This window comes from Phenylobacterium sp. Root700, assembly GCF_001429025.1.
GTDB lineage: Bacteria > Pseudomonadota > Alphaproteobacteria > Caulobacterales > Caulobacteraceae > Phenylobacterium.
This window is the reverse complement of record NZ_LMHT01000034.1, coordinates 137,564-178,880: the sequence shown is the minus strand read 5'-3', so window position 1 is coordinate 178,880 and position 41,317 is coordinate 137,564. Positions and strand designations below refer to the sequence as shown.

The window sequence follows — 41,317 nt, the reverse complement described above, 5'->3', positions numbered from 1 at the left end:
GGGGGGGGGGGGACTTTGACTCGCTCAGCAAGCCCCCTCCGTCGCGCTGACGCGCGCCACCTCCCCCAGCGGGGGAGGATCTGAGGAATGAGCCGTCGTCTTTCCTCCCCCATCAGGATGGGGGAGGAAAGGGGAGATGTTCCACGGCCGCGCGAACCAGCGCCGACCATCCCTCTCCCTCGGGAGAGGCTAGGTGAGGGGGCGCCGCGCAGCGGCGCTCTACGGACCATCGATCATCAAAAGCGGCGAGGGTCGAAGGACCCCTCACCCGACCTCTCCCCAGGGGAGCGGAGATCAGCTGTTCCACGGCCCGCGCTTGGGCGCCGCCGAGGTGGTCGGCACCGCCGTGGCCGAGCGACGTCCGCCCGTCACGATCGGCGAACTGGGCGGCGGCGCGGCGCGGCCGGTCAGCTTCATCAGCGCCGCGACCCGGTTGGCGGTCGCCGGGTGGGTCGAGAACAGGTTGTCGGCGCCATGGCCGTTCAGCGGGTTGATGATGAACATCTGCCCGGTGGCCGGATTGCGCTCGGCGGTCACATTGGTGATGCCGTGGGCGTAGGCCTCGATCTTCTGCAGGGCGCTGGCCAGGGCCTGGGGATCGCCGCTGATCTCGGCCCCGCCCTTGTCGGCCTCGTATTCGCGGCCACGGCTGATCGCCATCTGCACCAGGGCCGCGGCCATCGGGGCCAGCACCATCAGGGCGATGGTCCCGATGATCCCGCCCGGCCGCTCGCGGTCGTTGCCGCCGAAGAACAGCGCGAAATTGGCCAGCGACGAGATCGCCCCGGCCAGGGTCGCGGTGATGGTCATGGTCAGGGTGTCGTGGTTCTTCACGTGCGCCAGCTCGTGGGCCATCACCCCGCGGATCTCGCGCCGGTCCAGCATCCGCAGCAGGCCCATGGTGGCGGCCACGGCGGCGTTCTCCGGGTTGCGGCCGGTGGCGAAGGCGTTCGGCTGCTCGGTCTCCATCACATAGACCTTCGGGCGCGGCATCCCGGCGCGGTCCGACATCTCGAAGACGTCGCTGACATAGTTGCGCAGGACCGGGTCGGTGGTTCCCGGATCGACCTCGCGCGCGCCGTACATGCGCAGCACGATCTTGTCGGAGTTCCAGTAGCTGAAGAAGTTCATCCCCACGCCGAGCGCCAGCGCGATGGCCATGCCGGTCGGCCCGCCGATCAGATAGCCGATGCCGACGAACAGGGCGGTCAGGCCCGCCAGCAACATGAAGGTGCGAAGATGATTGTGCATGGCGCTCGATATGGGGGCGAGGAGGGGCCTTGCGCAAGCCGGAGACCCCCTCCTCTCTAGATGCTNTCAGCAAGCCCCCTCCGTCGCGCGTGCCGCGCGCCACCTCCCCCAGCGGGGGAGGATCTGAGGAGAGGAGAACCCCTACCGCCCGACCCGCAGCGTCGCCGCCGCGGCCATGATCCGGTCGGTGGGCGCTTCGGCGCCGGCCGCCTGGCTGCGCATCAGCGCCTCGACGTCGTCGGCGGGCATCGGGCGGGCGAACAGATAGCCCTGCATGCGGTCGCAGCCGGCTGCGCGCAGGAAGATCGCCTGCGCCTCGTCCTCGACGCCTTCGGCGACGATGCGGGCGTCCAGCGACTTGGCGGCGCCCAGCATGGCGCGGACCAGCTTGGAGACGCGCGGGTCGCGCCCCACCCCGCCGATCAGCGACTGGTCCAGCTTCACCGTATGGATCGGCAGTTGCAGCAGGGCGCGCAGGTTCGAATAGCCGGTGCCGAAGTCGTCGAGCGCGATCCGCACCCCGCGTGAGGCCAGGCGCTCGATGTGCCGGCGCGCCATCGACAGGTCGTGCACCAGGAAGGTCTCGGTGATCTCGACGGTCAGGGCGGTGGCCGGCAGGTCGGTGTCGGCCAGCCGGCGCATCAGGTTGCGCGAGAACGACGGGTCCAGCAGTTCGCGCTGCGAGACGTTGCACGAGACGGTGTCGATCAGCCCCTCGGCCACCCACGGCGCGGCGCGCTGGCAGGCGGTCTGGAACAGCGCGCCGTCCAGCTCGGCGATCAGGTCCAGCTCCTCGGCCAGCGGCACGAACACCCCCGGCGGGATCATGCCGCGCTCGGCGTGGTTCCAGCGGGCCAGCACCTCGACGGCGGTGATCCGCCCGTCGCTGGCGTCCACCACCGGCTGGAACCAGGGGACGATGTCGCCGGCCGGGATGGCGCGGCGCAGTTCGGTCTCCAGGCTGTGGCGGGCGGCGCTGGCCTGGCGCAGTTCGTCGTCGAAGGCCGACCAGCGGCTGCCGCCGGCCGCCTTGGCCCGGTACAGCGCCATGTCGGCGAAGCGTTGCAGGTCGGTGGCGTCGGTGGCGTCGGTGGGGAACACCGCCACCCCGATCGAGGCGCCCGGCGCGATGGCCCGGCCATAGATGGTGTGGGTCTGGGTCAGCAGCTGGGTTAGGGCCTGGGCGCGCTTGCGCAAGCCCTCGCCGCTGGCGATCACCGCGAACTCGTCGCCGCCGAGGCGCGAGACCACGTCGCCGTCCAGGGCGCCGGCCCGCAGGCGGCGGCCGATCTCGTTCAGCAGCTGGTCGCCGGCGTGGTGGCCCAGGCTGTCGTTCAGGTGCTTGAAGCGGTCCAGGTCGATGACGAACAGGGCCACGGCCTCGCCGGACCGCTCGGCCGCTTCCAGTCGGTTGATCAGGGCGGCGGTGAAGGCGCCTCGGTTCAGCAGTCCCGTCAGGCCGTCGGTGCGGGCCAGGTGCAGGGTCAGGGCCCGTTCGGCCTCCAGCTCGTCGACCCGTCCGGCCAGCGCCTCGGAGACCTGGCGTAGGTCCTGGCTGGCCTGGAACAGCTCCAGGGCCTTGGATTCGAGCAGCGCCTCGGCCTCGCGCCGGGCGCGCCGTTCGCGTTCGATCCGCCGCGCCGCGACGGCGGCGTCGATATGTTCAGCAGGCTGGTCCACGGGCGGCTTAGGCCGCCTTGCGGTCGATGGTGAAGCGCACGAACTCGCCGTCGGCGTCGCTCATCTGGGTTGTCGAGACGGTGACCGGCTCGCGGTAATAGTTCGAGGTGGCTTCGATCAGGCCCTCGGCCAGGGCTTCGAGCCCGCGCTCGGAGCGATAGTCGAGCAGCATTTGGTCGGACGAGCGGCCGGCGATCCGCATCGAGGGCAGCTCGGCGTCGGGATAGAGTTTGCGCACTTCCACATGGATGTGGTCGTCGATCGAGGCCAGCAGCTGGAACAGCGATCCGGCCGAGTCGAAATACTGGCCATAGCCCGAGGCGAAGGTGCTGCAGAGCTTGTGGCCGAAGGCGCGGAGCAGGTCGCCGGGCTCGGCGCCCGAGCGCTTCACCACCGCCAGCAGCAGGTCGCGCAGTTCGGAGAACGGATAGGTGCCGACGGCGGTGTAGGCCCCGCCGGTCGACAGCTCGCAGTCGTCGATGATGGCGTCGACCATGTCGGCGCCCATCTGGGTTTCGACGAACTCAAGGAACTCCGTAAAGACTAGGCCCTTCATCGTCGTCTGCTCCCGCGCTGCTCTGTGCTGCGCGGGGATATGCCGCATGAGGCCGGAATCGTCCGTTAACGCGGTTACGTAAAATACGTCAGGCGGGCTTGGGGCTCGCCCCGTCCTCGGTGGGCTCCTCGATCTGGCCCTCCCACTTGGCGACCACCGCGGCGGCCACCGAGTTGCCGAGCACGTTGGTGGCCGAGCGGCCCATGTCCAGCAGGTGGTCGACGCCGAGGATCAGCAGCAGGCCCGCTTCCGGCAGGTCGAAATAGGCCAGGGTGGCGGCGATGACGACCAGCGAGGCGCGCGGCACGCCGGCCATGCCCTTGGAGGTGACCATCAGCAGCAGCAGCATGGTGATCTGCTGGCCGATCGACATCTCGATGCCGTAGGCCTGGGCGATGAACAGCACCGCGAAGGTGCAGTACATCATCGAGCCGTCGAGGTTGAACGAGTAGCCCAGCGGCAGGACGAAGCTGGAGATCCGGCGCGACAGGCCAAACTTCTGCAGCTCTTCCAGGGTGCGCGGGTAGGCGGCTTCCGACGAGGCGGTGGCGAAGGCCAGCAGGGCGGGCTGGCGCACCGCGCGCAGCAGGTTGATCGCCCGCTTGCCGACGATCAGGATCAGCAGGGCCGACAGCAGCGCCCAGAGCACGCCCAGCGAGGCGTAGAAGCCCAGCACAAATTTCGCATAATCCGCCAGGACGCTCAGCCCCTGCGTCGCCACCGTCGCGGCCAGCGCGGCGAAGATAGCCAGCGGCGCCGTCTTCATGACGTAGCCGGTCACCTTGAGCATGATGGAGGCGATCTGGTCGACCAGGGCCGTGACGGCCGGGGCCTTGTCGTCGAGCGATGAAACCGCGGTGCCGACGAAGATCGAGAAGACCACGATCTGCAGGATCTCGTTGTTGGCCATCGCCTCAACGATGGATTTCGGCACCAGGTGGGTGACGAACTCCTTGAGGGTCAGCTTGGTCGCGTCGACCGCGCCGGCGATGGTGGAGGGGTCCTGCACCAGGCCCATCCCGGCGCCGGGATGGATCAGGTGGACCATGAACAGGCCGATCAGCAGCGAGACGATCGAGGCGCTGATGAACCAGCCCATCGTCTTGATCCCGACCCGGCCGATGGAGGCGGCGTCCTCCATGTGGGCGATGCCGGCCACCAGGGTGGAGAACACCAGCGGGGCGATAATCATCTTAATCAGTCGCAGGAAGACGTCGGTGACGATGGTGAGGTTTTCGGCGACCCCCTTGGCCTGCTCGGGCGTGAGGAAGTGGTTCACCCCCCATCCGACCAGCACCCCGAGCACCATGGCGCCCACGATGAAGGCGGTGAAAATCTTATTCATGGTGTGACCCCCGAGGCTTAGAGGCGACCTTGTGGCCGAGAATGGGGCCTTTCGTCCATAGCGGAGCGAAAGTGAGGCAGAGGTGTCTCGCAACCTGCACAAGAGCAGGCTAAACTGACCCATGTTCAACGAAAACAACGCCACCGCCATCGTAGAGCGGCTCAACACCGAATATCAAAACACCGTCGAAGCGCTGCGCGGCGCGCTGAAGACCTTCCTGGCGGGCGGCGCGCCGCCTGACCCCGCCCAGCGGGCCGAGGGAATCTTCGCCTATCCGGAGCTGCGCCTGACCTGGCCGCCCGGCCACGATTTCCCCAGGCTGAGCCGGGCCTATGCCCGTCTGTCGCAGCCCGGCCACTACGCCGTCACGGTGACCAGGCCCGATCTCTACCGCGACTATTTGACCGAGCAGATCAGCCTGCTGGCGGCCGATTTCGACGTCACCATCGAGGTCGGGCGCTCGCGCCAGGAGATGCCGTTCCCCTACGTGCTGGACGGCGCGGTGGATCTGGCCATGGCCGACATCAGCTCGGCCGAGATCGCCCGGCATTTCCCGACCACCGAGCTCGCACATATTGGTGATGAGATCGCCGACGGGTTCTGGAACGCCAGCCTGGAGCCGTCGCGGCCGCTCGCCCTGTTCGACGGCCTGCGCACCGACTTCTCCCTGGCGCGGCTGACCCACTACACCGGCGCCCCCGCCGAGCACGTCCAGCAGTACATCCTGTTCACCAACTACCACCGCTATGTGGACGAGTTCGTGCGCTGGGGCTGCGAGCAGCTGAAGGCCGGCGGGCCCTATACGGCGCTGTCGGCCGCCGGCCGGGTGGTCGTGACCGCCGAGACCGAAAACCCCGAGCAGGTGATCGCCGACGGAGCCTGGCGGCGCCACCAGATGCCGGCCTACCACCTGATGGCCGAAGGCCGCCGCGGCATCACCCTGGTCAATATCGGGGTCGGGCCGTCGAACGCCAAGACCATCACCGACCACCTGGCGGTGCTGCGTCCGCAGGCCTGGCTGATGATCGGTCACTGCGGGGGCCTGCGCGGCTCGCAGACCATCGGCGACTATGTGCTGGCCCACGCCTATCTGCGCGACGACCACGTGCTGGACGACGTCCTGCCGCCGGAGATCCCGATCCCGCCGATCGCCGAGATCCAGGTCGCCATGGGCCGCGCCGCCGAGGCGGTGACCGGCGAGACGGGCGAGATGCTCAAGCGCCGCCTGCGGACCGGCACGGTGGTCACCACCGACGACCGCAACTGGGAGCTTCGCTTCTCGTCCAGCTCGCTGCGGTTCAACCAGTCCCGCGCCGTGGCCATCGACATGGAGAGCGCCACCATCGCCGCCCAGGGTTATCGGTTCCGGGTGCCGTACGGGACGCTGCTCTGCGTGTCGGACAAGCCCCTGCACGGCGAGATCAAGCTGCCGGGCCAGGCCAACGCCTTCTATGAGCGGGCGATCGGCCAGCACCTGCAGATCGGCATCGCCACCATGGACCTGCTGCGGAACGAAGGCCCCAGGCTGCACTCGCGCAAGCTGCGCAGCTTCGACGAGCCGCCGTTCCGCTAAGGCGGCGGCGCGTCAGCAGGTCGCGGAAATTTCGAGGGCTGGAACGGCGGTGGCGGCTCGCCATCGGCCGCCGGAATCGTTAAATCGGCGGTCATGAGCGCACGGCATATCGAACTCGAAGGCATCGAGAACTTCCGCGACTTCGGCGGTTACGGCACCCAATGCGGGCGTGGCCTGAAGGCGGGGCGGTTGTTCCGCTCGGCCAACCACGCCTATGCGACCGAGCGGGACCTGCAGACCCTGCGCGACCTGGACGTCCAGGTCATCGTCGACCTGCGCCGCCGTCGCGAGCGTGATCGCGAGCCGTCGAAGCGGTGGGAAGGTTTCGCGGGCCAGGTCATCGAGAACGATATCGACGGTCCAGAACTCGACTGGGCCGACGCCCTGAAGGCGGCCGGCGACATCAACGCCGACTGGTTCTTCCGCGACAGCCTGGAATTCTACCGCAACGCGCCGCACGCCGAGCGGATCGTCGATCTGTTCAGCCGCTACCTCCACGCCCTGGGCGAGACCGACGGGGCGGTGGTGGTCCACTGCGCGGCGGGCAAGGACCGCACGGGCATGATCTGCGCCATCACTCACCATATCGCCGGGGTCCACCGCGACGACACCCTGGCCGACTATCTGGCGACCAACGACGAGACCAAGCTGGAGAAGAAGACCGCCTTCCTCGGCCCGTGGATTCGCGACCTGACCGGGATCACGGTGAACGACGCGGCGCTGCGCCAGGCGGTCAGCGTCAACGAAGCCTTCCTGGCCGAAGCCTTCGCCGCCATCGACGAAAGCCACGGCTCGGTCGATCGCTATCTGGAGGAGGTCCTGGGGGTCGATTCCAAGCTGCGCAGCCGGATCGAGGCGCGCATCCTCGGCTGACATCAGCCGCGCCATACCCTAATCGTCCCCCGCCAAGATCTGAGTAGGGGACGACCATGCAGAGCTTCCAACCGCCGCGGCGCATCCTGATGGGGCCTGGCCCCTCCGACGTCAGCCCCCGCGTGCTGGCGGCTCTCGCCCGCCCGACCATCGGCCACCTGGACCCTGAGTTCCAGAACCTGATGGAAGAGATCAAGGGCGCGCTGGCCCGGCTGTTCAACGCTCCCGACCATGCCTGTGTGCCGCTGCCGGCGCCCGGAACGGCCGGCATGGAAGCGGCGATCATGAACCTGCTGGAGCCGGGCGACCGGGCGGTGATCGCCATCAACGGCGCGTTCGGCGGCCGCATGGCCGACATGGCCGACCGGGCCGGCGCCGAGGTCGTGACCCTGGACTTCGAATGGGGCAAGCCGGTCGACCCGGCGGTGGTCGAGGAGGCTTTGAAGGCCGCGCCCGCCAAGGTCTTCGCCTTCGTCCACGCCGAGACCTCGACCGGCGTGCGCAGCGACGCCGCTACGCTCTGCGGCCTGGCCCGCAAGTACGGCGCGCTCTCCATCGTCGACTGCGTCACCTCGCTGGGCGGCATCACCGTGGACGTGGCGGCCTGGGACGCCGACGCCGTCTATTCCGGCACCCAGAAGTGTCTATCGGCGCCTCCGGGCCTGTCGCCCATCGCGCTGTCGAAGCGCGCGCAGGCGGCGATCAGCGGCCGTAAGACCAAGGTCCGCAACTGGCTCTGCGATTTCAATCTGCTGATGAGCTACTGGGGCGGCGACGGCGGCCGGACCTATCACCACACCGCGCCGATCAACGCGCTCTACGGCCTGCACGAAAGCCTGGTGGCGCTGTTCGAAGAAGGTCAGCAGGCGGTGCAGGTGCGCCACGCCCGCACCCACGAGGCGCTGGCCGCCGGGGTCGAGGCGATGGGCCTGTCGTTCCTGGTCGCCGAGAAGGACCGCCTGCCGCAGCTCAACACGGTGATGGTGCCAGATGGCGTCGACGAGGCGGCGGTGCGCAGCTTCGTGCTGGCCAAGTGGGACCTGGAAATCGGCGCGGGCCTTGGGCCGCTGAAGGGCAAGGTTTGGCGCATCGGGCTGATGGGCGCCTCGGCCACCCCCTGGCACGTGCGCCTGTGCCTGAACGCCCTGGCCGAGGCCCTCGAAGCGCAGGGCTTCAAGGCCGACGGCAAGGCCGCCCAGGCGGCGGCGGAAGCCAAGCTGGCCTAACTTTTTCCTCCCCCGCTTCGCAGGGGAGGAAAGAACTTAGATGCTGGCCTGCATCCGGTAGAGCCGTTCATAGGCCCCGCCGGCGGCGATCAGCTCCTCGTGGCTGCCCTGCTCGGCCACGCCCTGGTCGGTCAGCACCAGGATGCGGTCGGCGTTCCGGACCGTCGACAGCCGGTGGGCGATGACCAGGGTCGTGCGGTTCCGGGCCAGGGCGCCCAGCGCCAGTTGCACGGCCTTCTCGCTCTCGTTGTCGAGGGCGCTGGTCGCTTCGTCGAAGATCAGGATCGGCGCGTCCTTCAGGAACGCGCGGGCGATGGTCAGGCGCTGTTTCTGACCGCCCGAGAGCTTCACCCCGCGCTGCCCGATGTCGGTGTCGTAGCCGTTCGGCAGCGCCATGATGAAGTCATGGGCGTTGGCCCGCTTGGCGGCTTCGACGATCTCATCGTCGCTGGCGTCAGGCCGCCCGTAGCGCAGGTTCTCGGCGACGCTGCCGGCGAACAGGTAGACGTCCTGCTGCACGACCGCGACGTTGCGCCGAAGCGAGCTTAGCGTCAGGTCGCGCACGTCGATCCCGTCGATGAGGATCGCCCCGGCGCTCGGCTCGTAGAACCGCGGGATCAGCGAGCACAGCGTCGTCTTGCCGACCCCCGAGGTCCCGACCAGGGCCACGAACTCCCCGGGGCGGACGTCGAGCGAGACGTTGCGCAGCACGTGCGGGCCGTCCTCCTCGTAGCGGAAGCTGACCTCCCGGAACGCGATGGCGCCGCGCGGCCGGACCAGGGCGATGGCGCCTTGCCGGTCGGCGACCTCCGGCGCGGTCTCCATGATCTCCACCATCCGCGTGAACCCAGTATAGCCCTGCTGCCAGAGCCGCACGAAGTTCGCCAGCCGCTGGACAGGGTCGATCAGCACCGCCACGCAGAGCAGGAAGGTCAGCATGTCAGCGACGCTGAGTTGGGCCTGCTGCACCCGGATCGCGCCGGCGACGATGACCACCACGGTGATCAACTGGGCGAAGGTCGTGGTCCCGACCGAGAAGTAGGCCTCGCTCTTGTAACCGGCCCGCCGGGTGTCGAGGAACTTCAGGTTCTCGGCCTCGAAGCGCCGGTTCTCGACGTTCTCGTTGGCGAAGGACTTCACCACCCGGATGCCGGCCAGCGAGTCCTCGACCCGTTCGTTGATCGCCCCGATCTGCTGCTTGGAGCGTTTCAGGGCCAGGTTCATCCGGCCGTTGAAGTGCAGGGCGTGCATGACCGCGAACGGCACGACGGCGAGGATCATCAGGGTCAGCGGCACGTCCAGATAGGCCAGGATGGCGATCGCCCCGGCGAACTTGAGCACCGCGATCGCGAGGTCTTCGGGGCCGTGGTGATAGAGCTCGCCCAACGCGAACAGGTCGTTGGTGATCCGGCTCATCAACTGCCCGACCCGGTGCTGGTCGTAGAACCGGAAGGGCAGGGTCTGACAGTGCTCGAACAGCTCCTGGCGCAGGGCGCTTTCCATCTTCGCGCCCATCACATGGCCTTGATAGTCGACGAACAGCGTGGCCAGCACCTGCACCGCCAGCAGGCCCAGCATGACCCCGCCAATGGCGTAGATCTGGTTCAGCGCCGCGGGCGCGCCATCCACCGCGCCGAGCTGTCTGGTCACGTAGTTGGCGCACAGCGGCAGGAACAGCGCCGTCGCCGAGACGAGCACTGCACAGGCCAAGTCCGCCAGGAGCAGCGGAATGTGCGGTCGATAGTAGGATAGGAACTTCAGCGCCCGGGCGCGGGCCTGGGCGTCGAGACGGGCCGTACGCGACGGCCGTTGGGTGAGGGGGTTATGCGGCGCGTCTGCTTGCGCCAGCGCCCCCGGAGTTCGTGATTGCATGAACCTTCATGTCCTGTTGCGAGGATTTTCCTTTCTGGCTGGACACGAACGTTCTCATTTCACTCTCCTTGCGTCGGCCGATGCCGATGGCGCGACTATGCGGCCAGGGACTCGGTTCGACAACGTCGTTATGCCGACGCTGGCGCCTTTTCGATTTCTAATCCCCCGGCGAGGCGTAACCTGCGCTCAAGTCCGCCGGCGTGAGCGGTCATCTGGGAGACCGCCTTGAGTACAGTTGAAGCCAGCGGATCGGGCGCCGGCCTGCCGGTCGCCGCCGATCTCATCGGCGATGGCCGCTTGTCGCGCGGCGCGGTCGCCTGGGCGGTCTTCGAGGGGGCTCGGATCCCCTATGTGATCCTGATCACCATCTACATCTTCATGCCCTACGTGGCCGCCACCATGGTCGGCGACCCGGTGAAGGGGCAGGAGATCATCTCCCGGTGGAGCCAGTATTCCGGCTGGGTGATCATGGCCACGGCGCCCTTCCTCGGCGCGTCCATCGACCGGCTGGGGCGGCGCAAGACCTGGCTGGCGCTGGCCACCATGCTGATGATCCCGATGATGTGGTCGCTGTGGTGGGCCAAGCCCGACGGCTCGGGGATGTCGGTGGGCATGGTCATGCTGCTGACCACCCTGATCGGCATCCTGTTCACCTATTCCGAGGTGCTGCACAATTCGCTGCTGGTGCGCGCGGCGGGCCTGGCGGCGGCGCACAAGGCCTCGGGCCTGGCCTTGGCGCTGGGCAACGCCTTCGCCCTGCTGACGCTTGGCTTCACGGCCTGGGCCTTCGCCCTGGCGGGCAGCGGCCTGCCGTTCACGCCCGACGCGCCGCTGTTCGGGCTCGACCGCATCCAGCACGAGCCCGAGCGCATCGTGGCGCCGATGGCGGCGATCACCTTCGCGCTGGGCGCCATTCCGCTGTTCCTGTTCACGCCGGACGCCAAGCCGACCGGAGTCCCGATCCACCGCGCCCTGGCCGAGGGCGCGCGCGACCTCTGGCGCATGATCTGGGGGATGAAAGCCTACAAGGACGCCGCGACCTTCCTGATCAGCCGGATGTTCTATGTCGACGGCATGACCGCCATCCTGATCTACGGCGGGATCTACGCCAGCGGGGTGATGAAGTGGGGCGCGCTGGAGATGCTGATGTACGGCATCATCCTGACCGTGCTGGCGGTGCTGGGCGGGTTTGTCGGGCGCTGGCTGGACGCCGGGCTTGGTCCGCGCCGCGCGGTCCAGGTGGAGATCTTCATGTCGCTGATTGGCGTCATCGCCATCATCGGCATGGGGCCGGAGCAGATCCTCTACTTCTGGGCCTATGACCCCAGCGCGCACGCGCCGCTGTGGAACGGGCCGTTCTTCACGACCCTGCCGGAGTGGATCTATCTGCTGATCGGGTTCTCCAACGCGGTCTTCATCACCGCCCACTATGCGTCCAGCCGCACCCTGCTGGTGCGCCTGACCCCGCCCGAGCAGACCGGCGCCTTCTTCGGAGTCTATGCGCTGTCGGGCACGGCGACGATCTGGCTGGGCTCGTTCCTGGTCAATCTGGGCACCAATATCTTCAAGAGCCAGCAGGGAGGGTTTGCGATGATCATCGTCCTGCTGGCCATCGGCTTCGTCGGTCTGTTGTTCGTGCGCGGCGGCGACCGCCGAGTCTGACTTCCCCTGAAGGCCCCCCGGAGCTAAGGCCAAGGCCATGCGATGCGTGGCGCAGCTTACGGCCGAATGGCGCGAGCCGGCGGAGGTCCTATCGGCCTATGCCGAGGAGCCCTGGGCCCTGGGCCTGGTGTCCGGCGCGCCGGGCGAGCCGGGCCGCTGGTCCTATCTGGCCCGCGATCCCGACGCGACGCTCATGGTTCGGGCGGGCGCGCGGCGCGATCCCTTCGCCGCCCTGAGCGAGCTGCTGGGTCCGTCCTCGCCGGGCCTGGCCGGCGGGCCGCCGTTCCAGGGCGGTGTGGTCGGCCTGGCCAGCTATGAATTCGCCGATTGGGTCGAGCCGCTGGGCCTGGCGCGGCAGGCGGCTTGGCCGGACCTGGCCGCCGCCCGCTATCTCTCGGTGCTGGCCTTCGACCGGGAGGCGCAGGCGATCGTCGCCATCGGCCGGGGAGCCGACGAGGGCGCGGCGTTGGCCCGCGCCCGCGCCGCGCTGTCCTGGCTGGACGCGATCCCGCAGGCCCCGCGACGCGGCGCGCTGACCGATGGGCTGATCAACAGCGACGCGGCCGCCTACGAGGCGGCGGTCGCCCAGGTGGTCGAGCGGATCCATGCCGGCGAGATCTTCCAGGCCAATATCGCCCGCGCCTGGACCGGGCGGCTGGCCGGCGACGCGCGCCCGTTCGACGTCTTCGCGCGGCTGGTCGGCCAGAGCGCCGCGCCGTTCGCGGCCTATCTGCGCCTGCCGGGCCTGGCGCTGGTGTCCAATTCGCCCGAGCGGTTCGTCGCGGTGCGCGGCGGCGCCGTGGAGACCCGGCCGATCAAGGGCACGCGTCCTCGGGGGCGTACGCCAGGCGAGGACGTGGCCCTGGCGGCCGAACTGCTGGCCAGCGACAAGGATCGGGCCGAGAACCTGATGATCGTCGACCTGATGCGCAACGACCTGGCGCGGGTCTGCGCGCCGGGCAGCGTGCGGGCGCCGGAGCTGTTCGCGGTCGAGAGCTTCGCCAACGTCCATCATCTGGTGTCGACGGTGGTCGGGCGACTGGCGCCGGGGAAGGGCGCGGTCGACCTACTGCGCGCGGCGTTTCCGCCGGGCTCGATCACCGGCGCGCCGAAGGTCCAGGCCATGAAGACCATCGCCAGCCTCGAGACGCCGCGCGGCCCCTATTGCGGTTCGTTGTTCTGGGCGGGTTTCGACGGTGATCTCGACTCCAGCGTCTTGATCCGCACGGCGGCCTTCGCCCTGGACGAGGGCGGTTGGTCGCTGGAGGCCCGCGCCGGGGCCGGCATCGTCGCCGACAGCGACCCCCACGCCGAGCGGCTGGAGACCGAGGCCAAGATCTCGGCCCTGGCCCGCGCCCTGGAAGGAGCCTGCGCATGACCTTAGGTGAGAGCGTTCCGCTGGACGACCGGGGCCTGCTGCTGGGCGATGGCCTGTTCGAAACCGTGCTGGCGGTGGAGGGCGAGCTGGTCGGGCTGGCGGCGCACCTTGATCGGATGGCGGGGGGCTGCGCGGTGCTGGGCTTGCCGCCGCTGGACGCCGATCTCGCCGGGAGGCTGATGCGGAGCGCCTTGGCGAGGATCGCCGCGCCGCGCGCCGCCGTGCGGCTGACCCTGACGGCGGGGTCTGGGGGCCGGGGGCTGGACCGGCCCGAGGCGCCGGCTGTTCGCCTGCTGGCCACCGCCGCGCCGTCGGCGAAGCCGGTCGGCCCGGCTTGCCTGATCACCAGCAGCGTGCGGCGCAACGAGGGATCGCCGGCCGCGCGGCTGAAGACCCTGTCCTATCTAGACAGCGTGCTGGCGCGGGCGGAGGCCCGTGGGCAGGGCGCCGACGAGGCCTTGATGCTGAACTCGCGGGGGCAGGCGGCCTGCGCGGCGGCGGCCAACCTCTTTTGGGTGCGCGAGGGGCGGCTGTTCACGCCGGCGCTGGACTGCGGGGTGCTGGCCGGCACGATGCGGGCGCGGGTGCTGGCCGTGGCGGCCGGGGCCGGTGTCGAGGCGGTGGAGGTCCGCGAGACGCCGACGGGCGCCGAGGCGATGTTCATCACCAACAGCCTGATAGGCGTGCGGGCGGTCTCAACCCTGGACGGGACGATGTTTGGCCCCAACGCCCTGGTCGAGCGGCTGGCCGAGGCGGTCGGCTAGTTGTCGAGCCGGACCACGGGGACGCCGGCGCGGGGCTTCAGGTCCATCTTGTGCCTGAAGACCAGGGCGTTCGGCATGATCTTCTTGAGCGGGGAGACGAAAGTATAGGCGGTCTCGGCCCGGATGATCGCGGTGTTGGGTTCCTTGGTGACCGTGGTCAGGTCCACCGGATAGGGGAAGGCCTTGCTGACCTCTTGCCACTTTTCGGTCGGAACGCCTTGGGCGTCGGTCTCGATGCTGACCACGCGGATGGCGAGGGTGTCGGTCGGAAACGGCTTCATGACCGCGGTGCTGATCTTGAAGATATCCTGGAGCTGGGTCTTGCTCAGCTGCGCGGCCTGGGTCGTCAGGTCGCCGACGCCGGTGGCGATGAAGCTCACCCGGCGATTGACCAGCAGGGCCTGGGTGGCCTCGACCATGCCGTAGTAGAGCACCAGCATGATGGGGACCACGAGGGCGAACTCGACGGCGGCCGAGCCACGGCGGTCGCGGAGGAAGCGCGCTATGTGCATTTGGCGCCTACGGGTTGCAGCGTGGCGTTGAAGGGTTCGTTGCGGAAGATCCGAGCCGAACTCAGCAGGCGGCTATGGGCGCCGTCGTTCGCCAGGAACGGCTGCATCAGCGGCGTGAAGATCGGCCATTTGAAATAGGTGCGCACCAGGACGATGTCCTCGGGGTTGCCCACGCTCCAGCAGTTCGTTGTCGGGTTGGGGGACTGCGGGTTGGCCGGTGGGGCCGAGCCCGCATTGGCGAAGGTGCTGAAGGTCTCGGACTCGACGATCATGCTGCCGATGCAGTCGTCCTTGAGCCAGGACATGTTTCGGCAGACCAGTTTCGCGAAATCGTCCTTGGTTCCGCCGGTGTTTTCCTGGAATTCGCCGGTCCGGACGTTGCGGGCCGCGAAGTCGGTGGCGGTGTCCAGGGTGGCGGTGACCAACAGGATCAGCCCCAGTTCCAGGATGCCGAACATCAGCAGCATCAGGGGAATGCTGATCAACGCGAACTCGACCGCCGTCGCGCCGCGGCTGGCGCGGGCGAACTGACGGATGAATGCGATGGTCGTTGCGACAAGGCGCGGCATGACGTCCCCGAGCTTCAAGCCCGGCGGACGATACCAAGGTCTGGCTAACCGGAGGTTTAAGGCTTTGCTGAATCCGGCGTCTTGCTGTCGGCGCCGCCCGCGCGCTCGCAGCTGTTGGCGCAGGCGTAGTTGTCGACCCGTGCGCCGCGGATGACCGACACTCGCCCGGCCGGGGCCGACACCACGATCTGGCGCTCCATCACCGTGCGGCCGAGCTGGTCGACGACGACGAGGTTGGTGACGCCGTAGCTCTTGCCCAGGATGACCGCCTTGCCGCCGTCCAGCACGTTGACGTCGGCGATATCGGGATTGCCGATCAGCACGTCGCGGGTTCCGCGCGGCAGATTGACCGGCGCGCTCTGGTCGATCGGCACGGTCATGGTCGGGGCGGCGGCGGCCTGGGAGGCGCCGGCCAGGACCGTCGCGGCGGCTGTCAGGCCGAAAATGAGGCGTCGCATGTGATGCCGATCTGAAAAACGTCGTCGCCTGAACTTGAGCTGGAATGGTCAACAAACGCTGAATTCTCAGCGACTCACGCGCGCGCGAGAATCATTCAGTTGGGAGCGGGGTTTGGCGCGCTTTTGGCGCTCGTGGTTAATCGATATTTACAGTAAACGAAAGTAAACCATAGAAATGTGTCGGCGAATACATGGGTGTTTACTTGGAATTAAGCTCGACCATGCAAATCTGTCCCTGCATTTCGGGGCGGGCAGACCAACAAGGTTTGAAGCCGCAACAGTCTGCTCGCAAATAAAGGAGCTCTAGCATGTCCAAGTTCGTCACGCGTTTTNCCTGATCGCCGCCCTCATCGCCGTCGTGCTGGTCACCGCGGTCACCGCCCTCGGCACCAAGCTCAGCGGTGTCTTCACGGGCATCAGCGGCAAGATCCCGACGATCACCTAAATCTGACGATCGGCGCCCAATGGGCCGTGGCGACGGAGCCCGTCGCCGCGGCCTTGATTTTCGAAAAATCCGAACAGAGAGATAGCTCGATGACGAGTTTGATGACGCGCTTCNCCTGATCGCCGCCCTCATCGCCGTCGTGCTGGTCACCGCGGTCACCGCCCTCGGCACCAAGCTTGACGGGCTCTTCACGAGCATCGGCGGCAAGATCCCGACGATCACCTAAATCTGACGATCGGCGACCAACGGGCCGCGGCGACGAAGTCCGTCGCCGCGGCTTCGATTTTCGGAAATGCCGAAAAGGGAGATGGCTCGATGACGAGTTTGATGAGGCGCTTCCTGCGGGATGAGTCCGGCTCCACCGCCATCGAGTATGGTCTGATCGCAGCCTTGATCGCCGTGGCCATGGCTGGCGCGATGACAACCCTCTCGGGCAAGCTCACGGCGGTCTTCGCCAAGCTCGCCAGCGCCGCGCCGGTGGATTGAGGCGGGATCCAGATTATCGAAGGGCCGCGTCGCACCAGCGTCGCGGCCCTTTTCGTTTTCAATCCTCTGTTCACCTGATCGAGCGATGATCACGCCTCGCTCCGAGACACTGACGGTTCCCGCAAGATGACGCCCTTTCTCCAGGCCGCGCTTCTACTGATCTTCCCGGTGCTGGTGATCGTCGGCGCTCTGCGGGACCTGACCAGCTACACGATCCCCAACTGGGTCTCGGGCCTCCTGATCCTTGGATTCTTTCCGGCCGCCTTGGTGCTTGGCCTGCCGCTTTCGACCATCGGCTTCAATCTCGGGGTCGGCGCGATCGCCCTGGTCCTCGGCGTGGCGATGTTCGCGCTTCGCTGGATCGGCGGGGGCGACGCCAAGCTGTTCGCGGCCGCCGGACTATGGCTGGGCTGGCCGGCCTCGGCGGAGTACCTGCTGATCACCGGCCTGGCCGGCGGCGTCCTGACCTTCGCCCTGCTGGGCCTGCGCTCGGTTGTGGTCCGGCCGTACGTGCTGTCGGCCCCTGCCTGGGTCAACCGGCTGGCGACCCCGGACGGAGACCTTCCTTATGGGGTGGCCATCGCGGTCGGCGCGCTGGCGGCCTTTCCGAATTCGGCGCTGATGGCGGCCTGGGGCGGCTTCTAAGCTACGCCTTTAGTCCGCGTTAACTATGCGGGCTGCAAACAGGGCAGGCTTGCAAAACGCTGGCATTTCGAATCGCGCGCGCCAGCGGACAGCCGGCCCGCCCGCCAGGACGCCCGCTTGCGGGAGGCTCGAGTAAACGACCATGAGCGCCGTGCGCATCGCCATACTCGCCGTCGCGGCGATCGCCGCCATCGGGTTGGCCTTCATCGTGCGGGGCATGGTGACCCCTAAGCGCCCGCCCGCCGTCGTCGCCGAGGCCCCGCCGCCAAGACCCGTCGCCCAAGTCCTGGTGGCCAAGCGCGACCTGGCCATCGGGGTGAGGCTCACGCCCGCCGACCTGACCTGGCAGCCCTGGCCCGTGGAAGCCCTGAACGCGGCCTTCGTAACCGACGGCGCCGCGCCGGCGCTGCCGGCGGCGATGCCCGACAAGGCGGTCCAGAAAGCCGCGCGCGCCGCCAACGACCTGGTCAGCCCGACCGGCCCGATGCAGGCCTTCGAAGGCGCCATCGTCAAAGAAGCCATGGTCACCGGCGAACCCGTCGTGGCGCGTAAGGTGGTCCGCGCCGGCCAGAGCGGCTTCATGGCTGTGGTCGTGCAGCCCGGCATGCGGGCGATGGCCGTGCCGATCAACGCCGAGACGGCGGCCGGCGGCTTCATCCTGCCGGGCGACCGGGTGGACGTGTTGCAGAGCCTGCAGAACACCGAAACCAAGACCTTCAACACCGAAGTCCTGATGCGCAACGTCCGGGTCCTGGCCATCGACCAGAAGATCGATCCCGAGAAGGACGCTCGCTCCATCGTCGGCGCCGTCGCCACCCTGGAGATCCCGGCCGCTGACGCCGAGGTCATGGCGCTGGGACGGGCCAAGGGCGAAATGCAGCTCGCGCTGCGCTCCTATGCCGATATCGGCGGCCCGCCGGGTCGCGGCGGCCCGACCCGCGTCGTCGGGGAGACCGTCCGTGTCTTCCGCGCCGGCAAAATCAACGAGGTCGCCAGACCATGAACCCGCGCCGCATCCTGATCGCGCTGGCCGCCCTCGGCGCCGCGCTCCTGCCGCCCGCCGCGGCGTCGGCCCAGAGCCAGACCTCCTCGCCGGCCATGGCGGCCGGCCTGGCCGCCCAATCGGCGGTGGTTCGTGTCGACCTCAGCGGCGGCGCCGCGTCGCAGTCCCTGACCCTGCCCAACGGCAAGTCGGCGATCATCGAGCTGCCGGTGGACGTGCGCGACGTGCTGGTGACCAATCCGGGCGTCGCCGACGCCATGCTGCGCTCGCCGCGCCGCATCTTCATCCTCGGGCTCAAGAACGGCTCCACCGACGCGGTGTTCTTCGACACCGCCGGTCGCCGGATCCTGACCCTCGACATCCGCGTCGACCAGGACCCGTCCTCGGTCGCCCAGACCATCAACCGCATCGTGCCCGGTTCGAAGGTGCGGGTGGACGCCATGAACGAGAGCCTGATCCTCTCCGGTCAGGTCGCCAATCTCGCCGACGCCGACAAGGCCGTGCAGATCGCGCGCGCCGCGGTGGCCAAGCCGGAGATGGTGCTCAACATGCTGAGCATCGCCGGCAAGGACCAGGTGATGCTGAAGGTCCGCATCGTCGAGATGCAGCGCAACGTGATCAAGCAGCTTGGTTTCAACCTCAACGCCGTGCTCGGCCAGCTGGGCGAGCCCCAATATCTGCTCGGCACCGCCGCCAGCTTCGGCGTCAACGGCTCGCTGCTCGGCGGGATCACCAGCGGCTATCAGGCCAACACCACCAAGCAGCCGGTCCTGCAATTCCCTTGCGACGACAATTTTCCCCAGGGGCGGCTCTGCGACAAGGTCGTGCGGGACATAACGGCGGCCGAGAACTGGGACACCGCGACGATCAAGGACACCGCCGGCAGCCCGGGCCTGAACAAGGCCGAGGCGACCATCAAGGCGTTCGAGCGCGTCGGCCTTGTGCGCACCCTGGCCGAGCCGAACCTGACCGCGGTGTCGGGCGAGTCGGCCAAGTTCCTGGCCGGCGGCGAGTTCCCCATTCCGGTCGCCCAGGACAAGGACGGCGCCGTCACCATCGAATTCAAGCCGTTCGGCGTCGGGCTGGGCTTCACGCCGGTCGTGCTGTCGTCGGGCCGGATCGCGATCAAGGTCTCGACCGAGGTGTCCGAACTGACCAGCCAAGGCGCCTTCTCACTGGCGACGCCTGGCGCCAGCGCGGCCCTGACCATTCCAGCCCTGACCGTTCGGCGCGCCGAGACCTCGGTCGAGCTGCCCTCCGGCGGCGCCATGATGATCGCGGGCCTATTGCAGGAGAAGACCAAGCAGAACATCGACGCCTTGCCGGGGATGACCACCCTGCCGGTGCTGGGCACGCTGTTCCGGTCGCGCGACTACCTGGCCGGCGAGACCGAGCTGGTCATCATCGTGACCCCGTACATCGTCGGGCCCACCACGCCCGATCGCCTGCAGACCCCGGTCGACGGCTTGCGCATCGCCGACGACGCCTCGACCCTGCTGATGGGCGCGCTCACCAAGGCCTACAACGCTAATCCCCAGGCCCCGTCGGGCCGCAGTTATCAGGGGCCTTACGGCTACGTGATCGAATGAGCGCACCTCGTTTCATCGCCCTGGCGCTCGCCGCCACGCTGTCGGCCTGCGCCTCGCAGCCGCCGGCTCCCGGCAGTCAGGCTGAGCTGGCCCGCACGCCGACCGAGCTCTGGCGCGCCAATGTCGAATCGCGCCCCGAGGAGATCCACCTCGCCGTCCGCGCCCAGGGCCTGTCGCCGGCCCAGGTCGACGCGCTGTCGACCCTGGTCGAAACCTGGCGGAGCGCCGAGGGCGGCGCGGTCACCGTGCAGGCGCCTGTCGGCGGCCCCGATCCGCGCGCCGTCTCCTATTCCGGCGAGAGCGCGCGGGCGTTCCTGGTCGATAAGGGCGTGCCGGCGAGCAGTATCCGCGTGGTCGGCTACGAGGCGAAGGGCGATCCTCGCGCGCCGCTCATCGTCGGTTTCCTGCGCCATACGGTGAACGTCCCGACCTGCGGGCGCACCTGGACCAATATCGCCCACTCGGCGACCAACGAGGTGCAGCCGAACTTTGGATGCGCGGTCACGGCCAATATGGCCGCCCAGATCGCCAATCCCGGCGACCTCGCGGGGCCGCGTCCGCTGACCCCGGCCGACGCCCAGCGGCGCGACGTCGTGCTCGACAAGTACCGCAAGGGCGAACTGACCTCTTCGGCGAAGGACATTCAGGCGGCGGGCGACGTTTCCAGGGTGGTGAAGTGATGCGAGGCGCGACCCTATGAAGCCGCAGCAGGGCCAGGACCCGTTCGATCTCGACTTCGACGCCGACGACGACTTCTCCGCGCCTCAGTCGGAGATCTGGCGTGAACCGCCGCCGCCGGCCGCGGCGGCTGAGGACCCGTTCGCCGATCTGCCGCCGCTGCCCGAACCCGCGCGGCCGGCGATCCGTCCGGAAGATCTGCTGATCGAGCTGGGCGAAGCCTCGCCGCGAGTTCCGCCCCCGGCCGCGGCGCATCCGGTGCACGACATGATGGCCGGCGCCGAGGCGGCGTTCGGCGAAAGCGCCCTGCCGCGCATCACGATCCACATCTTCTGCGTCAGCTCCGAAACCGCCGAACTCGCCGAACGCGCCACCGTCGACCGGCGGATGGAGCGGGTCACGGTCGTCACCCGCATGGGCGGCTTGCCCGCGGCGGTGGAGACCTATCAGAACCAGGCCACGCCTTCGTTGGTGATGGTGGAGAGCGCCGATTCCGGCCCCGAGCTTCTCACCCTGCTCGACCGGCTGGCCGAGGTCTGCGATCCCGGCACCAAGGTCATGGTGATCGGCGCCGCCAACGATATCGCCCTCTACCGCGAGCTGATGCGCCGCGGGGTGTCGGAGTATCTGGTCCCGCCGCTCAATCCGCTGCTCCTGGTGCGGGCGGTGACCGGCCTCTACGCCGATCCTTCCGCGCCCTTCGTCGGCCGGCAGATCGCGTTCTGCGGCGCCAAGGGCGGATCGGGCTCCTCGACCATCGCCCACAACATCGCGCACTCGATCACCGAGCGCCTGCAGACCGGCGCGGTGCTGGTGGATCTCGACCTGCCGTTCGGAACCGCCGGCCTCGATTTCAACCAGGACCCGCTGCAAGGCGTCGCCGACGCCCTGTCGCAACCCGACCGCCTGGACCCGGTGTTGATGGACCGGATGATGGCGCGCTGCACCGACCGCCTGTCGCTGTTCACCGCCCCGGCCAATCTGGACGGCGACTACGACATTTCCGCCGAGGCCTTCGAGGAGGTCACCCAGAAGATCCGCTCGGCGGCGCCGTTCGTGGTGCTGGACCTGCCGCACGTCTGGACGGCGTGGAAGCGCAAGATCCTGCTGACGTCGGACGATCTGGTGATCGTGGCGACCCCGGACCTGGCGTCGCTGCGCAACGCCAAGAACATGATCGACCTGGTGCGCCGCGCGCGTCCGAACGACGCCCCGCCCAGGCTGGTGATCAACCAGGTCGGCGTCCCCGGGCGGCCGGAGATCCCGGTGAAGGACTTCGGCGAGGCGCTGGGCGTCACGCCGGCGCTTTGCCTGCCCTTCGATCCCAAGCTGTTTGGCCAGGCGGCCAACAACGGCCAGATGATCAGCGAGGTCGGCCCGAAGTCGCGCTCGGCCGAGGGGATCGACCACCTGGCCCAACAGATCGCCCGTCGCGAGCCGCCGGTCGTCCAGAAGTCCTCACTGCTCTCCGGCCTCTTCAAGAAGAAGTAGCATGTTCGGCAAGCGTCCCTCGGCCAACGAGACCTTGGCGCCACGCCAGGCTCCGCCCCCCGTCGGGGATGGCGCGGCCATTGCGACGCGTCCGCAGCGGGTCGAGCCGACGCCTGGGCCCGCGCCCGGGCCGGCCGCGCCGATCCAGATCCAGCCGAAAGCCGAACGCAACCAAGCCAAGCCCACCGGCGGCCCCAAGCCGACCCCGGCGTTCGAGCAACTGCGCGCCGCCCAGGGACCGGCCCCGGCGACCCAGGTCGTGCGCGAGCAGAGCGACTACTACCACGCCACCAAGACCATTATCTTCAACGCCCTGATCAACACGATCGACCTGGCTCAGCTCGCGCAGCTGGACGCCAAGCAGGCGGCCGAGGAGATCCGGGACATCGTCGCCGAACTGGTGGCGATCAAGAACGTGTCGATGTCGGTGGCCGAGCAGGACACCCTGGTCCAGGACATCATCAACGATGTTCTCGGCTATGGGCCGCTGGAACCGCTGCTGGCCCGCGACGACATCGCCGACATCATGGTCAACGGCGCCGGCCGGGTGTTCATCGAGGTGAGCGGCAAGGTCCAGCTGACCAATGTCCGGTTCCGCGACAACGCCCAGCTGATGAACATCTGCCAGCGGATCGTCAGCCAGGTCGGCCGCCGGGTCGACGAAAGCTCGCCGATCTGCGACGCGCGCCTGCCGGACGGTTCGCGGGTCAACGTCATCGCCCCGCCGCTGGCGCTGGATGGCCCGACCCTCACGATCCGGAAGTTCAAAAAAGACAAGCTGACCATGAAGAACCTGGTGGAGTACGCCTCCATCAGCCCGGAAGGGGCGCGGGTTCTCGGCGTCATCGGCGCCTGCCGATGCAACCTGGTCATCTCCGGCGGGACCGGCTCGGGCAAGACCACCTTGCTCAACACCCTGACCGCCTTCATCGACCCGGCCGAGCGCGTCATCACCTGCGAGGACGCCGCCGAGCTGCAACTGCAACAGCCGCACGTGGTGCGCCTAGAGACCCGGCCCCCGAACCTGGAAGGCCAGGGCCAGATCACCATGCGCGATCTGGTGAAGAACTGCCTGCGGATGCGTCCCGAGCGGATCATCGTCGGCGAAGTCCGCGGCCCGGAAGCCTTCGATCTGCTGCAGGCGATGAACACCGGCCACGACGGCTCGATGGGCACGCTGCACGCCAACAGCCCGCGTGAAGCCATCAGCCGTCTGGAATCGATGATCACCATGGGCGGCTACGGCCTGCCCTCGCGGACCATCCGCGAGATGATCGTGGGGTCGGTGGATGTGATCATCCAGGCCGCGCGCCTGCGCGACGGTTCGCGCCGCATCACCCACATCACCGAGGTCGTGGGTCTGGAAGGCGACGTGATCATCACCCAGGACCTGTTCGTCTACGAGATCACCGGCGACGACGCCGACGGCAACGTCCTGGGGCGGCATCGCTCGACCGGCATCGCCCGTCCGCGCTTCTGGGACCGCGCCCGCTATTACGGCCTTGAGCGCGAGCTCGCCGAAGCCCTCGACTCGGCGGAATAGCGGATGCTCCTCACCCTGCTGATCGCGTTCCTTGGCTTCATCACCATCGCCGGGGTGGGCCTGGCCCTGACCGGGGCCGGCTCTGGGACCGCCGACGCCAAGACGCTGAAGCGCGCCCAGACCATCGTCGGCGGCAAGGAGACGCAGGAGGCCGGTCGTCGGCGTCCGGGGGCGGTCCAGGATCAACGCCGCAAGCAGATCCTGAAGACCCTTCGCGACCAGGACCGCCAGCAGAAAAAGGCCACGCTCAGCATCTCGGCCAAGCTGCTGCAGGCGGGCCTGAAGCTCAGCGTCCGGGCGTTCTGGATCATCAGCGGCGTGCTCGGTGTGGTGGTTTTCCTGTTGGTCCTGCTGCTGGGTCAGTCGCCGCTGATCGCGCTCGGCCTTAGCTTCGCCGCCGGGCTTGGCCTGCCGCGATGGGTGGTCGGGATCCTGGCCGGCATGCGGATCAAGAAGTTCACCCAGGCCTTCCCCGACGCCATGGACATCATCGTCCGCGGCATCCGCTCGGGGCTGCCGGTCCACGACAGTCTGCGGGTCATCGCCCAGGAAACCTCCGAGCCGATGGCCGGCGAGTTCAACCTGCTGGTCGAAAGCATCGGGATGGGCGTGTCGATCAACCAGGCGCTCGACAAGATGCACGAGCACATGCCGACCGCCGAGGTCCGGTTCTTCTCCATCGTGCTGGCGATTCAGCAGAAGACCGGCGGCAACCTGGCCGAGGCCCTCTCCAACCTCTCGACCGTCATCCGTGCCCGCAAGCTGATGCGGGAAAAGGTCAAGGCGCTGTCGGGTGAAGCTGTCGCCTCGGCCTTCATCATCGGGTCGCTGCCGCCGGCGGTGGCCGGGCTGATCAGCATCACCGCGCCGGACTACATGCGGCCGCTGTTCACCGATCCGCGCGGCCACATGATGCTGCTGGTCGGGGCGGTCTGGATGACGCTCGGGGTGCTCTCGATGCGCAAGATGATCAACTTCAAGCTCTAGGGCGGCGCGAACATGATTTCCGCCCTCACCAATCCCGATAACATCCTGGCGGCGTTCGTGGCGCTGGTCGTGTTCGCGACCATCGTCTCCATCGCCACGCCGATGTTCAGCCGCAGCAGCCTGGAGACGCGCCTGAAGTCGGTGTCGACGCGGCGTGAGGAGCTGCGCCGCAAGTCTCGCGAGGCGCTGGCCGTCAAGGGCGGTCAGAGCAGCTTGCGGCACACCGACGAGGGGATGTACAAGAACGTCGTCGAGCGGCTGCAGCTCTCCAAGCTGCTGGAGGATCCGAAGGTCGTGGAGAAGTTGGCCCAGGCGGGTTTCCGCGGGCCGCGGCCGGTCTCGACCTTCTACTTCTTCCGTTTCGTGCTGCCGTTCGCGTTTGCGGCGCTGACCGCGCTCTACCTGTTCTTCATCAACGATTTCGGCCTGGCGGCCATGCAGCGGGTGGCCTTGACGGTCGGTGGTCTGACGCTCGGCTACTACGCCCCCAACATCTTCATCAGCAATGTCGCCCACAAGCGCCGAGAGTCGGTGGTCGGCGCCTTTCCCGACGCGCTGGACCTGCTGCTGATCTGCGTCGAGAGCGGCATGTCCATCGAGGCGGCGATCCAGAAGGTCAGCCAGGAGATCGGCGGATCGTCGATCGAACTGGCCGAGGAGCTCACCCTGCTGACGGCCGAGATCTCCTACCTGCCGGAGCGGCGTCAGGCCTATGAGGGCCTGGCCAGGCGCACCAACCATCCGGGGATCAAGTCGGTGACCACCGCCATGATCCAGGCCGAACGCTACGGCACGCCGCTGGGCGCGGCGCTGCGGGTCATGGCCAAGGAGAATCGCGACATGCGCTTGGCGGCCGCCGAGAAGAAGGCGGCTCAGCTGCCGGCCAAGCTGACCGTGCCGATGATCCTGTTCTTCCTGCCGGTGCTGTTCATCGTCATCCTCGGCCCGGCCGTGATGAAGGTGAAGGACATGATGGCCGCCGGCGGCGGCGGCTAGTGCAGGGGACCGCCGGCGATGGTGATGCGGTGCATCAGCCGACGCTGGCCCTGATAGTCGTTCATCGCGCAGTGCCAGGTGGCGCGGTTGTCCCAGATCGCCATCGACCCCGGCCGCCATTGGAAGCGGTGCACGAACTGCGGCTTGATCGCATGCTGGTAGAGATAGCCGAGCAGGGCGGCGCTCTCCTCGCGGTTCCAGCCCTCGAACCCCAGGGTGAAGCCAGGGTTCACATAGAGCGCCTTGCGGCCGCTGCCCGGGTGGGTGATCACCACCGGATGCACGGCTGAGGGGTTCTCGGCATGGCCGGCCAGATGGGCCTGGTCGGTCTTCCCGTAGACCCCTTCCATTCCATAGATGTGCTCGGACGCGTGGCGCGCCTTCAGGCCTGACAACGTCTCCTTGAGGCCGTCGGACAGGGCCTCATAGGCGGCGTACATGTCGGCGAACAGGGTGTCGCCGCCGCTGGGCGGGGTCTCGATGGCCAGCAGGACCGAACCCATGGCCGGGGCCTGGTCGTAGCTGTGATCAGTGTGCCAGCCGCCGCCGATATTGGTCTTCTGCTCCGGCGTCTTTTCGACCTTGGCGATCTGCGGATAGCGCTCGGTCTTCGGGAAGTAGCGGTTGAGGACGATCGGGCCGATGCGCTCGGCGAAGGCGATCTGCTCCTCGGGGCTCATCTGCTGATCGTGCAGGAAGGCGACGCCGCGATTGTAGACGGTGTCGCGGATCAGGTTGATCTCGGCGTCGGTGGCCTGGGGCACGGCGATGTTGGCGATTTCCGCGCCGCAGCCTTCGGTTTCGCGGACGATGGCGGTCATGGTCGCCTCCCTGGCGTTATGATTTTGCGGCAGTCTAGGCGGGCGGTCGCGCAAGACTGTCACTTGCGTTACAATCGAGCCATGAGCGAGGATCGCGACAAAGCCCTGGCCCTGCTGCACGCCGCCCGCTGGCTGGGGACCTATCCCGTCGGCCTGGCCGAGGCGTTGGTGGCCGAGGGCGCCTTGGCCCATCTGCGCGCCGGTCAATGGGCTCAGGCCGAGGGCGACGAGGAGACCGGCCTGATGGTGGTGATCGAAGGGGCGGTCGACCTGTTCTGCCAGGCGCCGGGCGACCGCGAGGTGCGGATCAGCCATGCCGGCGCCGGCGCGGCGCTGGGCCAGGCCATGCGGTTTGGCGGCGGCCCGCGACTGGTGACGGCGGTCTGCGCCGAGCCGAGCCTGCTGCTTCGGGTGTCAGACGCCGGCCTGGAGCGGATCGCCCGGCTTCGGCCGGATATCTGGCGCGCGGTGGCGACCCTGGTCTATTTCCAGCTGCGCAACGCCCTGCAGATGGCCGCCGAGGTCGCGGCCTTGCCCCCGCGCCAGCGGCTGGCCTCGCGGCTGTTGATGCTGGCGCGCGGCCGTGAGCCGCCGACGGCGCTCAATATCAGCCAGCAGGGGTTGGCCGAGATGATCGGCCTGACCCGCAAGACCGTGAACGGCCATCTGGCCAGGTTGCAGCGTGAGGGCGCGGTGCGGCTCGACTATGGGCGCATCTGGCTCGAGGACTTTCGCCGGCTGCAGGCCATCGCCGACAGTTGAGGCTACTGCGCCTTGCGCACGCCTTCCCAAGACCGGGTCGTCGCCGCCGAGGCGGTGGTGGTCGCGCTGCGCAGCCAGGCCATGTTGTTGGCCACGGCCTCCGGCGGCAGGTCCTGGCGGGCCAGGCGTTCGGCCTCGTCCAATCGGCCCTGAAGACCCAGCACCAGGGCCAGGTTCTGGCGCACCACCATCGGGGCGCCCGGCTTGGCGGCGGCCTGGCGCAACATCGCCTCGGCCTGGCCGGCCTCTCCGTGCGCGGCGTAGTAGAGGGCCAGGTTGCTGATCGCCGAGGGGTTCTCGGGCGCCAGGCTTACGGCGAGGCGGTGGGCCGCGAGCGCCTCTTCAGAGCGCTGGGCCTGTTCGTAGGCGACGCCCAGCAGCGAGGGGATGCGCCAGTCGCGGGGGGCCAGCGCCTGGGCCTCGCGGGCCGGCTCGATGGCGTAGAAGCCCTGGCCGCGGCCGATGTGGGAGCGGGCGATCTCGAGCTTCGCCTCGATGTTCCGGGGTTGGACCACGGCGACCTGCTGGGCCGCGATGATAGCGTCGGCGTAGTTGCCCATCTGGCGCAGCGCCTGGGAGAGCTGCAGTCCGGCCTCGACGTCGGTGGGGTCGGCGCCGGCCTCGCGGGCCCAGAAGGCCGCGCGCGCCAGGGGATCAAGCCCGGCGACCTGCTGGCGTTCCTGGGGCGAGGCCTTGCGCGGGGCTGGCGCGGCCTCGGCGGCGGGCGCAGCCTTGTCAGGCTTCGCGGCGAGCGCGGGCGACGTCGCCAGGGATAGGGCGAGGGCGGTTGCGGCGAGGGCCGACATGCGACACATGAAAGTCACGGGCTCCGGATGACTGCCCGCCAGCATCCATGGCCCGCTTAAAGGAAGCGTTAAGCATAATTCCGCCGGTCGAGGCGGACTGGAGAGCGCCATGAGCGAAGTCGTCGTCGATCATGCCGAGGACGCCGTCCCGGTCCACGCGCTTTATGAGAAGGACGTGCCGGGCTTCCTCGACGGGCGTCAGGCCTTCGTGAAGGCCTTCGCCGAGCTGTCGGACTTCAAGGGCAAGGCCGGTCAGGTCCTGGTCGCGCCGAACACCGAAGGCGGGATCGACCGGGTGCTGTTCGGCCTCGGAACGGCCGGCGACGCCATGACTTTCCGCGCGCTTGCCGCCAAGCTGCCGGCTGGGGACTACCGCATCGCCTCGGCTCCGCCGGAGATCGCTCATGAGCAGATCGCACTGGCCTTCGCGCTCGGGAGCTACCGGTTCGACCGCTACAAGAAAAAGAAGGATGAGCGCCCGCGGCTGGTGGCGGCCGACGATGTCGATGTCGCCGAGGTGCGTAGCATCGCCCACGCCTGCGCCCTGGCCCGCGACATGGTCAACACCCCGCCCAACGACATGGGCCCGCTGCAGATCGAGACCATCGCCCGCGAGATCGCCGAGCAGTACGGCGCCTCGATCACCGTCGTCACCGGCGAGGGGCTGCTGGAGGCCAATTATCCCGCCGTCCACGCGGTCGGCCGCGCCGCGGTCCCGCACCGCGCGCCCCGGATGATCGAGATTTCGTGGGGGCAGGCCGGCCAGCCGCTGGTCGCCCTGGTCGGCAAGGGCGTGGTGTTCGACACCGGCGGCCTGGACATCAAGCCCTCGGCCGGCATGCGCAACATGAAGAAGGACATGGGCGGGGCGGCCCACGTCCTGGCGCTCGGCCGCATGATCATGGCCGCCAAGCTGCCGGTGCGCCTGGCGATCCTGATCCCGGTGGTGGAGAACGCCATTTCCGGCGACGCCATGCGACCGGGCGACGTGCTGAACAGCCGCAAGGGCCTGACCATCGAGGTCGGCAACACCGACGCCGAGGGCCGGCTGATCCTGGCCGACGCCCTGACGCGGGCCGAGGAGCTGGAGCCGGCCCTGACGCTGGATCTGGCGACCCTGACCGGCGCCGCGCGCGCCGCCCTGGGGCCGCAGTTGCCGCCGTTCTACACCGACGACGAGGAACTGGCCGGTCAGATCGAGGCGGCGATGGCCGCGGTTTCCGATCCCATGTGGCGGATGCCGCTGTGGAAGGGCTATGTCGATGCCCTGGATTCCGATGTCGCCGACATCAAGAACGACTCCGACGCCTGGGCCCAGGCGGGCTCGGTGACCGCCGCCCTGTTCCTGCAGAAGTTCGCGCCCAAGGGCGCCTGGGCGCACTTTGACATCTTCGCCTGGAACCCGCGCGGCCGGCCGGGCTGGCCGTCGGGCGGCGAGGTGCAGGCCGTGCGCGCGCTTTACCGGATGCTGCAGGACCGCTTCGCGTGAGCCGCGATGCTCGGGTGACGCCGGCGCGCGGCGATCTGGCCGCCCGTCTCCTGGAGGGCGTGGTCCCTGCGCTCGCCTACGGCGATCCGCAAGCCCGGGTCGCCGTGGTTCCGGCCGCGCCGCTGCGCCGGTCGCCCGATCTCGAGGCCGAGCAGTTGGACCAGCTGCTGTTCGGCGAGATTTTCGAGGTGCTGGACGAGCAGGACGGTTTCGCCTGGGGACAGGCGCGCGGCGACGGCTATGTCGGGTTCGTGGAAAGCGCGGCCCTGACGCCTGCGCACGGCCTGCCGACCCACCGGGTCGCGGCGATCCGCACCTACGCCTTCGCGCAGCCCAGCATCAAGACCCGAGCCTCCGGCCCCTATTCGATCAACGCCCTGGTCCGGATCGAGGCGCGGGAGGGCCGGTTCGCCAAGGCGGCGGGGACGGGCTGGTTCGTCGAGGAGCATCTGGCCCCGGTCGGCCGGTTCCAGAGCGATCCGGCGGCGGTGGCCGAACAATTCCTGGGCGCGCCCTATCTGTGGGGCGGGCGTGAGAGCCTGGGACTGGATTGCTCAGGCCTGACCCAGCAGGCGCTGCTGGCCTGCGGCCAGGCCTATCCGCGCGACACCGACCAGCAGGAGAAGCTGGGACAGGCCGTGGAGCCCGGCGACCTGCGGCGCGGCGATCTGGTGTTCTGGAAGGGGCATGTGGCGATGATGCTGGACGCCGAGCGGATCATCCACGCCAACGCGCACCATATGGCTACAGCAATCGAGCCCTTGTCGCAGACAAGGGCCCGTTACGTCGCGGCGGGGGTGGGCGAACCCACCGCCTATCGCCGCCCTTAGATGATTAGTGCTTAGCCGCCGGAGCCGCGGCGGCGGGAGCCGCAGCAGCAGCAGCAGGAGCCGCGCCAGCCGCCGGAGCAGCAGCGCCTTCAGCCGCGGCGGCCGGAGCCGCTGCGCCGTCGGCGGGAGCCGCCGGGGCCGCAGCCGCGGCCGGGTTCGGCGCCGGGAAGGGCAGGGTGGAGCCTTCGCTGTGCAGATAGGCGATCACGGCGATGCGATCTTCCGGCTTCTTCAGACCGACGAAGGTCATCTTGGTGCCGGAGACGTGCTTCTGCGGAGCCTTGATGAACTCCGAGATCTCCTCGTAGCCCCAGACGCCGACCTTGTTGCCGTGCTCGACCATGGCGGGCGAGTAGGCGAAGCCGGGATGGGTGCCGGGCTTCTTGCCGAGCGTGCCATGCAGGTTCGGGCCGGTCCCGTTCGGGCCGCCGGCGTCGATCGTGTGGCAGGATTTGCACTTTGCGAAGACGGCTTCGCCGGCCTTCACATCAGCCACCGGCAGCACCGTGCCCCAATCGATCGGGGCTTCGACAACCGCGCCGCCCGCGCTCGCCTCTTCGGCGACCTCGATGGCGTAGCCAGGCTTTTCGACCTCATGAGGCGCGAAAACGCCCGTCGAAATTTCACGAAGGCCGACGATGGCCAGACCGGTCGCCAGCACAGCGCCAGCGACTTTGTTGAACGTAAGGTCGCTCATAGTCCTTAAATCGGCCCTCTCAACGGTCAGCCACTTGGGCTGACGGAAGCGCGGGAATCCCCGCCCCTTATTGCGCCCGGCTCTCTTACACGCTACCGCCGCCCGCGCAACCGGCCAGTTGGTCGCTCCGGGGTCTCATGAAACCGATCGTCCTTATCCCGGCCCGAATGGCCGCCACCCGTCTGCCCGGCAAGCCCTTGGCGGACATCAATGGCGTACCGATGATCGTCCGTGTGCTGCGCCAAGCGCAAGCGGCGAATATCGGCCCGGTGGCCGTCGCGGCCGGCGATATCGAGATCGTCGAGGCGGTCCGCGCCGCGGGCGGCGTGGCGGTGCTCACCGATCCTGATCTGCCGTCGGGCTCGGACCGCATCGTCGCGGCCCTGAACGAGCTCGATCCGGCCGGCGATCACGACGTGGTCATCAACCTGCAAGGCGACATTCCCTTTCTGGCGCCCAGCGTGGTCGCGGCGACCGCCCGGCTGCTGGCCGACCAGCCCACCTGCGATATCTCCACGGTGATGGTGGCCGAGGCCGACCCCGCTGAGCGCACCAATCCCGACATTCCCAAGGTCGTGGCCGCGATGGCGCCGGACGGCCGCAGCGCGCGGGCGCTCTATTTCACCCGCTCGGTGCTCTATGGCGACGCGCCGGTCTGGCTGCACCATGGCGTCTATGGCTATCGCCGCGAGGCGCTATTGCGCTTCACCGCCGCCCAGCCCTCGCCGCTGGAGCTGCGCGAGCGGCTGGAGCAGTTGCGCGCGCTGGAGCTTGGCATGTCCATTTGGGCGAGCGTCATCGACGAAGCGCCCATCTCCGTCGATAACCCCGCAGATCTCGAACGGGCCCGGGCCCACGCAAGGAAGACTTCATGACCAAGGGACGGATCGCCTTCCAGGGCGAGCTCGGCGCCAATAGCCATGAGGCTTGCGTCGCGGCCTTTCCAGACATGGAGCCCGTGCCCCACGCCGCCTTCGAGGAAGCGTTCGACGCGGTGAAGAACGGCGACTGCCAGCTCGGCATGATTCCGGTGGAAAACTCGATCGCCGGCCGGGTCGCCGACGTGCACCACCTGCTGCCGTCCTCGGGGCTGAAGATCATCGGCGAGCGATTCAAGCCGATCCACTTCCAGCTGATGGTCAATCCCGGCGTGAAACTGGAGGACGTGAAGACCGTCGCCTCCATGCCGATCGCGCTGGGCCAATGCCGCAAGTCGCTGCGCCGCATGGGACTGAAGACCGTGCCGGTGGGCGACACCGCGCTCGCCGCCAAGCTGCTGTCGGAAAATCCCGACCCGACGCGCGGCGCCGTCTCGCCGGCCCTGGCCGCCGAGCTCTACGGCCTGGAGATCGTCGCCCGCGACATCGAGGACGAGCACAACAACACCACCCGCTTCCTGGTGATGACGGCCGACAAGGAACCGCCGCCGCCGCCGTTCACCACCCCGTGCGTGACCAGCTTCATCTTCCGGGTCCGCAACCTGCCGGCCGCGCTCTATAAGGCGCTGGGCGGGTTCGCGACCAATGGCGTGAACATGACCAAGCTGGAGAGCTATATGGAGAACGGCGCCTTCACCGCGACCTTCTTCTACGCCGAGGTCGACGGCCGGCCAGAGGATCGCGATCTGGCGCTGGCGCTGGAGGAGCTGCGGTTCTTCTCCGAGCGCTTTGAGATTCTCGGCGTCTATCCAGCCGATCCCTTCAGGTCGCGTGGCTAAGATGAAACGTATCGAGATCGACGTCGCGGCCTGCCGCAATCCCAAGGAATTCGGCAGGGTGTTGCAGGAGGCGATCCTGGCCCTGCCGGGTCACGGCTCGTCCATCGAGGCCTTCGTGGACTCGATGGTGTTCGGGACGATGAGCGAGCTGTCGCCGCCCTACATGATCACGGTCAACGGCGCGACGAACCCCGAGGTCCGGGCGTTCGCCGAGCGGCTGTCCAACGCGATCGGCCAGGCGCGCCTGGAGCGCCGCACCCGTCGCGGGGATGATTCCGAGGTCGTGCTGAAGGTGGCCTAGGGGGATCTCCCCGCCTTTCTTCTCCTCTCCCCGCCGGGGAGAGGCAGGGTGACGGGTCTTGAGGCCTTACCGACGCGCTGAACGGTCGTCAGTAGAGCGCCGCTTGCGCGGCCCCCTCACCTAACCTCTCCCGAGGGAGAGGGATTTTCGGTGATCCTCCCTAGCGGGGGGATCTTGAGATCTAGTCGGCGCTTTCCGCCCAGGCTTTCAGCAGCTGGTGGGCGATGGCCATGGCGCCGGGGGCGAAGGTGCCCTCGATCTTGCCGGCCAGCAGGTCGCGGGCCTCGGGCTTGGTGAACCAGCGGACCTCCGACAGCTCGGTCTGGTCGGGTGTCGCCTCGTCGTTTTCGACCTGGGCGATCAGGCCGATCATCAGCGACGACGGATAGGGCCAGGGCTGGGTCGAGTGATAGGCGACCGAGACGGTCTTCAGGCCAGCCTCTTCCTCCAGCTCGCGGGCGCAGGCCTCCTCGATGCTCTCGCCGGGCTCCAGGAAGCCGGCCAGGGCCGAGAACATGCCCGCCGGCCAGATCTCCTGGCGGCCCAGCATGCAGCGGTCCTCATGCACGGCCAGCATGATCACCACTGGGTCGGTGCGCGGGAAATGCTCGACGTTGCAGGCCGGGCAGGCGCGTTTCCAGCCGCCGTCCACAACATTTGTCTGTTCGCCGCAGGAGGCGCAGTGGCGATGGCGGCGGCGCCATTCGAACATCTGCTTGGCGGTGGACATGATCGCCGCGTCGGTGGCCGGCAGCCGTAGGGCCATGGCCCGCAGATCCTCGAAACGGCCGAGCCCGGCGAGTGGGCCGTCGGCGGGGTCGGCCCCGCCCTCCAGGTCGACCGCGAACACCGCGGTTTCCTGCCATAGCCCCAGGAACAGCAGCCTTTCGGGGCCGCCGGAGAGCTCCTCGGCCATCCTGGCCGGCAGATAGGCGATCTGCACCCCGCCGTCCTTGGCGTTCTCCACGAACGGCTTCCCGTTCCAGACCGCGACGGCCAGCGATTCGGACGAGGCGAGCTTTTCGGCCAGCCAAGAGGCGTCGCCGCGTCTTTCGCTGGCGCGGTTCAAAGGGTTGCCGGCGAAGGTGTTCTGGAAGGCGGAAAGAGGCATGTGCGGAGTTGTAGCTCTGCTGCCGCTTGCGCGCGAGCCTCAAGGCCGCGATATAGGGGGCGGAGATCGGGCGATGGGCGGACGCCTCGCCAAACCGGTCAGGTCCGGAAGGAAGCAGCCGCAACGAGTTTTGCTCCGGGTCGTTGTCCGGTCTCCACCCAGAACCCCCTAGGGTTCCAGCCTCAATCCTCGGGCGCCAATGGCTGACGAAGAAGAACCCGAGACCCTCGAGCGCGATCCCAATACGAGCGACATGTTCGGGGCGCCCGTAGCCGCGCCCGCCGCCGCAGCAGCGCCGGCCGAACAATCCGCCGCCTACACCGTCATCGCGCGGAAGTACCGCCCGCGAACCTTCGACGACCTGTTCGGTCAGGAGGCGATGGTGCGCACGCTGCGCAACGCCTTCTCCAGCGGGCGGATCGCCCATGCCTTCATGCTCACTGGCGTCCGCGGGGTCGGCAAGACCACGACCGCGCGCCTGCTGGCCCGGGCACTGAACTACGAAACCGACGCGATCCACGAGCCGACCCTCGATCTCAACGAGGAAGGCCGCCATTGCCGCTCGATCATTGAGGGCCGGCACATGGACGTGCTGGAGCTCGACGCCGCCAGCCGCACCGGCGTCAACGACATGCGCGAGCTGCTCGACGGGGTTCGTTATGCGCCGGTGGAGGCCCGCTACAAGGTCTACATCATCGATGAGGTGCACATGCTCTCGACAGGGGCGTTCAACGCGCTCCTGAAGACCCTCGAAGAGCCGCCGTCCCACGCCAAGTTCATCTTCGCCACCACCGAGATCCGCAAGGTGCCGGTGACGATCCTCTCGCGCTGCCAGCGCTTCGACCTGCGCCGGGTCGAACCGGACGTGATCGTCAAGAACCTGGAGATGATCGCCGGCAAGGAAGGCGCGCTGGTCGAGAACGAAGGCATGCTGCTGATCGCGCGCGCCGCCGAAGGCTCGGTCCGCGACGCCCAGTCGATGCTGGACCAGGCGATCGTCCAGGCCGAGGCCGGCCAGACGGTCACAGCCGCCTCGATCCGCGACATGCTGGGCCTGGCCGACCGCGCCCAGACCATCAGCCTGTTCGAGCAGATCATGCGCGGCGAGAGCGGTTCGGCGATCTCGACCTTCCGCACGCTCTACAATTTCGGCGCTGAGCCGGGCCAGGTGATGCTCGACCTGCTGGACCACACCCACGGCGCCTCGGTCGCCAAGGCGATCGGCCCGCAGGCCCTGACCTTGCCCAAGGAACAGGCCGCACGGCTGGCCGCGGTCGGGGCGGCGGTCTCGGCCGGCAATCTGTCGCGGATCTGGCAGATGCTGCTGAAGGCCCACGAGGAGGTTCGCCGCGCGCCGGACGCCGCGGCGGCCTGCGACATGGCGATCATCCGGCTGGCCTACGCCGCCGACCTGCCTGGCCCGGAAGAAGCGCTGAAGCGCCTGCAATCGGGCGAACCCCTGACTGGCGGCTCGCCGTCGGGCGGCGGCGGCGGCGGCGGGGTCTCGGCCTCGATGGGCGGGGGCGGGGTCACCGCCCAGGCTCGCGCCATGCCGCAGCCGGCGGTGAGCGACGCCGCGCCGGTGCTGAAGTCCTTCGCCGACGTCATCGCCCTGATGGAGAAGAAGCGCGAGATCGCGCTGCGGCTGGACGTGGAGCGCTATGTGCGCCCGATCAGCTTCCGGCCGGGCGTGCTGGAATACGAACCCGCGCCCGGCGCGCCGAACAACCTGGCCCAGCGGCTGGTGGCGCGACTGAAGGAGTGGACCGGCCAGCCGTGGCTGGTCGCCGCCCAGGGCGGCGGCGGGGCCGAGAGCCGCTGGGAGCAGGAAAAGCGCGAGGAGCGCGAGGTGCGGGCGGAGGTCGAGGTCGACCCCTTCGTGCTGGCGGTGCGTGAAGTGTTCCCGGGCGCTGAGGTCATCAGCATCCGCAATCTGCCCCTACCTGAGGCGTCGTCCATCTCGGACGCGCCTGAAGAAGACGAAGACGACGAGTGAGGCTGTCATGAAAGATCTCGGCTCCATCATGAAGCAGGCCCAGGCCATGCAGCAGAAGCTGGCCGACGCCCAGGCGCGCATCGCCGAGATCGTGGTCGAGGGCACCTCCGGCGGCGGCATGGTCAAGCTCACCCTTAAGGGCACCGGCGAGTTGTCCGGCGTCGAGCTGGACGAGAGCCTGCTGGCGCCCGGCGAGGGCGAGGTGATCTCCGACCTGCTGGTCGCCGCCCACGCCGACGCCAAGCGCAAGCTCGACGCCCAGCAATCCGAACTGATGCGCGAAGCCGCCGGCCCGCTGGCCGGGATGAACCTTCCGGGCATGCCGAAGTTCTAACCATCAGGCGGGCGTCCCGCCGACCAAGAGAGCGCGTGATGAGAACTGCGACTGTGATGTTGGTCAGCGCCTTGGCTCTTAGCCTGGCGGCCTGCAATGGGCCGGCCCAGCCCGCCGCTGCGCCTAAGGACGCTTCAGCAGAGGCGCCGCCGGCCGCCGAGGCACCGGCTCCGGCCCCAGCGGCTGTGACCTTGCCGACGGTCGACACCGCGGCCGTCCAGGCCCGCCTGACGCCCGACAACACCCTGGAGGCCCTGACCTTCGAGGCCGCAGGCTCCACGACCGCCTCTGGCGCGATCAAGGGCTACAAGGCGCCGGTCTACGCCGTGCCGGTGGCGGCGGGCCAAACCCTGACCGTGGCCTTCAAGCCGTCGAACACCAGCCAGTACATGAACGTGACCGACGCCGCCGACACGACCGGCGCGGCCGTGCATCGCGGCGAAGTCGACGGCGCCGACGCTTCGCTGACGGCGGCCAAGGACACCATCTACCTGCTCCAGCCCTTCATGGTCCGGGCGGCGGCGCGGCGCGGCGAGAGCGGAACCTTCGAGATCAGCGTCACCCGCAAGTAGGGCCTTGGGCCCTCAATCGCGGGGCCTCTTGTTCTCTCGCGGCGTCATCTCCATCCTCGCGTCGGTCGCCTGCGTCGCTACATATGCGCAAGCGATCGGGACGCCGCTTCGGCGACTCTGCGCCTACGCCTGACGGAGATACCTTGGCAGCTTCCGCCGGACCTGAAATCGAGCGGCTGATCGCGCTGCTGTCGAAGCTGCCGGGGCTTGGCCCCAGGTCGGCCCGCCGTGCGACGCTGGCGCTGCTGAAGCGTCGCGACCAGCTTCTGCTGCCGCTCGCCGAGGCGCTGTCGACCGCCGCCCAGCGAGTGAAGACCTGCGGCGTCTGCGGTTCGCTGGACACCCAGGACCCCTGCGCCATCTGCGCCGACCCGCACCGCGACAGCTCGCTGATCTGCGTGGTCGAGGAGGTCGGCGCCCTATGGGCCATGGAGCGCGCGGTCGCCTTCCGGGGGCGCTACCACGTGCTGGGCGGCCTGTTGTCGGCCCTGGACGGCGTGGGGCCCGAAGCGCTGCGCATCGGGCCGCTGGTGTCGCGCGCTTCGGAAGGCGAGGTGCGCGAGGTGGTCCTGGCCCTGCCGGCCACGGTCGATGGCCAGACCACGGCCCACTATCTGGCCGAGCGGCTTTCGAACGCCGACGTCTCGGTGACCATGCTGGCGCGCGGCGTGCCGGTCGGCGGCGAGCTCGACTGGCTTGACGACGGCACGATCAACCAGGCCATGCGGGCGCGACGTCCAGCCTAACGTCGCTTGATAATTCATATCTCGTCGGTTATGGGTTTAATCCATAGCCAATGAGTTATGTATCGCGATGACCAACGCCCACGACCTGCTCTTCAAGACGCTCGCCGATCCGACCCGGCGGGGTCTCTTCGAGCGGCTGTGCCGCGAGGGAGAGCTGACGGTCGGGGCTCTGACGTCGCAAGCCGGGGTTTCGCAGCCGGCGGTCTCAAAACACCTGGGCGTCCTGAAGCAGGCCGGGCTGGTGCGCGACCGCCATGAAGGCCGCCAGGCGCACTATAGCGCGCAACTCGGCGCCTTGGCCCCGTTGACCGACTGGACAAACCAGATGGCCGGGTTCTGGGAAAACCGGTTCGACGACCTCGAAGATTTGCTCAAAAGGATGGACCAATGAGCCACACCGTGACCGAAGCGCGCTCCGTCGTCGTTGAACGGGAGATCCCGTTCCCGGCGGAAAAGATCTGGCGCGCGCTCACCCAACCGCACCTGATGGAGGAGTGGTTGATGAAGAACGACTTCAAACCGGTCGTGGGTCACCGCTTCAACCTTACGGGCGAGTGGGGCGGCGTCCTGGGCTGCGAAGTCCTCGTCGTCGAGCCGAACAAGACCTTGTCCTACACCTGGGATTTCGCTCACGACGATCCGGCCTACGCCCTGAAGAGCGTGGTGACCTTTACGCTCACCCCGACAAGCGCCGGAACCCACCTGCGCATGGAGCAGGCGGGCTTCCGACCCGATCAGAAGCAGGCCTACGGGGGCGCCACGGCTGGCTGGCAAGGGTTCTTCGCCGCCCTGGAACAGGTGTTGGCGCGGGCGGACTGACGTCCGCCAAGTCGCCGGGGCGGGCTTGCGATCCGCCTCGGCTCATCTTCCGAGGAGGTTTCAGTGAACCTGACCGCATGGATCCGGCAAATTCACCGCTGGCTGTCGATCGCCTTTACGGCGGTCGTGACGAGCATCTTCATGCTCCTGGGCGCGGGGAAGGAGCCCGCGTCCTGGATCTACTACCTGCCGCTGCTTCCGCTCGCCTTGCTCACCCTGTCTGGCCTGTACATGTTCGTGCTGCCCTACGCCGCTTCCTGGCGGCGCGGGCGAGGCGCCTACGGACGGGAGTGAAGGGCGATGGTCGGCAAGACGCCTAGGACGTCAGCGGAGCCCAAGCTCCTCTCCGGCGGCAATCCCCAGATCGCGAAGGGCGCGGGCGACGCCCCCGTGCAGGCCTATATCGCGGCCCTGCCGGGTTGGAAAAGCGACGTCGGCCGCCGCCTCGACGCCTTGATCGAAGCCGCTGTCCCCGGCGTGCGCAAGGCGGTCAAATGGAACTCGCCGCTGTACGGGGGCGAAGGCGAGGGCTGGTTCCTCGGCGTCCACGTCTTCGCGAAATACATCAAGGTCGCCTTCTTCCGTGGCGCGTCGTTGAACCCCGTCCCGCCGGTCACCTCCAAGCAAAAGGACGTGCGCTATTTTCATATTCACGAGGGCGACCAGCTCGACGAAGCTCAGTTCGCCGACTGGGTGAAGCAAGCCAGCCAACTGCCTGGCGAGAAGATGTGAGCAGGGGCGCCTAACGCAGGCCCGACCAGTCGGCGGCGACCAGGGCGCGGGTCAGGGTTTCCAGGTCGGCCTGCAGCTTGGCGAAGCCCTGGGTGGGCTCAAGCGTGGCCTCGTCCAGATAGATGCCGCGGTTGATCTCGATCTGCAGGGCGTGGGTGCGCCGGGCCGGACGTCCGTAGTGCTCGGTGGTGTAGCCGCCGGCATAGGGGGCGTTGCGCGCCACCCGGTAGCCCATGGCCTCAAGCTCGCGTTCGACCCTCTGGGTCACGCCGCTGGCGCAGGAGGCTCCGAAGCGGTCGCCCAGCACCATGTCGCATGGCCCGTCGCGGCCCCCGGTGCGGGCGGCGGCGGCCGGCATGGAGTGCCAGTCGATCAGGATGGCGTAGCCGTGGGCGGAATGGGCCTCGCCCAGCAGCCGCGCCAGGGTGGCGTGATAGGGCGTGTGCGCGCGCTCGATCCGCCCCCGGGCCTCGGCGAAGGTCAGCTTGCGGGCGTAGATCTCCTGGCCCTCCGACACCACGCGGGCGATAGCCCCCAGGCCCGCGGCGACCCGCGCGGTCCGCGCCCGGGCGAAGTCGGGCAGCTCGTCGGCGAACATCGCCTGGTCGAGCTCGAAGGCCTCGCGGTTCAGGTCGATATAGGCCCGCGCCAGATTGGCCGAGATCAGCGCCGCGCCCAGCGACGGAGCCGCGCCCACCAGTTCGTCGACAAAGGCGTCTTCGGAACGGCGGATGGCGTGGGCGTCCAGCGCCGCGGCGGCCATCATGTCGTCGGGATAGAGCCGCCCGGAGTGTGGCGAGGCGAACACCAGCGCCGTTGGCGCAGGCATGCCGACAGGGGCCGCACGGCGCACCTCGAAAGGCGGGGCCTTCGGCGCGGGCTCGTTTGCGGCGATGGGCTCCCAGGCGTTCATCGGCGCCATAAGACGATGCGTCTCCCCCCGGGTCAAACAGATCACGGATGCAGGACGGTTCATCGCGGATTTACATCTGCGGGCGTAGGGTCAGTCTTTACGATTACCGCCTTGCGGAGCGCACATGCCCCGAATTCTCCTCGCCGAAGATGATGACTCCCTGCGTAACTTCCTGAGCCGAGCGCTGGAGCGCGCCGGCTATGAGGTGACGTCCTGCGCCGATGGCGACGAGGCCGCCGCGGTCCTCGACCAGGACTGGGACCTCCTGCTGACCGATATCGTCATGCCCGGCATGGACGGCATCGAGGTCGCGCGCCTGGCCGCCGCCCGCCATCCGGGGCTGCGCATCATGTTCATCACCGGGTTCGCCGCCGTGGCGCTGGCCGCGGGGGAATCGGCTCCTCCCGGCGCCAAGGTGCTTTCAAAGCCCATCCACCTGCGGGAAATCGTCACCGAGGTGGAGCGGATGATGGCCGCGGCCTAGGCTGCGGCAAGTCATTCACAGGCGGTGCGTCACAAATTGCTTTGCGACGCTTGCGCGAGGCGGCCCTCGCCGTTATACCGCCGCCTCCCGTCCCCGAAAGGGGGCCCGACTGGTTCGGACGTGTAGCTCAGCGGGAGAGCACCTCGTTGACATCGAGGGGGTCACAGGTTCAATCCCTGTCACGTCCACCATCTCTCTCCTTCCCAAAATCAGGCGCTTGAGCGCCCCGGCCTAGCGGCGTCCTGGCCTTCAGCGCGCGCATGCGCGGAGCGGGGCGCCGGGTCACGACAAAGCCCGCCGCTCTCTTCGGAGCGACGGGCCTGATCTGGCGGTCTGGTCGAGCGTCAGGCGGCGAGGAAGAGCATCTTGCGCTGACGGCCGGTGCGGATCGCGGTTCCGGCGAGGCCGAAGCCCAGGATCATCGTCGCCCAGGCGCCGGGTTCCGGCACCGCCGAGCTGGTCATCCAGAAACGGTCCTGCGTCGAATCCACCGACGACGCGGCGTGATAGATTTTCACCCCGTCCGTGGGCGCCCAGGCGCCGGTGTTGATCTGGTTCGCCCAGGTCTTGATGTAGCCCGTTGCGACCGGGTCGCCGGCGCCGTC

General features: G+C 68.4%; 45 protein-coding genes, 1 tRNA gene and 1 other RNA gene. 33 read left to right on the top strand and 14 right to left on the bottom strand.

All coding sequences use genetic code 11. From position 1 onward, the window contains the following. Positions 1-294: 294 nt before the first annotated feature. From htpX to ASE02_RS18580, 4 genes are all read right to left on the bottom strand, one after another. On the bottom strand, positions 295-1,251 hold the full coding sequence (gene htpX, locus ASE02_RS18595) for a zinc metalloprotease HtpX (protein WP_056736173.1): 957 nt from the start codon (positions 1,249-1,251) through the stop codon (positions 295-297). A gap of 141 nt (positions 1,252-1,392) precedes the next feature. After that, on the bottom strand, positions 1,393-2,931 hold the full coding sequence (locus tag ASE02_RS18590; protein ID WP_056736172.1) for a bifunctional diguanylate cyclase/phosphodiesterase: 1,539 nt from the start codon (positions 2,929-2,931) through the stop codon (positions 1,393-1,395). A 7-nt stretch (positions 2,932-2,938) separates the two neighbouring features. Continuing rightward, positions 2,939-3,487, bottom strand: a complete 549-nt coding sequence (locus ASE02_RS18585) for a heme NO-binding domain-containing protein (protein ID WP_056736171.1) — start codon at positions 3,485-3,487, stop codon at positions 2,939-2,941. An 88-nt stretch (positions 3,488-3,575) separates the two neighbouring features. After that, positions 3,576-4,832: a dicarboxylate/amino acid:cation symporter gene (locus tag ASE02_RS18580; RefSeq protein ID WP_056736170.1), complete on the bottom strand. Its 1,257-nt coding sequence runs from the start codon at positions 4,830-4,832 to the stop codon at positions 3,576-3,578. Positions 4,833-4,953: 121 nt separating this feature from the next. On the opposite strand from ASE02_RS18580, the gene ASE02_RS18575 reads away from it, so the two are divergent. The 3 genes from ASE02_RS18575 (at position 4,954) to ASE02_RS18565 (ending at position 8,504) form a co-directional block, all read left to right on the top strand. Then, positions 4,954-6,405: an AMP nucleosidase gene (locus ASE02_RS18575; protein ID WP_056736169.1), complete on the top strand. Its 1,452-nt coding sequence runs from the start codon at positions 4,954-4,956 to the stop codon at positions 6,403-6,405. A 93-nt stretch (positions 6,406-6,498) separates the two neighbouring features. Continuing rightward, positions 6,499-7,278 carry a tyrosine-protein phosphatase gene (locus tag ASE02_RS18570; protein WP_056736163.1) on the top strand — a complete coding sequence of 260 codons (780 nt, stop codon included), beginning with the start codon at positions 6,499-6,501 and terminating at the stop codon, positions 7,276-7,278. 56 nt (positions 7,279-7,334) lie between these two features. Beyond that, entirely contained in the window at positions 7,335-8,504 is a 1,170-nt protein-coding gene (locus tag ASE02_RS18565) for an alanine--glyoxylate aminotransferase family protein (protein WP_056736151.1), read from the top strand. Positions 8,505-8,540: 36 nt separating this feature from the next. On the opposite strand, the gene ASE02_RS18560 is transcribed toward ASE02_RS18565, so the two are convergent. Next, complete coding sequence (locus ASE02_RS18560) at positions 8,541-10,376, bottom strand: ABC transporter ATP-binding protein (RefSeq protein ID WP_156406118.1); 1,836 nt, start codon at positions 10,374-10,376, stop codon at positions 8,541-8,543. A gap of 225 nt (positions 10,377-10,601) precedes the next feature. Between ASE02_RS18560 and ASE02_RS18555 the strand changes: the two genes are divergently transcribed. From ASE02_RS18555 to ASE02_RS18545, 3 genes are read left to right on the top strand one after another with little or no spacing between them, the layout of a single operon-like run. Continuing rightward, positions 10,602-12,038: an MFS transporter gene (locus ASE02_RS18555; protein ID WP_056736150.1), complete on the top strand. Its 1,437-nt coding sequence runs from the start codon at positions 10,602-10,604 to the stop codon at positions 12,036-12,038. 37 nt (positions 12,039-12,075) lie between these two features. Beyond that, on the top strand, positions 12,076-13,416 hold the full coding sequence (gene pabB / locus ASE02_RS18550) for an aminodeoxychorismate synthase, component I (RefSeq protein ID WP_056736149.1): 1,341 nt from the start codon (positions 12,076-12,078) through the stop codon (positions 13,414-13,416). After that, on the top strand, positions 13,413-14,180 hold the full coding sequence (locus ASE02_RS18545) for an aminotransferase class IV (protein WP_056736148.1): 768 nt from the start codon (positions 13,413-13,415) through the stop codon (positions 14,178-14,180). The genes pabB and ASE02_RS18545 overlap by 4 nt, the downstream gene beginning before the upstream one ends. On the opposite strand, the gene ASE02_RS18540 is transcribed toward ASE02_RS18545, so the two are convergent. Genes ASE02_RS18540 through ASE02_RS18530 form a run of 3 tightly spaced genes read right to left on the bottom strand, consistent with a single transcriptional unit; the run spans position 14,177 to position 15,719 of the window. Beyond that, entirely contained in the window at positions 14,177-14,692 is a 516-nt protein-coding gene (locus ASE02_RS18540) for a TadE/TadG family type IV pilus assembly protein (protein ID WP_056736147.1), read from the bottom strand. The genes ASE02_RS18545 and ASE02_RS18540 overlap by 4 nt on opposite strands. After that, positions 14,683-15,261, bottom strand: a complete 579-nt coding sequence (locus tag ASE02_RS18535; protein WP_056736145.1) for a TadE/TadG family type IV pilus assembly protein — start codon at positions 15,259-15,261, stop codon at positions 14,683-14,685. The genes ASE02_RS18540 and ASE02_RS18535 overlap by 10 nt, the downstream gene beginning before the upstream one ends. A gap of 56 nt (positions 15,262-15,317) precedes the next feature. Continuing rightward, positions 15,318-15,719 carry a pilus assembly protein N-terminal domain-containing protein gene (locus tag ASE02_RS18530; RefSeq protein WP_056736144.1) on the bottom strand — a complete coding sequence of 134 codons (402 nt, stop codon included), beginning with the start codon at positions 15,717-15,719 and terminating at the stop codon, positions 15,318-15,320. 560 nt (positions 15,720-16,279) lie between these two features. Here ASE02_RS18530 and ASE02_RS23390 point away from each other — a divergent pair. The 10 genes from ASE02_RS23390 to ASE02_RS22725 all read left to right on the top strand — a co-directional run bounded on the left by ASE02_RS23390 (position 16,280) and on the right by ASE02_RS22725 (position 25,582). Beyond that, positions 16,280-16,390 carry a Flp family type IVb pilin gene (locus ASE02_RS23390; protein ID WP_369818593.1) on the top strand — a complete coding sequence of 37 codons (111 nt, stop codon included), beginning with the start codon at positions 16,280-16,282 and terminating at the stop codon, positions 16,388-16,390. An 89-nt stretch (positions 16,391-16,479) separates the two neighbouring features. After that, positions 16,480-16,650, top strand: a complete 171-nt coding sequence (locus tag ASE02_RS22130; protein ID WP_082602202.1) for a Flp family type IVb pilin — start codon at positions 16,480-16,482, stop codon at positions 16,648-16,650. A gap of 126 nt (positions 16,651-16,776) precedes the next feature. Continuing rightward, complete coding sequence (locus tag ASE02_RS18525; RefSeq protein ID WP_056736143.1) at positions 16,777-17,295, top strand: prepilin peptidase; 519 nt, start codon at positions 16,777-16,779, stop codon at positions 17,293-17,295. A gap of 142 nt (positions 17,296-17,437) precedes the next feature. Beyond that, complete coding sequence (cpaB, locus tag ASE02_RS18520; protein WP_056736142.1) at positions 17,438-18,298, top strand: Flp pilus assembly protein CpaB; 861 nt, start codon at positions 17,438-17,440, stop codon at positions 18,296-18,298. Next, positions 18,295-19,887, top strand: coding sequence for a type II and III secretion system protein family protein (locus ASE02_RS18515; RefSeq protein ID WP_056736141.1), 1,593 nt, complete (start codon positions 18,295-18,297; stop codon positions 19,885-19,887). The genes cpaB and ASE02_RS18515 overlap by 4 nt, the downstream gene beginning before the upstream one ends. After that, the gene (locus ASE02_RS18510; RefSeq protein ID WP_056736140.1) at positions 19,884-20,567 is read left to right on the top strand and encodes a CpaD family pilus assembly protein; all 684 of its coding nucleotides are present in this window, start codon (positions 19,884-19,886) and stop codon (positions 20,565-20,567) included. Before ASE02_RS18515 ends, ASE02_RS18510 begins: the two co-directional genes overlap by 4 nt. 16 nt (positions 20,568-20,583) lie before the next feature. Next, complete coding sequence (locus tag ASE02_RS18505; RefSeq protein WP_056736138.1) at positions 20,584-22,056, top strand: CpaE family protein; 1,473 nt, start codon at positions 20,584-20,586, stop codon at positions 22,054-22,056. 1 nt (position 22,057) lies between these two features. Continuing rightward, a complete protein-coding gene (locus tag ASE02_RS18500) occupies positions 22,058-23,599 on the top strand; it encodes a CpaF family protein (RefSeq protein ID WP_056736137.1) in 1,542 nt (513 codons plus the stop codon). Positions 23,600-23,602: 3 nt separating this feature from the next. Next, a complete protein-coding gene (locus ASE02_RS22730) occupies positions 23,603-24,586 on the top strand; it encodes a type II secretion system F family protein (RefSeq protein ID WP_056736135.1) in 984 nt (327 codons plus the stop codon). A 12-nt stretch (positions 24,587-24,598) separates the two neighbouring features. Further along, complete coding sequence (locus ASE02_RS22725; protein ID WP_056736133.1) at positions 24,599-25,582, top strand: type II secretion system F family protein; 984 nt, start codon at positions 24,599-24,601, stop codon at positions 25,580-25,582. Here the strand turns inward: ASE02_RS22725 and ASE02_RS18485 are convergent. Beyond that, on the bottom strand, positions 25,579-26,403 hold the full coding sequence (locus tag ASE02_RS18485) for a TauD/TfdA family dioxygenase (protein WP_056736126.1): 825 nt from the start codon (positions 26,401-26,403) through the stop codon (positions 25,579-25,581). The genes ASE02_RS22725 and ASE02_RS18485 overlap by 4 nt on opposite strands. A gap of 81 nt (positions 26,404-26,484) precedes the next feature. On the opposite strand from ASE02_RS18485, the gene ASE02_RS18480 reads away from it, so the two are divergent. Next, complete coding sequence (locus ASE02_RS18480; protein WP_056736124.1) at positions 26,485-27,165, top strand: Crp/Fnr family transcriptional regulator; 681 nt, start codon at positions 26,485-26,487, stop codon at positions 27,163-27,165. A gap of 2 nt (positions 27,166-27,167) precedes the next feature. Here the strand turns inward: ASE02_RS18480 and ASE02_RS18475 are convergent, their stop codons facing one another. After that, a complete protein-coding gene (locus ASE02_RS18475) occupies positions 27,168-27,980 on the bottom strand; it encodes a tetratricopeptide repeat protein (RefSeq protein ID WP_156406117.1) in 813 nt (270 codons plus the stop codon). 100 nt (positions 27,981-28,080) lie between these two features. Between ASE02_RS18475 and ASE02_RS18470 the strand changes: the two genes are divergently transcribed. Together ASE02_RS18470 and ASE02_RS18465 are read left to right on the top strand one after the other, a co-directional pair. Beyond that, positions 28,081-29,460, top strand: coding sequence for a M17 family metallopeptidase (locus ASE02_RS18470; RefSeq protein ID WP_056736121.1), 1,380 nt, complete (start codon positions 28,081-28,083; stop codon positions 29,458-29,460). Next, positions 29,457-30,290 (top strand): NlpC/P60 family protein, encoded by an 834-nt coding sequence (locus ASE02_RS18465; RefSeq protein ID WP_056736120.1) that lies wholly within the window; start codon positions 29,457-29,459, stop codon positions 30,288-30,290. The genes ASE02_RS18470 and ASE02_RS18465 overlap by 4 nt, the downstream gene beginning before the upstream one ends. Positions 30,291-30,294: 4 nt before the next feature. Here ASE02_RS18465 and ASE02_RS18460 read toward each other — a convergent pair whose 3' ends face one another. Next, positions 30,295-30,987: a cytochrome c family protein gene (locus ASE02_RS18460; RefSeq protein WP_056736119.1), complete on the bottom strand. Its 693-nt coding sequence runs from the start codon at positions 30,985-30,987 to the stop codon at positions 30,295-30,297. A gap of 137 nt (positions 30,988-31,124) precedes the next feature. Here ASE02_RS18460 and ASE02_RS18455 point away from each other — a divergent pair, with 137 nt between their 5' ends. From ASE02_RS18455 to ASE02_RS18445, 3 genes are read left to right on the top strand one after another with little or no spacing between them, the layout of a single operon-like run. Beyond that, entirely contained in the window at positions 31,125-31,862 is a 738-nt protein-coding gene (locus tag ASE02_RS18455; RefSeq protein WP_082602201.1) for a 3-deoxy-manno-octulosonate cytidylyltransferase, read from the top strand. Beyond that, a complete protein-coding gene (locus ASE02_RS18450; protein ID WP_056736115.1) occupies positions 31,859-32,704 on the top strand; it encodes a prephenate dehydratase in 846 nt (281 codons plus the stop codon). The genes ASE02_RS18455 and ASE02_RS18450 overlap by 4 nt, the downstream gene beginning before the upstream one ends. Before the next feature lies 1 nt (position 32,705). Next, positions 32,706-33,005 carry a hypothetical protein gene (locus ASE02_RS18445; protein WP_056736113.1) on the top strand — a complete coding sequence of 100 codons (300 nt, stop codon included), beginning with the start codon at positions 32,706-32,708 and terminating at the stop codon, positions 33,003-33,005. Between the two features lie 181 nt (positions 33,006-33,186). On the opposite strand, the gene nudC is transcribed toward ASE02_RS18445, so the two are convergent. Continuing rightward, the gene (nudC, locus tag ASE02_RS18440) at positions 33,187-34,116 is read right to left on the bottom strand and encodes an NAD(+) diphosphatase (RefSeq protein WP_056736111.1); all 930 of its coding nucleotides are present in this window, start codon (positions 34,114-34,116) and stop codon (positions 33,187-33,189) included. Between the two features lie 63 nt (positions 34,117-34,179). On the opposite strand from nudC, the gene ffs reads away from it, so the two are divergent. From ffs to ASE02_RS18400, 9 genes are all read left to right on the top strand, one after another. After that, positions 34,180-34,273: signal recognition particle sRNA small type (gene ffs / locus ASE02_RS22120), an RNA gene on the top strand. Between the two features lie 42 nt (positions 34,274-34,315). Next, positions 34,316-36,112 (top strand): DNA polymerase III subunit gamma/tau, encoded by a 1,797-nt coding sequence (locus tag ASE02_RS18435; protein WP_056736109.1) that lies wholly within the window; start codon positions 34,316-34,318, stop codon positions 36,110-36,112. A 7-nt stretch (positions 36,113-36,119) separates the two neighbouring features. Then, entirely contained in the window at positions 36,120-36,446 is a 327-nt protein-coding gene (locus ASE02_RS18430; RefSeq protein ID WP_056736107.1) for a YbaB/EbfC family nucleoid-associated protein, read from the top strand. A 38-nt stretch (positions 36,447-36,484) separates the two neighbouring features. Continuing rightward, the gene (locus ASE02_RS18425) at positions 36,485-37,018 is read left to right on the top strand and encodes a hypothetical protein (protein WP_156406116.1); all 534 of its coding nucleotides are present in this window, start codon (positions 36,485-36,487) and stop codon (positions 37,016-37,018) included. A 143-nt stretch (positions 37,019-37,161) separates the two neighbouring features. Then, positions 37,162-37,764, top strand: coding sequence for a recombination mediator RecR (gene recR / locus ASE02_RS18420; RefSeq protein WP_056736104.1), 603 nt, complete (start codon positions 37,162-37,164; stop codon positions 37,762-37,764). Positions 37,765-37,831: 67 nt separating this feature from the next. Beyond that, entirely contained in the window at positions 37,832-38,155 is a 324-nt protein-coding gene (locus ASE02_RS18415) for a helix-turn-helix transcriptional regulator (RefSeq protein WP_056736102.1), read from the top strand. Beyond that, the gene (locus ASE02_RS18410) at positions 38,152-38,583 is read left to right on the top strand and encodes an SRPBCC domain-containing protein (protein WP_056736100.1); all 432 of its coding nucleotides are present in this window, start codon (positions 38,152-38,154) and stop codon (positions 38,581-38,583) included. The genes ASE02_RS18415 and ASE02_RS18410 overlap by 4 nt, the downstream gene beginning before the upstream one ends. A 63-nt stretch (positions 38,584-38,646) precedes the next feature. Next, positions 38,647-38,877, top strand: a complete 231-nt coding sequence (locus tag ASE02_RS18405) for a hypothetical protein (RefSeq protein WP_056736098.1) — start codon at positions 38,647-38,649, stop codon at positions 38,875-38,877. Positions 38,878-38,883: 6 nt separating this feature from the next. After that, positions 38,884-39,315, top strand: a complete 432-nt coding sequence (locus ASE02_RS18400) for a DUF1801 domain-containing protein (protein WP_056736097.1) — start codon at positions 38,884-38,886, stop codon at positions 39,313-39,315. Between the two features lie 10 nt (positions 39,316-39,325). Here the strand turns inward: ASE02_RS18400 and ASE02_RS18395 are convergent, their stop codons facing one another. Beyond that, positions 39,326-40,228: an N-formylglutamate amidohydrolase gene (locus ASE02_RS18395; protein WP_056736582.1), complete on the bottom strand. Its 903-nt coding sequence runs from the start codon at positions 40,226-40,228 to the stop codon at positions 39,326-39,328. A gap of 124 nt (positions 40,229-40,352) precedes the next feature. Between ASE02_RS18395 and cpdR the strand changes: the two genes are divergently transcribed. After that, a complete protein-coding gene (cpdR, locus tag ASE02_RS18390; RefSeq protein WP_056736095.1) occupies positions 40,353-40,712 on the top strand; it encodes a cell cycle two-component system response regulator CpdR in 360 nt (119 codons plus the stop codon). A gap of 116 nt (positions 40,713-40,828) precedes the next feature. Then, positions 40,829-40,903 (top strand) — tRNA-Val (locus tag ASE02_RS18385). Positions 40,904-41,056: 153 nt separating this feature from the next. Here the strand turns inward: ASE02_RS18385 and ASE02_RS22465 are convergent. Further along, entirely contained in the window at positions 41,057-41,230 is a 174-nt protein-coding gene (locus ASE02_RS22465) for a PEPxxWA-CTERM sorting domain-containing protein (RefSeq protein WP_200957721.1), read from the bottom strand. Positions 41,231-41,317: the final 87 nt, after the last annotated feature.

Excerpts from the sequence above, each read along its gene's own strand:
- htpX (WP_056736173.1), bottom strand. The coding sequence starts at position 1,251 with ATGCACAATCATCTTCGCACCTTCATGTTGCTGGCGGGCCTGACCGCC.
- ASE02_RS18585 (WP_056736171.1), bottom strand. The coding sequence starts at position 3,487 with ATGAAGGGCCTAGTCTTTACGGAGTTCCTTGAGTTCGTCGAAACCCAG.
- ASE02_RS18580 (WP_056736170.1), bottom strand. The coding sequence starts at position 4,832 with ATGAATAAGATTTTCACCGCCTTCATCGTGGGCGCCATGGTGCTCGGG.
- ASE02_RS18575 (WP_056736169.1), top strand. The coding sequence starts at position 4,954 with ATGTTCAACGAAAACAACGCCACCGCCATCGTAGAGCGGCTCAACACC.
- ASE02_RS18570 (WP_056736163.1), top strand. The coding sequence starts at position 6,499 with ATGAGCGCACGGCATATCGAACTCGAAGGCATCGAGAACTTCCGCGAC.
- ASE02_RS18565 (WP_056736151.1), top strand. The coding sequence starts at position 7,335 with ATGCAGAGCTTCCAACCGCCGCGGCGCATCCTGATGGGGCCTGGCCCC.
- ASE02_RS18560 (WP_156406118.1), bottom strand. The coding sequence starts at position 10,376 with ATGCAATCACGAACTCCGGGGGCGCTGGCGCAAGCAGACGCGCCGCAT.
- pabB (WP_056736149.1), top strand. The coding sequence starts at position 12,076 with ATGCGATGCGTGGCGCAGCTTACGGCCGAATGGCGCGAGCCGGCGGAG.
- ASE02_RS18545 (WP_056736148.1), top strand. The coding sequence starts at position 13,413 with ATGACCTTAGGTGAGAGCGTTCCGCTGGACGACCGGGGCCTGCTGCTG.
- ASE02_RS18540 (WP_056736147.1), bottom strand. The coding sequence starts at position 14,692 with ATGCACATAGCGCGCTTCCTCCGCGACCGCCGTGGCTCGGCCGCCGTC.
- ASE02_RS18535 (WP_056736145.1), bottom strand. The coding sequence starts at position 15,261 with ATGCCGCGCCTTGTCGCAACGACCATCGCATTCATCCGTCAGTTCGCC.
- ASE02_RS18530 (WP_056736144.1), bottom strand. The coding sequence starts at position 15,719 with ATGCGACGCCTCATTTTCGGCCTGACAGCCGCCGCGACGGTCCTGGCC.
- ASE02_RS22130 (WP_082602202.1), top strand. The coding sequence starts at position 16,480 with ATGACGAGTTTGATGAGGCGCTTCCTGCGGGATGAGTCCGGCTCCACC.
- ASE02_RS18525 (WP_056736143.1), top strand. The coding sequence starts at position 16,777 with ATGACGCCCTTTCTCCAGGCCGCGCTTCTACTGATCTTCCCGGTGCTG.
- cpaB (WP_056736142.1), top strand. The coding sequence starts at position 17,438 with ATGAGCGCCGTGCGCATCGCCATACTCGCCGTCGCGGCGATCGCCGCC.
- ASE02_RS18515 (WP_056736141.1), top strand. The coding sequence starts at position 18,295 with ATGAACCCGCGCCGCATCCTGATCGCGCTGGCCGCCCTCGGCGCCGCG.
- ASE02_RS18510 (WP_056736140.1), top strand. The coding sequence starts at position 19,884 with ATGAGCGCACCTCGTTTCATCGCCCTGGCGCTCGCCGCCACGCTGTCG.
- ASE02_RS18505 (WP_056736138.1), top strand. The coding sequence starts at position 20,584 with ATGAAGCCGCAGCAGGGCCAGGACCCGTTCGATCTCGACTTCGACGCC.
- ASE02_RS18500 (WP_056736137.1), top strand. The coding sequence starts at position 22,058 with ATGTTCGGCAAGCGTCCCTCGGCCAACGAGACCTTGGCGCCACGCCAG.
- ASE02_RS22730 (WP_056736135.1), top strand. The coding sequence starts at position 23,603 with ATGCTCCTCACCCTGCTGATCGCGTTCCTTGGCTTCATCACCATCGCC.
- ASE02_RS22725 (WP_056736133.1), top strand. The coding sequence starts at position 24,599 with ATGATTTCCGCCCTCACCAATCCCGATAACATCCTGGCGGCGTTCGTG.
- ASE02_RS18485 (WP_056736126.1), bottom strand. The coding sequence starts at position 26,403 with ATGACCGCCATCGTCCGCGAAACCGAAGGCTGCGGCGCGGAAATCGCC.
- ASE02_RS18480 (WP_056736124.1), top strand. The coding sequence starts at position 26,485 with ATGAGCGAGGATCGCGACAAAGCCCTGGCCCTGCTGCACGCCGCCCGC.
- ASE02_RS18475 (WP_156406117.1), bottom strand. The coding sequence starts at position 27,980 with ATGTGTCGCATGTCGGCCCTCGCCGCAACCGCCCTCGCCCTATCCCTG.
- ASE02_RS18470 (WP_056736121.1), top strand. The coding sequence starts at position 28,081 with ATGAGCGAAGTCGTCGTCGATCATGCCGAGGACGCCGTCCCGGTCCAC.
- ASE02_RS18460 (WP_056736119.1), bottom strand. The coding sequence starts at position 30,987 with ATGAGCGACCTTACGTTCAACAAAGTCGCTGGCGCTGTGCTGGCGACC.
- ASE02_RS18455 (WP_082602201.1), top strand. The coding sequence starts at position 31,125 with ATGAAACCGATCGTCCTTATCCCGGCCCGAATGGCCGCCACCCGTCTG.
- ASE02_RS18450 (WP_056736115.1), top strand. The coding sequence starts at position 31,859 with ATGACCAAGGGACGGATCGCCTTCCAGGGCGAGCTCGGCGCCAATAGC.
- ASE02_RS18445 (WP_056736113.1), top strand. The coding sequence starts at position 32,706 with ATGAAACGTATCGAGATCGACGTCGCGGCCTGCCGCAATCCCAAGGAA.
- nudC (WP_056736111.1), bottom strand. The coding sequence starts at position 34,116 with ATGCCTCTTTCCGCCTTCCAGAACACCTTCGCCGGCAACCCTTTGAAC.
- ASE02_RS18435 (WP_056736109.1), top strand. The coding sequence starts at position 34,316 with ATGGCTGACGAAGAAGAACCCGAGACCCTCGAGCGCGATCCCAATACG.
- ASE02_RS18430 (WP_056736107.1), top strand. The coding sequence starts at position 36,120 with ATGAAAGATCTCGGCTCCATCATGAAGCAGGCCCAGGCCATGCAGCAG.
- ASE02_RS18425 (WP_156406116.1), top strand. The coding sequence starts at position 36,485 with ATGAGAACTGCGACTGTGATGTTGGTCAGCGCCTTGGCTCTTAGCCTG.
- ASE02_RS18415 (WP_056736102.1), top strand. The coding sequence starts at position 37,832 with ATGACCAACGCCCACGACCTGCTCTTCAAGACGCTCGCCGATCCGACC.
- ASE02_RS18410 (WP_056736100.1), top strand. The coding sequence starts at position 38,152 with ATGAGCCACACCGTGACCGAAGCGCGCTCCGTCGTCGTTGAACGGGAG.
- ASE02_RS18400 (WP_056736097.1), top strand. The coding sequence starts at position 38,884 with ATGGTCGGCAAGACGCCTAGGACGTCAGCGGAGCCCAAGCTCCTCTCC.
- ASE02_RS18395 (WP_056736582.1), bottom strand. The coding sequence starts at position 40,228 with ATGAACGCCTGGGAGCCCATCGCCGCAAACGAGCCCGCGCCGAAGGCC.
- cpdR (WP_056736095.1), top strand. The coding sequence starts at position 40,353 with ATGCCCCGAATTCTCCTCGCCGAAGATGATGACTCCCTGCGTAACTTC.